This window comes from Pseudomonas sp. Eqa60 (assembly GCF_018326405.1).
In the GTDB taxonomy this organism is placed as follows: Bacteria; Pseudomonadota; Gammaproteobacteria; order Pseudomonadales; family Pseudomonadaceae; genus Aquipseudomonas; species Aquipseudomonas protegens.
In genome coordinates this window covers 6,187,763-6,244,436 of sequence record NZ_AP024342.1, presented here as the reverse complement: position 1 = coordinate 6,244,436, position 56,674 = coordinate 6,187,763, and the positions used below count along the sequence as shown (strand labels likewise).

54 protein-coding genes and 2 pseudogenes (2 of these 56 cut by a window edge) are annotated in these 56,674 nt (G+C 59.8%); 40 read left to right on the top strand and 16 right to left on the bottom strand.

Translation table 11 applies throughout. The features are described 5' to 3' along the window. The 36 genes from rpoB to bfr all read left to right on the top strand — a co-directional run. A protein-coding gene (rpoB, locus tag KI242_RS28325; RefSeq protein WP_011063779.1) for a DNA-directed RNA polymerase subunit beta crosses the window boundary here: on the top strand, window positions 1–3,954 show its 3' portion. Its footprint begins 120 nt before the window's first position; 3,954 of the gene's 4,074 nt are visible here — the last part of the coding sequence; the start codon falls outside the window, past its left edge; it ends in the stop codon at window positions 3,952–3,954. A 64-nt stretch (window positions 3,955–4,018) separates the two neighbouring features. After that, window positions 4,019–8,218: a DNA-directed RNA polymerase subunit beta' gene (gene rpoC, locus KI242_RS28320; RefSeq protein ID WP_011063778.1), complete on the top strand. Its 4,200-nt coding sequence runs from the start codon at window positions 4,019–4,021 to the stop codon at window positions 8,216–8,218. 201 nt (window positions 8,219–8,419) lie between these two features. Further along, complete coding sequence (gene rpsL, locus KI242_RS28315; RefSeq protein ID WP_003186084.1) at window positions 8,420–8,791, top strand: 30S ribosomal protein S12; 372 nt, start codon at window positions 8,420–8,422, stop codon at window positions 8,789–8,791. A gap of 111 nt (window positions 8,792–8,902) precedes the next feature. Beyond that, on the top strand, window positions 8,903–9,373 hold the full coding sequence (gene rpsG, locus KI242_RS28310) for a 30S ribosomal protein S7 (RefSeq protein WP_007925959.1): 471 nt from the start codon (window positions 8,903–8,905) through the stop codon (window positions 9,371–9,373). Window positions 9,374–9,403: 30 nt separating this feature from the next. Next, window positions 9,404–11,551 carry an elongation factor G gene (gene fusA / locus KI242_RS28305; protein ID WP_011063777.1) on the top strand — a complete coding sequence of 716 codons (2,148 nt, stop codon included), beginning with the start codon at window positions 9,404–9,406 and terminating at the stop codon, window positions 11,549–11,551. 34 nt (window positions 11,552–11,585) lie between these two features. Next, complete coding sequence (gene tuf / locus KI242_RS28300) at window positions 11,586–12,779, top strand: elongation factor Tu (RefSeq protein ID WP_011063776.1); 1,194 nt, start codon at window positions 11,586–11,588, stop codon at window positions 12,777–12,779. 140 nt (window positions 12,780–12,919) lie between these two features. Continuing rightward, entirely contained in the window at window positions 12,920–13,231 is a 312-nt protein-coding gene (gene rpsJ / locus KI242_RS28295; protein ID WP_003186070.1) for a 30S ribosomal protein S10, read from the top strand. Window positions 13,232–13,311: 80 nt separating this feature from the next. After that, a complete protein-coding gene (gene rplC, locus KI242_RS28290; RefSeq protein ID WP_007924205.1) occupies window positions 13,312–13,947 on the top strand; it encodes a 50S ribosomal protein L3 in 636 nt (211 codons plus the stop codon). Window positions 13,948–13,959: 12 nt separating this feature from the next. Then, a complete protein-coding gene (gene rplD, locus KI242_RS28285) occupies window positions 13,960–14,562 on the top strand; it encodes a 50S ribosomal protein L4 (RefSeq protein WP_007924200.1) in 603 nt (200 codons plus the stop codon). Continuing rightward, window positions 14,559–14,858 (top strand): 50S ribosomal protein L23, encoded by a 300-nt coding sequence (gene rplW / locus KI242_RS28280; protein ID WP_002555488.1) that lies wholly within the window; start codon window positions 14,559–14,561, stop codon window positions 14,856–14,858. Before rplD ends, rplW begins: the two co-directional genes overlap by 4 nt. Before the next feature lie 14 nt (window positions 14,859–14,872). Then, window positions 14,873–15,697, top strand: coding sequence for a 50S ribosomal protein L2 (gene rplB / locus KI242_RS28275; RefSeq protein WP_011063775.1), 825 nt, complete (start codon window positions 14,873–14,875; stop codon window positions 15,695–15,697). Window positions 15,698–15,713: 16 nt separating this feature from the next. Further along, window positions 15,714–15,989, top strand: coding sequence for a 30S ribosomal protein S19 (gene rpsS, locus KI242_RS28270; protein ID WP_002555486.1), 276 nt, complete (start codon window positions 15,714–15,716; stop codon window positions 15,987–15,989). 13 nt (window positions 15,990–16,002) lie between these two features. Further along, on the top strand, window positions 16,003–16,335 hold the full coding sequence (rplV, locus tag KI242_RS28265; RefSeq protein ID WP_003103908.1) for a 50S ribosomal protein L22: 333 nt from the start codon (window positions 16,003–16,005) through the stop codon (window positions 16,333–16,335). A gap of 13 nt (window positions 16,336–16,348) precedes the next feature. Further along, a complete protein-coding gene (gene rpsC, locus KI242_RS28260) occupies window positions 16,349–17,035 on the top strand; it encodes a 30S ribosomal protein S3 (protein WP_007924192.1) in 687 nt (228 codons plus the stop codon). Between the two features lie 12 nt (window positions 17,036–17,047). Next, window positions 17,048–17,461, top strand: coding sequence for a 50S ribosomal protein L16 (gene rplP / locus KI242_RS28255; protein WP_003228729.1), 414 nt, complete (start codon window positions 17,048–17,050; stop codon window positions 17,459–17,461). Continuing rightward, window positions 17,461–17,652, top strand: coding sequence for a 50S ribosomal protein L29 (rpmC, locus tag KI242_RS28250; RefSeq protein WP_002555481.1), 192 nt, complete (start codon window positions 17,461–17,463; stop codon window positions 17,650–17,652). The genes rplP and rpmC overlap by 1 nt, the downstream gene beginning before the upstream one ends. A gap of 2 nt (window positions 17,653–17,654) precedes the next feature. Continuing rightward, the gene (rpsQ, locus tag KI242_RS28245) at window positions 17,655–17,921 is read left to right on the top strand and encodes a 30S ribosomal protein S17 (protein WP_003194644.1); all 267 of its coding nucleotides are present in this window, start codon (window positions 17,655–17,657) and stop codon (window positions 17,919–17,921) included. A 23-nt stretch (window positions 17,922–17,944) separates the two neighbouring features. Beyond that, window positions 17,945–18,313, top strand: coding sequence for a 50S ribosomal protein L14 (rplN, locus tag KI242_RS28240; protein ID WP_011063774.1), 369 nt, complete (start codon window positions 17,945–17,947; stop codon window positions 18,311–18,313). Between the two features lie 11 nt (window positions 18,314–18,324). Then, window positions 18,325–18,639, top strand: a complete 315-nt coding sequence (gene rplX, locus KI242_RS28235; protein WP_010443924.1) for a 50S ribosomal protein L24 — start codon at window positions 18,325–18,327, stop codon at window positions 18,637–18,639. A 20-nt stretch (window positions 18,640–18,659) separates the two neighbouring features. Next, on the top strand, window positions 18,660–19,199 hold the full coding sequence (gene rplE, locus KI242_RS28230) for a 50S ribosomal protein L5 (RefSeq protein WP_003210069.1): 540 nt from the start codon (window positions 18,660–18,662) through the stop codon (window positions 19,197–19,199). A 13-nt stretch (window positions 19,200–19,212) separates the two neighbouring features. Beyond that, complete coding sequence (gene rpsN / locus KI242_RS28225) at window positions 19,213–19,518, top strand: 30S ribosomal protein S14 (RefSeq protein ID WP_003228726.1); 306 nt, start codon at window positions 19,213–19,215, stop codon at window positions 19,516–19,518. Window positions 19,519–19,725: 207 nt separating this feature from the next. Further along, window positions 19,726–20,118, top strand: coding sequence for a 30S ribosomal protein S8 (gene rpsH, locus KI242_RS28220; RefSeq protein ID WP_011063773.1), 393 nt, complete (start codon window positions 19,726–19,728; stop codon window positions 20,116–20,118). Window positions 20,119–20,130: 12 nt separating this feature from the next. Beyond that, the gene (rplF, locus tag KI242_RS28215) at window positions 20,131–20,664 is read left to right on the top strand and encodes a 50S ribosomal protein L6 (protein WP_007924185.1); all 534 of its coding nucleotides are present in this window, start codon (window positions 20,131–20,133) and stop codon (window positions 20,662–20,664) included. A 10-nt stretch (window positions 20,665–20,674) separates the two neighbouring features. Then, on the top strand, window positions 20,675–21,025 hold the full coding sequence (rplR, locus tag KI242_RS28210) for a 50S ribosomal protein L18 (RefSeq protein WP_003186037.1): 351 nt from the start codon (window positions 20,675–20,677) through the stop codon (window positions 21,023–21,025). A 3-nt stretch (window positions 21,026–21,028) separates the two neighbouring features. Then, a complete protein-coding gene (gene rpsE, locus KI242_RS28205) occupies window positions 21,029–21,529 on the top strand; it encodes a 30S ribosomal protein S5 (RefSeq protein WP_007924184.1) in 501 nt (166 codons plus the stop codon). Between the two features lie 2 nt (window positions 21,530–21,531). Further along, window positions 21,532–21,708: a 50S ribosomal protein L30 gene (rpmD, locus tag KI242_RS28200; RefSeq protein WP_003176408.1), complete on the top strand. Its 177-nt coding sequence runs from the start codon at window positions 21,532–21,534 to the stop codon at window positions 21,706–21,708. A 3-nt stretch (window positions 21,709–21,711) separates the two neighbouring features. Next, window positions 21,712–22,146: a 50S ribosomal protein L15 gene (rplO, locus tag KI242_RS28195; protein ID WP_007924183.1), complete on the top strand. Its 435-nt coding sequence runs from the start codon at window positions 21,712–21,714 to the stop codon at window positions 22,144–22,146. Then, window positions 22,147–23,475: a preprotein translocase subunit SecY gene (gene secY / locus KI242_RS28190; protein WP_003210064.1), complete on the top strand. Its 1,329-nt coding sequence runs from the start codon at window positions 22,147–22,149 to the stop codon at window positions 23,473–23,475. A gap of 24 nt (window positions 23,476–23,499) precedes the next feature. Next, on the top strand, window positions 23,500–23,616 hold the full coding sequence (rpmJ, locus tag KI242_RS28185; protein WP_002555468.1) for a 50S ribosomal protein L36: 117 nt from the start codon (window positions 23,500–23,502) through the stop codon (window positions 23,614–23,616). Window positions 23,617–23,746: 130 nt separating this feature from the next. Then, window positions 23,747–24,103, top strand: a complete 357-nt coding sequence (rpsM, locus tag KI242_RS28180) for a 30S ribosomal protein S13 (RefSeq protein ID WP_003186020.1) — start codon at window positions 23,747–23,749, stop codon at window positions 24,101–24,103. A gap of 30 nt (window positions 24,104–24,133) precedes the next feature. Then, window positions 24,134–24,523 (top strand): 30S ribosomal protein S11, encoded by a 390-nt coding sequence (gene rpsK, locus KI242_RS28175; protein ID WP_007924177.1) that lies wholly within the window; start codon window positions 24,134–24,136, stop codon window positions 24,521–24,523. An 18-nt stretch (window positions 24,524–24,541) separates the two neighbouring features. Then, entirely contained in the window at window positions 24,542–25,162 is a 621-nt protein-coding gene (rpsD, locus tag KI242_RS28170; RefSeq protein WP_011063772.1) for a 30S ribosomal protein S4, read from the top strand. A gap of 22 nt (window positions 25,163–25,184) precedes the next feature. Beyond that, window positions 25,185–26,186 (top strand): DNA-directed RNA polymerase subunit alpha, encoded by a 1,002-nt coding sequence (rpoA, locus tag KI242_RS28165; protein WP_007970428.1) that lies wholly within the window; start codon window positions 25,185–25,187, stop codon window positions 26,184–26,186. A 42-nt stretch (window positions 26,187–26,228) separates the two neighbouring features. Beyond that, window positions 26,229–26,615: a 50S ribosomal protein L17 gene (gene rplQ / locus KI242_RS28160; protein ID WP_007924175.1), complete on the top strand. Its 387-nt coding sequence runs from the start codon at window positions 26,229–26,231 to the stop codon at window positions 26,613–26,615. Between the two features lie 176 nt (window positions 26,616–26,791). Next, window positions 26,792–28,240 (top strand): catalase, encoded by a 1,449-nt coding sequence (locus KI242_RS28155; protein ID WP_212805731.1) that lies wholly within the window; start codon window positions 26,792–26,794, stop codon window positions 28,238–28,240. Window positions 28,241–28,395: 155 nt separating this feature from the next. After that, on the top strand, window positions 28,396–28,860 hold the full coding sequence (gene bfr / locus KI242_RS28150) for a bacterioferritin (RefSeq protein WP_011063770.1): 465 nt from the start codon (window positions 28,396–28,398) through the stop codon (window positions 28,858–28,860). Between the two features lie 118 nt (window positions 28,861–28,978). Here bfr and uvrA read toward each other — a convergent pair whose 3' ends face one another. Further along, window positions 28,979–31,813 carry an excinuclease ABC subunit UvrA gene (gene uvrA, locus KI242_RS28145; RefSeq protein WP_019094235.1) on the bottom strand — a complete coding sequence of 945 codons (2,835 nt, stop codon included), beginning with the start codon at window positions 31,811–31,813 and terminating at the stop codon, window positions 28,979–28,981. Between the two features lie 178 nt (window positions 31,814–31,991). Between uvrA and KI242_RS28140 the strand changes: the two genes are divergently transcribed. After that, a complete protein-coding gene (locus tag KI242_RS28140; protein ID WP_011063768.1) occupies window positions 31,992–33,386 on the top strand; it encodes an MFS transporter in 1,395 nt (464 codons plus the stop codon). A gap of 9 nt (window positions 33,387–33,395) precedes the next feature. After that, window positions 33,396–33,905, top strand: coding sequence for a single-stranded DNA-binding protein (locus tag KI242_RS28135; protein ID WP_011063767.1), 510 nt, complete (start codon window positions 33,396–33,398; stop codon window positions 33,903–33,905). A 97-nt stretch (window positions 33,906–34,002) separates the two neighbouring features. On the opposite strand, the gene KI242_RS28130 is transcribed toward KI242_RS28135, so the two are convergent. The 13 genes and pseudogenes from KI242_RS28130 to KI242_RS28070 form a co-directional block, all read right to left on the bottom strand. After that, window positions 34,003–35,055 (bottom strand): hypothetical protein, encoded by a 1,053-nt coding sequence (locus KI242_RS28130; protein ID WP_212805730.1) that lies wholly within the window; start codon window positions 35,053–35,055, stop codon window positions 34,003–34,005. 14 nt (window positions 35,056–35,069) lie between these two features. After that, a pseudogene (locus KI242_RS28125) lies at window positions 35,070–36,895 on the bottom strand (hypothetical protein). A 3-nt stretch (window positions 36,896–36,898) separates the two neighbouring features. After that, on the bottom strand, window positions 36,899–38,185 hold the full coding sequence (locus tag KI242_RS28120; protein WP_212805729.1) for a hypothetical protein: 1,287 nt from the start codon (window positions 38,183–38,185) through the stop codon (window positions 36,899–36,901). A 13-nt stretch (window positions 38,186–38,198) separates the two neighbouring features. Further along, the gene (locus tag KI242_RS28115) at window positions 38,199–39,140 is read right to left on the bottom strand and encodes a hypothetical protein (RefSeq protein ID WP_053154150.1); all 942 of its coding nucleotides are present in this window, start codon (window positions 39,138–39,140) and stop codon (window positions 38,199–38,201) included. A gap of 66 nt (window positions 39,141–39,206) precedes the next feature. Beyond that, on the bottom strand, window positions 39,207–41,618 hold the full coding sequence (locus KI242_RS28110; protein WP_212805728.1) for a hypothetical protein: 2,412 nt from the start codon (window positions 41,616–41,618) through the stop codon (window positions 39,207–39,209). Between the two features lie 10 nt (window positions 41,619–41,628). Beyond that, entirely contained in the window at window positions 41,629–42,810 is a 1,182-nt protein-coding gene (locus KI242_RS28105; protein WP_041120041.1) for a hypothetical protein, read from the bottom strand. Then, on the bottom strand, window positions 42,789–44,234 hold the full coding sequence (locus tag KI242_RS28100) for a nucleotide pyrophosphatase/phosphodiesterase family protein (RefSeq protein WP_212805727.1): 1,446 nt from the start codon (window positions 44,232–44,234) through the stop codon (window positions 42,789–42,791). The genes KI242_RS28105 and KI242_RS28100 overlap by 22 nt, the downstream gene beginning before the upstream one ends. Continuing rightward, a complete protein-coding gene (eboE, locus tag KI242_RS28095; protein WP_212805726.1) occupies window positions 44,224–45,462 on the bottom strand; it encodes a metabolite traffic protein EboE in 1,239 nt (412 codons plus the stop codon). Before eboE ends, KI242_RS28100 begins: the two co-directional genes overlap by 11 nt. Next, the gene (locus KI242_RS28090) at window positions 45,459–46,343 is read right to left on the bottom strand and encodes a TatD family hydrolase (RefSeq protein WP_011063758.1); all 885 of its coding nucleotides are present in this window, start codon (window positions 46,341–46,343) and stop codon (window positions 45,459–45,461) included. The genes eboE and KI242_RS28090 overlap by 4 nt, the downstream gene beginning before the upstream one ends. A 51-nt stretch (window positions 46,344–46,394) precedes the next feature. Beyond that, entirely contained in the window at window positions 46,395–47,162 is a 768-nt protein-coding gene (locus KI242_RS28085) for an EboA domain-containing protein (protein WP_212805725.1), read from the bottom strand. After that, window positions 47,159–48,043 carry a UbiA family prenyltransferase gene (locus KI242_RS28080; protein ID WP_015637217.1) on the bottom strand — a complete coding sequence of 295 codons (885 nt, stop codon included), beginning with the start codon at window positions 48,041–48,043 and terminating at the stop codon, window positions 47,159–47,161. Before KI242_RS28080 ends, KI242_RS28085 begins: the two co-directional genes overlap by 4 nt. Continuing rightward, window positions 48,040–49,923, bottom strand: coding sequence for a 3-dehydroquinate synthase (locus tag KI242_RS28075; protein ID WP_019094224.1), 1,884 nt, complete (start codon window positions 49,921–49,923; stop codon window positions 48,040–48,042). Before KI242_RS28075 ends, KI242_RS28080 begins: the two co-directional genes overlap by 4 nt. A gap of 730 nt (window positions 49,924–50,653) precedes the next feature. Beyond that, entirely contained in the window at window positions 50,654–51,220 is a 567-nt protein-coding gene (locus KI242_RS28070) for a cysteine hydrolase family protein (protein WP_011063754.1), read from the bottom strand. A gap of 102 nt (window positions 51,221–51,322) precedes the next feature. Between KI242_RS28070 and KI242_RS28065 the strand changes: the two are divergent. Then, window positions 51,323–52,320 (top strand): annotated as a pseudogene (locus KI242_RS28065) (GlxA family transcriptional regulator). 16 nt (window positions 52,321–52,336) lie between these two features. Here the strand turns inward: KI242_RS28065 and KI242_RS28060 are convergent. Beyond that, window positions 52,337–53,548 (bottom strand): MFS transporter, encoded by a 1,212-nt coding sequence (locus KI242_RS28060; protein ID WP_041120030.1) that lies wholly within the window; start codon window positions 53,546–53,548, stop codon window positions 52,337–52,339. A 213-nt stretch (window positions 53,549–53,761) separates the two neighbouring features. Between KI242_RS28060 and KI242_RS28055 the strand changes: the two genes are divergently transcribed. Beyond that, entirely contained in the window at window positions 53,762–55,867 is a 2,106-nt protein-coding gene (locus KI242_RS28055; protein ID WP_212805724.1) for a mechanosensitive ion channel family protein, read from the top strand. Between the two features lie 337 nt (window positions 55,868–56,204). Here KI242_RS28055 and KI242_RS28050 read toward each other — a convergent pair whose 3' ends face one another. Then, on the bottom strand, window positions 56,205–56,674 hold the end of the coding sequence (locus KI242_RS28050) for a DEAD/DEAH box helicase (RefSeq protein ID WP_212805723.1). 3,817 nt of this gene lie beyond the right edge of the window; the window shows 470 of its 4,287 coding nt (coding positions 3,818–4,287); the start codon falls outside the window, past its right edge — the gene reads right to left on this strand; it ends in the stop codon at window positions 56,205–56,207.

Below are 56,674 nucleotides of genomic sequence, written 5' to 3'. Positions count from 1 at the left end.
GCGGGAGCGACTAAAGATCAGTTCCGCGACGTGGGCCTGCATGCGGCCTTCAAATCCGTTTTCCCGATCATCAGCTACTCCGGCAATGCTGCGTTGGAGTATGTCGGTTATCGCCTGGGCGAACCGGCGTTTGATGTTAAAGAATGCGTGTTGCGTGGTGTAACTTACGCCGTACCTTTGCGGGTAAAAGTCCGTCTGATCATTTTCGACAAAGAATCGTCGAACAAAGCGATCAAGGACATCAAAGAGCAAGAAGTCTACATGGGTGAAATTCCCCTGATGACTGAGAACGGTACCTTCGTAATCAACGGTACCGAGCGTGTAATCGTTTCCCAGCTGCACCGTTCCCCTGGCGTATTCTTCGACCACGACCGTGGCAAGACGCACAGCTCCGGTAAGCTGCTGTATTCCGCGCGGATCATTCCTTACCGCGGTTCTTGGCTGGACTTCGAGTTCGACCCGAAAGACTGCGTGTTCGTCCGTATCGACCGTCGTCGCAAGCTGCCGGCATCGGTTCTGCTGCGCGCGCTGGGCTATACCACTGAAGAAGTGCTGGACGCTTTCTACACCACCAACGTATTCCACGTGAAAGGCGAGAGCCTGAGCCTGGAGCTGGTGCCTCAGCGCCTGCGTGGTGAGATTGCCGTTCTGGACATCCAGGATGACAAGGGCAAGGTTATTGTCGAGCAGGGTCGTCGTATCACCGCTCGTCACATCAACCAGCTGGAAAAAGCCGGTATCAAAGAGCTGGATGTACCTCTGGACTACGTCCTGGGCCGTACCACCGCCAAGGCTATCGTGCACCCGGCTACCGGTGAAATTCTGGCAGAGTGCAACACCGAGCTGAACACCGAGATCCTGGCAAAAATCGCCAAGGCTCAGGTCGTTCGCATCGAGACTCTGTACACCAACGACATCGACTGCGGTCCGTTCGTCTCTGACACTCTGAAGATCGACTCCACCAGCAACCAATTGGAAGCCCTGGTCGAGATCTATCGCATGATGCGTCCTGGCGAGCCACCGACCAAAGATGCTGCCGAGACTCTGTTCAACAACCTGTTCTTCAGCCCTGAGCGGTATGATCTGTCCGCCGTTGGCCGGATGAAGTTCAACCGTCGTATCGGTCGTACCGAGATCGAAGGCTCCGGCGTTCTGTGCAAAGAAGACATCGTTGCCGTACTGAAGACTCTGGTCGACATCCGTAACGGTAAAGGCATCGTCGACGACATCGACCACCTGGGTAACCGTCGTGTTCGCTGTGTTGGCGAAATGGCCGAGAACCAGTTCCGCGTTGGCCTGGTGCGTGTAGAGCGTGCGGTCAAAGAGCGCCTGTCGATGGCTGAAAGCGAAGGCCTGATGCCGCAAGACCTGATCAATGCCAAGCCAGTGGCTGCGGCAGTGAAAGAGTTCTTCGGTTCCAGCCAGCTGTCCCAGTTCATGGACCAGAACAACCCGCTGTCCGAGATCACCCACAAGCGTCGTGTTTCTGCACTTGGCCCAGGTGGTCTGACCCGTGAGCGTGCAGGCTTCGAAGTCCGTGACGTACACCCGACCCACTACGGTCGTGTATGCCCGATTGAAACGCCGGAAGGTCCGAACATCGGTCTGATCAACTCCCTGGCGGCCTATGCGCGCACCAACCAGTACGGCTTCCTCGAGAGCCCGTACCGTGTGGTGAAAGATGCTCTGGTAACCGACGAGATCGTGTTCCTGTCCGCTATCGAAGAGGCCGATCACGTGATCGCCCAGGCTTCGGCGACGATGAACGACAAAGGTCAGCTGGTCGATGAGCTGGTAGCTGTTCGTCACTTGAACGAATTCACCGTCAAGGCGCCGGAAGACGTCACCTTGATGGACGTTTCGCCGAAGCAGGTAGTTTCGGTTGCAGCGTCGTTGATTCCGTTCCTCGAGCACGACGACGCCAACCGTGCATTGATGGGTTCCAACATGCAGCGTCAGGCTGTACCGACCCTGCGTGCTGACAAGCCGCTGGTAGGTACCGGCATGGAGCGCAACGTTGCCCGTGACTCCGGCGTTTGCGTCGTGGCTCGTCGTGGCGGTGTGATCGACTCGGTCGATGCCAGCCGTATCGTGGTTCGTGTTGCTGATGACGAAGTTGAAACCGGTGAAGCCGGTGTCGACATCTACAACCTGACCAAGTACACCCGCTCCAACCAGAACACCTGCATCAACCAGCGTCCGCTGGTGAGCAAGGGTGATCGGGTTCAGCGCAGCGACATCATGGCCGATGGTCCGTCCACCGACATGGGTGAGCTGGCACTGGGTCAGAACATGCGTATCGCGTTCATGGCGTGGAACGGCTTCAACTTCGAAGACTCCATCTGCCTGTCCGAGCGTGTGGTTCAGGAAGACCGTTTCACCACGATCCACATCCAGGAACTGACCTGTGTGGCTCGTGACACCAAGCTTGGCCCAGAGGAAATCACTGCAGACATCCCGAACGTGGGTGAGGCTGCACTGAACAAGCTGGACGAAGCCGGTATCGTTTATGTAGGTGCTGAAGTTGGCGCAGGCGACATCCTGGTGGGCAAGGTCACTCCGAAAGGCGAGACCCAGCTGACTCCGGAAGAGAAACTGCTGCGTGCGATCTTCGGTGAAAAAGCCAGCGACGTTAAAGACACCTCCCTGCGTGTACCTACCGGTACCAAGGGTACTGTTATCGACGTACAGGTCTTCACTCGTGACGGCGTTGAGCGTGATGCTCGTGCACTGTCGATCGAGAAGAGCCAGTTGGACGAGATCCGCAAGGACCTGAACGAAGAGTTCCGTATCGTTGAAGGTGCGACCTTCGAACGTCTGCGCTCCGCTCTGGTCGGCCATAAAGCCGAAGGCGGCGCCGGCCTGAAGAAAGGCCAGGAAATCACCGACGAAGTTCTCGACGGTCTTGAGCACGGCCAGTGGTTCAAACTGCGCATGGCTGAAGATGCTCTGAACGAGCAGCTCGAGAAGGCCCAGGCCTACATCGTTGATCGTCGCCGTCTGCTGGACGACAAGTTCGAAGACAAGAAGCGCAAGCTGCAGCAGGGCGATGACCTGGCTCCAGGCGTGCTGAAAATCGTCAAGGTCTACCTGGCAATCCGTCGTCGCATCCAGCCGGGCGACAAGATGGCCGGTCGTCACGGTAACAAGGGTGTGGTCTCCGTGATCATGCCGGTTGAAGACATGCCGCACGATGCCAATGGCACCCCGGTCGACGTAGTCCTCAACCCGCTGGGCGTACCTTCGCGTATGAACGTTGGTCAGATCCTCGAAACTCACCTGGGCCTCGCGGCCAAAGGTCTGGGCGAGAAGATCAATCGCATGGTCGAAGAGCAGCGCAAGGTCGCAGAACTGCGTACCTTCCTGGACGAGATCTACAACCAGATCGGCGGTCGTAACGAAGACCTGGACAGCTTCTCCGATCAGGAGATCCTGGATCTGGCGAACAACCTGCGCGGCGGTGTTCCGATGGCCACTCCGGTGTTCGACGGTGCCAAGGAAAGCGAAATCAAGGCCATGCTGAAGCTGGCAGACCTGCCAGAAAGCGGCCAGATGCAACTGACCGACGGCCGTACCGGCAACAAGTTCGAGCGTCCAGTTACCGTTGGCTACATGTACATGCTGAAACTGAACCACTTGGTAGACGACAAGATGCACGCTCGTTCTACCGGTTCGTACAGCCTGGTTACCCAGCAGCCGCTGGGTGGTAAGGCGCAGTTCGGTGGTCAGCGTTTCGGGGAGATGGAGGTCTGGGCACTGGAAGCATACGGTGCTGCATACACTCTGCAAGAAATGCTCACAGTGAAGTCGGACGATGTGAACGGTCGTACCAAGATGTACAAAAACATCGTGGACGGCGATCACCGTATGGAGCCGGGCATGCCCGAGTCCTTCAACGTGTTGATCAAAGAAATTCGTTCCCTCGGCATCGATATCGATCTGGAAACCGAATAACACGTGACGCGAATCGAGAGCGGGGCAGGATTGCCCGCTCTCTGCTCCGCCAGGAGGAAAGGCCTTGAAAGACCTACTGAATTTGCTGAAAAACCAGGGTCAAGTCGAAGAGTTCGACGCCATCCGTATCGGATTGGCCTCGCCTGAGATGATCCGTTCGTGGTCGTTCGGTGAAGTTAAAAAGCCGGAAACCATCAACTACCGTACGTTCAAGCCTGAGCGTGACGGCCTGTTCTGCGCCAAGATCTTTGGCCCGGTAAAGGATTACGAGTGCCTGTGCGGTAAGTACAAGCGCTTGAAGCATCGCGGCGTGATCTGCGAGAAGTGCGGCGTTGAAGTTGCGCTGGCCAAGGTTCGTCGTGAGCGCATGGCGCACATCGAACTGGCTTCGCCGGTTGCCCACATCTGGTTCCTGAAATCGCTGCCGTCCCGTATCGGCTTGCTGATGGACATGACTCTGCGTGATATCGAGCGCGTTCTCTACTTCGAGAGCTACGTCGTTATCGATCCAGGCATGACCACCCTTGAAAAAGGTCAGCTGCTGAACGATGAGCAGTACTTCGAAGCGCTGGAAGAGTTCGGCGATGACTTCGACGCCCGCATGGGTGCCGAGGCTGTCCGCGAGCTGCTGCACGCTATCGACCTGGAGCACGAGATTGGCCGTCTGCGTGAAGAGATTCCGCAAACCAACTCGGAAACCAAGATCAAGAAGCTGTCCAAGCGTCTGAAGTTGATGGAAGCCTTCCAGGGTTCCGGCAACCTGCCAGAGTGGATGGTGCTGACCGTTCTGCCGGTTCTGCCGCCAGATCTGCGTCCACTGGTCCCGCTGGATGGCGGTCGTTTCGCGACTTCCGACCTCAACGATCTGTATCGTCGAGTGATCAACCGTAACAACCGATTGAAGCGCCTGCTGGATCTGTCCGCTCCGGACATCATCGTGCGCAACGAAAAGCGTATGTTGCAGGAAGCTGTCGATGCACTGCTCGACAACGGTCGTCGTGGCCGCGCTATCACCGGTTCCAACAAGCGTCCTCTGAAATCCCTGGCTGACATGATCAAGGGTAAGCAAGGTCGTTTCCGTCAGAACTTGCTCGGTAAGCGTGTTGACTACTCCGGTCGTTCGGTAATTACCGTAGGTCCGACCCTGCGTCTGCACCAGTGCGGTCTGCCGAAGAAGATGGCTCTCGAGCTGTTCAAACCGTTCATCTTCGGCAAGTTGGAAATGCGTGGCCTGGCCACCACCATCAAAGCCGCCAAGAAGATGGTCGAGCGCGAACTGCCAGAGGTTTGGGACGTTCTCGCTGAAGTGATCCGTGAACACCCGGTTCTCCTCAACCGTGCACCGACCCTTCACCGTCTGGGTATCCAGGCGTTTGAACCGGTACTGATCGAAGGTAAGGCTATCCAGCTGCACCCTCTGGTCTGTGCTGCGTACAACGCCGACTTCGACGGCGACCAAATGGCCGTGCACGTACCGCTGACACTGGAAGCCCAGTTGGAAGCGCGTGCGTTGATGATGTCGACCAACAACATTCTGTCGCCAGCCAACGGTGAGCCAATCATCGTTCCGTCGCAGGACGTTGTATTGGGTCTGTACTACATGACCCGTGAAGCGATCAACGCCAAGGGCGAAGGTCGTGTGTTCGCGGACCTGCAGGAAGTCGACCGCGTATTCCGCGCCGGCGAAGCGGCTCTGCACGCCAAGATCAAGGTTCGCATCAGCGAAACTGTCAATGATCGTGATGGCGGCAGCGTGAGCGCCACCCGTATCGTCGACACCACTGTCGGCCGTGCTCTGCTGTTCCAGGTTGTGCCGAAGGGCCTGTCGTTCGACGTCGTCAACCTGCCGATGAAGAAGAAGGCGATCTCCAAGCTGATCAACCAGTGCTACCGCGTGGTTGGTCTGAAAGAGACCGTGATCTTCGCTGACCAGTTGATGTACACCGGTTTCGCTTACTCGACCATTTCCGGCGTTTCCATCGGTGTTAACGACTTCGTTATCCCGGATGAAAAAGCTCGCATCATCGGTGCTGCCACCGACGAAGTGAAAGAAATCGAGAGCCAGTACGCCTCCGGCCTGGTAACCCAGGGCGAGAAGTACAACAAAGTGATCGACCTTTGGTCGAAGGCCAACGACGAAGTATCCAAGGCGATGATGGCCAACCTCTCGAAAGAGAAGGTCATCGACCGCAATGGCGACGAAGTCGAGCAAGAATCGTTCAACTCGATGTACATGATGGCTGACTCGGGTGCGCGGGGTTCCGCAGCACAGATCCGTCAGCTGGCCGGTATGCGTGGTCTGATGGCCAAGCCGGACGGCTCCATCATCGAAACGCCGATTACTGCGAACTTCCGTGAAGGTCTGAGCGTACTCCAGTACTTCATCTCGACTCACGGTGCTCGTAAAGGTCTGGCGGATACCGCGTTGAAAACTGCGAACTCCGGTTATCTGACTCGTCGTCTGGTGGACGTTGCGCAGGATCTGGTTGTAACCGAGATCGATTGCGGCACCGAACACGGCCTGCTGATGACTCCGCACATTGAAGGCGGCGACGTTGTAGAGCCACTGGGTGAGCGCGTATTGGGTCGTGTTATCGCCCGTGACGTATTCAAGCCGGGTACCGAGGACGTCATCGTTCCTGCCGGCACCCTGGTAGACGAAAAGTGGGTTGAATTCATCGAGCTCAACAGCATCGACGAAGTGATCGTGCGTTCGCCGATCAGTTGCGAAACCCGCTATGGCATTTGCGCCAAGTGCTACGGCCGTGACCTGGCTCGTGGTCACCAGGTGAACATTGGTGAGGCGGTCGGCGTTATCGCTGCCCAATCCATCGGTGAGCCGGGTACCCAGCTGACCATGCGTACGTTCCACATTGGTGGTGCGGCAAGCCGTACTTCCGCAGCCGACAGCGTTCAGGTGAAGAATGGCGGTACCGTCCGTCTGCACAACCTGAAGCACGTTGAGCGTGTGGATGGCCACCTGGTTGCTGTGTCCCGTTCCGGTGAGCTGGCAATCGCTGATGACTTCGGTCGTGAGCGCGAGCGTTACAAGCTGCCGTACGGTGCTGTGATTTCGGTTAAAGAAGGTGACAAGGTCGACGCTGGCGCTATCGTGGCCAAGTGGGATCCGCACACTCACCCGATCGTTACCGAAATGAAAGGTACCGTGACCTACGTGGGCATGGAAGAAGGCATCACGATCAAGCGTCAGACTGACGAATTGACCGGTATGACCAACATTGAAGTGCTTGACGTCAAAGACCGTCCAGCTGCCGGCAAGGACATCCGTCCTGCTGTGAAGATGGTGGGTATGGATGGCAAGGATCTGCTGCTGCCAGGTACCGACGTACCGGCACAGTACTTCCTGCCGGCTAACGCCCTGGTCGGTGTTGCCGACGGTGCGCAGATTGCGATCGGTGATGTTATCGCTCGTATTCCGCAAGAAACTTCGAAGACTCGTGACATCACCGGTGGTCTGCCGCGTGTTGCCGACCTGTTCGAAGCTCGTCGTCCGAAAGAAGCGTCGATTCTGGCTGAAGTCAGCGGCACCATCGCGTTCGGTAAAGAGACCAAGGGCAAGCGCCGTCTGGTCATTACTCCGAACGACGGTAGCGATCCGTATGAAGAGCTGATTCCGAAGTGGCGTCACCTGAACGTCTTCGAAGGCGAACAAGTGAACCGCGGCGAAGTTATCTCCGACGGTCCGAGCGATCCACACGATATCCTGCGTCTGCTGGGTGTCAGTGCGCTGGCCAAGTACATCGTCAACGAGATCCAGGACGTTTACCGTCTGCAAGGCGTGAAGATCAACGACAAGCACATCGAGACCATCCTGCGTCAGATGCTGCGTAAGGTTGAAATCGCCGAGTCCGGCGACTCCAGCTTCATCAAGGGCGACCAGATGGAACTGACTCACGTACTGGTAGAAAACGAGCGTCTGAGCACCGAAGACAAGTTCGTCGCCAAGTTCACCCGCGTACTGCTGGGTATCACCAAGGCGTCCTTGTCCACCGAATCGTTCATCTCGGCGGCCTCTTTCCAAGAGACCACCCGTGTACTGACCGAAGCGGCGGTAACTGGCAAGCGCGACTACCTGCGTGGTCTGAAAGAAAACGTGGTCGTGGGTCGTCTGATCCCGGCCGGTACTGGCCTGGCGTACCACAGCGAGCGTAAGCGTCGTCGTGATGCAGACAAGCCGCTGCGCGTAAGCGCAAGCGAAGTCGAAGCAGCACTGACTGAAGCGCTGAACTCCAGCGGTAATTGAGGTCTGCAGTAGATTGAGACGGGGCCCCGGCTTTTTCGATTGAGAATCAAGACACTTTTTGTCGAGGTTCGCTGATCGGGGAGGCCGGGGCCTTGCCTTGACTGGGGGCAAGATCCTCTTTAGACTCTTGTACCCCTAAATTTGGTGGAGCTCCTGCTCTGCCATTTTGTTTATGTCGAAAGACAACAGTGGAGCTAGTAGATGGCAACTATCAACCAGCTGGTACGTCAGCCGCGTAAGCGTATCGTCGAGAAATCCGACGTGCCTGCGCTGCAGAACTGCCCGCAACGTCGTGGCGTGTGCACTCGCGTGTATACCACTACGCCGAAAAAACCTAACTCGGCACTGCGTAAAGTGTGCCGTGTGCGTCTGACCAACGGTTTCGAGGTTTCCTCGTACATCGGCGGTGAAGGCCACAACCTGCAAGAGCACAGCGTCGTACTGATTCGCGGCGGCCGTGTAAAAGACTTGCCAGGTGTTCGTTACCACACCGTTCGCGGCTCCCTGGATACTTCCGGCGTTAAAGGTCGTAACCAAGGTCGTTCGAAGTACGGTACCAAGCGTCCGAAGTAATCGGTCGTTTTGCAGTTTTTAATTATATTGAGTCGATAAGAGTAAGGTCGGGCACGCGTCCATTGGATCAACTGTCCCGAGCTAACCTGAAGACCGTTTGAGGGCTTATCAATGCCAAGACGTCGCGTAGCAGCCAAACGTGAGATTCTGGACGATCCGAAATACGGAAGCCAGATCCTCGCCAAGTTCATGAACCACGTAATGGAAAGCGGCAAGAAAGCCGTTGCCGAGCGTATCGTTTATGGCGCGCTGGAAAAAGTTAAAGAGCGCAAGAACAGCGATCCCCTGGAAATCTTCGAGAAAGCTCTCGACGCCATCGCTCCGCTGGTCGAAGTGAAGTCGCGCCGTGTAGGCGGTGCTACTTACCAGGTTCCGGTCGAAGTTCGTCCGTCCCGTCGTAACGCTCTGGCAATGCGCTGGTTGGTAGACTTCGCCCGCAAGCGCGGCGAGAAGTCTATGGCTCTGCGTTTGGCTGGCGAACTGCTGGACGCTGCCGAAGGCAAAGGTGCTGCAGTTAAGAAGCGTGAAGACGTTCACCGTATGGCTGAAGCCAACAAGGCTTTCTCGCACTACCGCTTCTAATATCGGCATCATTCATTTTGCGAGGGCTTTATGGCTCGTACTACAGCAATCAACCGCTACCGTAACATCGGTATCTGTGCCCACGTTGACGCGGGCAAGACTACCACTACCGAGCGGATCCTGTTCTACACAGGTCTCAGCCACAAGATGGGTGAGGTGCATGACGGCGCTGCGACCACCGACTGGATGGTGCAGGAGCAGGAGCGGGGTATCACCATTACCTCCGCTGCTGTAACTACCTTCTGGAAAGGTTCGCGCGGCCAATACGATAACTATCGTGTAAACGTTATCGATACCCCTGGCCACGTTGACTTCACCATTGAAGTAGAGCGCTCTCTGCGTGTACTCGACGGCGCGGTCGTTGTGTTCTGCGGTACTTCCGGTGTTGAGCCTCAGTCTGAAACCGTATGGCGTCAAGCCAACAAGTACGGTGTTCCACGTGTTGTTTACGTGAACAAGATGGACCGTGCTGGTGCCAACTTCCTGCGCGTTGTTGGCCAGATCAAGAACCGCCTGGGTCATACCCCGGTTCCGGTCCAGCTGGCTATCGGTGCTGAAGATAACTTCGAAGGTCAGGTTGATCTGATCAAGATGAAGGCTATCTACTGGAACGACGACGACAAGGGTACTACCTATCGCGAGGAAGAAATTCCTGCCGATATGCTGGACCTGGCTAACGAGTGGCGCTCCAACATGGTTGAAGCTGCTGCTGAAGCCAACGAAGAGCTGATGAACAAGTACCTTGAAGAAGGTGACCTGACTGTCGAAGAGATCAAGGCCGGTCTGCGTGCGCGCACCCTGGCTAGCGAGATCGTTCCGGCTGTCTGCGGTTCGTCGTTCAAGAACAAGGGCGTTCCCCTGGTTCTCGATGCCGTTATCGACTTCCTGCCTGCTCCTACCGAGATCCCGGCGATCAAGGGTATCCATCCGGATCTCATCGAGAAGCCGAAGGATGAGCTGGTAGAGGCTGACTACGACGAGCGTCATGCTGACGATGCTGAACCGTTCTCGGCTCTGGCATTCAAGATTGCTACCGACCCGTTCGTTGGTACTCTGACTTTCGTGCGCGTTTACTCGGGCTTCCTGAGCTCGGGCGACTCCGTGATCAACTCGGTCAAGGGCAAGAAAGAGCGCGTTGGTCGTATGGTGCAGATGCACGCCAACCAGCGTGAAGAGATCAAAGAAGTACGTGCAGGCGACATCGCTGCTCTGATCGGCATGAAGGACGTCACCACTGGTGACACTCTGTGCGATCTCGACAAGCAGATCATTCTTGAGCGTATGGACTTCCCTGAGCCTGTAATTTCGGTAGCGGTAGAGCCGAAAACCAAGCAGGACCAGGAAAAGATGGGTATTGCACTGGGCAAGCTGGCTCAGGAAGACCCGTCGTTCCGCGTCAAGACCGACGAAGAGACTGGTCAGACCATCATCTCCGGTATGGGTGAGCTGCACCTGGACATCCTCGTTGACCGCATGAAGCGCGAGTTCAACGTCGAAGCCAACATCGGCAAGCCGCAGGTTTCGTACCGCGAGAAGATCAGCAAGAGCAACGTTGAGATCGAAGGCAAGTTCGTTCGTCAGTCCGGCGGTCGCGGTCAGTTCGGTCACTGCTGGATCCGTTTCTCGGAGCCAGACGTCGATGCGAACGGCAACATCACCGAAGGTCTGGTCTTCACCAACGAGGTTGTTGGTGGTGTGGTTCCTAAGGAATACATCCCGGCTATCCAGAAGGGTATCGAAGAGCAGATGAAGAACGGCGTCGTTGCCGGTTATCCGCTGATCGGCCTGAAGGCTACCGTGTTTGATGGTTCCTACCACGACGTCGACTCCAACGAGATGGCGTTCAAGGTGGCAGCCTCCATGGCGACCAAGCAGCTGGCCCAGAAGGGTGGCGGCGTTGTGCTCGAGCCGATCATGAAGGTTGAAGTTGTAACCCCAGAGGACTACATGGGTGACGTGATGGGTGACCTGAACCGTCGTCGTGGTCTGATTCAGGGTATGGATGACTCGGTGTCCGGCAAGGTTATCCGTGCTGAAGTGCCACTGGGTGAAATGTTCGGTTATGCAACTGACGTTCGTTCCATGTCTCAGGGTCGCGCGAGCTACTCCATGGAATTCTCCAAATACGCCGAAGCTCCGTCGAACATCGTCGAAGCTCTCGTTAAAAAACAAGGCTGATTCAGTCTCCCCTTTAGGCTAGGAGTTAATTGTCGTGGCTAAAGAAAAATTTGAACGTAACAAACCGCACGTCAACGTTGGCACTATCGGTCACGTTGACCACGGTAAAACCACTCTGACCGCTGCTCTGACTCGCGTTTGCTCCGAAGTTTTCGGTTCGGCTCGTGTTGACTTCGACAAGATCGACAGCGCCCCAGAAGAAAAAGCTCGTGGTATCACCATCAACACTGCGCACGTAGAGTACGACTCGAACATTCGTCACTACGCGCACGTTGACTGCCCAGGTCACGCCGACTACGTCAAAAACATGATCACTGGTGCTGCCCAGATGGACGGCGCGATCCTGGTTTGCTCGGCTGCCGATGGTCCGATGCCACAAACTCGTGAGCACATCCTGCTGTCCCGTCAGGTAGGCGTTCCGTACATCGTTGTCTTCCTGAACAAGGCTGACATGGTTGACGACGCTGAGCTGCTGGAACTGGTTGAGATGGAAGTGCGCGATCTGCTGAGCACTTACGACTTCCCAGGTGACGACACTCCGATCATCATCGGTTCGGCTCTGATGGCTCTGAACGGCCAAGACGACAACGAAATGGGTACCACCGCTGTTAAGCGTCTGGTAGAAACTCTGGATACCTACATCCCAGAGCCAGAGCGTGCAATCGACAAGCCGTTCCTGATGCCAATCGAAGACGTATTCTCGATCTCCGGTCGTGGCACCGTGGTAACTGGCCGTGTTGAGCGTGGTATCGTTCGCATCCAGGAAGAAGTTGAGATCGTTGGTCTGCGCGACACTCAGAAAACCACCTGCACCGGCGTTGAAATGTTCCGCAAGCTGCTCGACGAAGGTCGTGCTGGCGAGAACTGCGGCGTTCTGCTGCGTGGTACCAAGCGTGACGACGTTGAGCGTGGCCAGGTTCTGGTTAAGCCAGGCACCGTTAAGCCGCACACCAAGTTCACCGCTGAAGTTTACGTTCTGAGCAAGGAAGAAGGCGGCCGTCATACTCCGTTCTTCAAAGGCTACCGTCCACAGTTCTACTTCCGTACTACTGACGTGACTGGTAACTGCGAGCTGCCAGAAGGCGTTGAAATGGTAATGCCAGGTGACAACATCCAGATGACTGTCACTCTGATCAAAACCATCGCGATGGAAGATGGTCTGCGTTTCGCTATCCGTGAAGGCGGTCGTACCGTCGGCGCTGGCGTCGTAGCCAAAGTCATCGAGTAATCGACGACTCATGAAGAAGCCCCCGCTTGCGGGGGCTTTTTTATTGGGTTGACACTCTGTGGGGCCGTCTATAGAATTGCGCCTCCTTTTAACGGGCGTATTGCGCCCGGTGGGAATAGCAGCCTGGAGTCTGAAATCCAATGCAAAATCAGCAAATCCGTATCAGGTTGAAGGCTTTCGACCATCGCCTGATCGACCAATCCACCCAGGAAATCGTGGAAACCGCGAAACGTACTGGTGCTCAAGTGCGTGGTCCAATTCCACTGCCTACCCGTAAAGAGCGGTTCACCGTTCTGGTCTCCCCGCACGTCAACAAAGACGCGCGTGACCAGTACGAGATCCGTACTCATAAGCGCGTGCTGGACATCGTCCAGCCAACGGATAAAACCGTTGATGCTCTTATGAAGCTTGATCTTGCGGCAGGTGTGGAAGTGCAGATCAGCCTCGGCTAAGACTCGGTCTTAGTCGTGTAACGCTCTGAAATGGGCGGCCATAGCGGGTGAAAGCCCCGTACACTCATGAGGTTTACAACATGACTATTGGTGTAGTCGGTCGTAAATGCGGTATGACCCGTATTTTCACCGAAGAAGGTGTCTCCATTCCGGTCACGGTCATTGAGATCGAGCCGAATCGCGTCACCCAGTTCAAAACTGAAGAAACCGATGGCTATCGTGCAGTGCAGGTCACTGTAGGTGAGCGTCGTGCTTCGCGCGTGACTGCTGCTCAAGCAGGTCACTTCGCTAAAGCGAACGTTGCTGCCGGTCGTGGCGTTTGGGAATTCCGTCTTGAAGAAGGCGAGTACCAAGCTGGCGATCTGATCAATGCAGAAATCTTCGCTGCTGGCCAACTGGTAGACGTTACCGGTCAGTCGAAAGGTAAAGGCTTCGCCGGTACCATCAAGCGTTGGAATTTCCGCGGTCAAGATAACACCCACGGTAACTCCGTTTCCCACCGCGTCCCGGGCTCTATTGGCCAGTGCCAGACTCCTGGTCGTGTATTCAAGGGCAAAAAAATGTCCGGTCATATGGGCGCTGAGCGCGTGACCGTGCAGTCCCTGGAAGTAGTGCGCGTCGACGCTGAACGCAATCTGTTGTTGGTCAAGGGTGCTGTTCCTGGCGCTACTGGCGGCAACCTGGTTGTACGTCCGGCGGCCAAGGCTCGCGGTTAAGGGGAAGCTGACATGCAATTAAATGTAAATGACGCTCAAGCGATCGAAGTTTCCGAACTGACATTTGGCGGCGAATTCAACGAGACGCTGGTTCACCAAGCAGTCGTGGCCTACATGGCCGGCGGCCGTCAAGGTAGCAAGCAGCAAAAGACCCGTTCCGACGTTTCCGGTGGCGGCAAGCGCCCATGGCGTCAGAAAGGTACTGGCCGTGCTCGTGCCGGTACTATCCGTAGCCCAATCTGGCGTGGCGGCGGTACCACTTTCGCAGCTCGTCCTCAGGATCACTCCCAGAAGCTGAACAAGAAGATGTATCGCGCAGCAATGCGTTCCATCCTTGCTGAGCTGGTGCGTACTGATCGTCTGGTCGTGGTTCAGGATTTCGCTGTTGAAACTCCGAAAACCAAAGATCTGCTGGGCAAGCTGAACAACATGAGCCTGACCGACGTTCTGATCGTGTCGGACGCTGTTGATCAGAACCTGTACCTGGCTGCTCGTAACCTGCCACACGTTGATGTTCGTGACGTGCAAGGTTCCGATCCAGTTAGTCTGATCGCATACGACAAAGTGTTGATCACTGTGTCGGCCGTGAAGAAATTCGAGGAGCTGCTGGGATGAACCAGGAACGCGTATTTAAAGTTCTGCTTGGCCCGCACGTTTCCGAGAAGGCTACGGTTCTGGCAGACAAGAAAGGCCAGTTCGTTTTCAAGGTTGCTACTGACGCAACCAAGCTGGAAATCAAGAAGGCCGTCGAAAGCCTGTTCAGCGTGAAAGTGGAACGCGTTACTACCCTGAACGTTCTGGGTAAGAGCAAGCGTACCGCTCGCGGTCTGGGCAAGCGTAATGACTGGAAGAAGGCAGTTATCTCCCTTCAGCCAGGCCAAGATCTCGATTTCAGCAGCAGTGCTGAGTAAGGAAGGGGTGCATCATGGCAATCGTTAAATGCAAACCGACTTCCCCTGGCCGCCGTTTTGTGGTCAAGGTGGTCAACCAGGAGCTGCATAAAGGCGCTCCTCACGCACCGCTGCTCGAGAAGAAATCGAAGTCTGGTGGTCGTAACAACAATGGCCGCATTACCACTCGTCACGTTGGTGGTGGTCATAAGCAGCATTACCGTCTGGTCGACTTCCGTCGCAACGACAAAGATGGCATCGCTGCCACTGTCGAGCGTATTGAATACGATCCAAACCGTACTGCTCACATCGCTCTGCTGCTGTACGCAGATGGCGAGCGTCGCTACATCATCGCCCCTAAAGGCGTGAGCGCTGGCGACCAGCTGATCGCAGGTGCTCTGGCACCGATCAAGCCGGGCAACGCTCTGCAACTGCGCAACATTCCAGTTGGTAGCACCGTACACGGCATCGAACTGAAGCCAGGTAAAGGCGCGCAAATCGCTCGTTCGGCTGGTGCTTCGGCTCAGCTGGTCGCTCGTGAAGGTGTCTACGTGACCCTGCGTCTGCGTTCTGGTGAGATGCGTAAAGTGCTGGCTGAATGCCGCGCGACCCTGGGCGAAGTCTCGAACTCCGAGCACAGCCTGCGTTCGCTGGGTAAAGCTGGTGCCAAACGCTGGCGTGGCGTTCGCCCAACCGTTCGTGGTGTTGCCATGAACCCGGTTGACCACCCACATGGTGGTGGTGAAGGTCGTACCTCTGGTGGTCGTCATCCGGTATCGCCATGGGGCTTCCCGACTAAGGGCGCGAAGACTCGTGGTAATAAGCGTACCGACAAAATGATCGTCCGTCGTCGCAAGTAAATAGAGGGATACGACAGTGCCACGTTCTCTGAAAAAAGGTCCTTTTATTGATCTTCACCTACTGAAGAAGATCGAAGTGGCGGCGGAAAAGAACGATCGCAAACCAGTTAAGACCTGGTCGCGCCGTTCCATGATCCTGCCACAAATGGTCGGTCTGACCATTGCTGTGCATAACGGTCGTCAGCATGTTCCAGTTCTCGTGAACGAAGACATGGTCGGCCACAAACTGGGCGAGTTCGCCGGTACCCGTACATATCGCGGGCACGTGGCTGACAAGAAAGCCAAGCGTTAAGGGGTAAGGAATGATGGAAGTAGCCGCTAAGTTGTCGGGCGCTCGAATCTCCGCCCAGAAAGCCCGCTTGGTCGCCGACCAGATCCGCGGGAAGAAGGTGGGCGAAGCGCTCAACCTGTTGGCTTTCAGCAGTAAGAAAGCCGCCGAGATCATGAAGAAAGTGCTGGAGTCGGCCGTAGCCAACGCCGAGCATAACGAAGGCGCAGACGTTGATGACCTGAAGGTCTCCACCGTTTTCGTCAACGAAGGGCGTTCGCTGAAGCGCATCATGCCACGTGCCAAAGGCCGTGCTGATCGCATCGTCAAGCGGTCTTGCCATATCACTGTCAAGGTTGCTGACAAGTAACGGAGTCGAAGAGATGGGTCAGAAAGTACATCCCATTGGCATTCGCCTGGGAATCGTCAAGGAGCACACCTCCGTCTGGTACGCAGACGGTCGGACTTATGCGGACTATTTGCTCGCAGATCTGAATGTGCGTGAGTATCTCCAAGACAAACTAAAAAGCGCGTCCGTAAGCCGTATCGATATCCATCGTCCGGCTCAAACTGCACGCATCACCATCCACACCGCTCGTCCCGGCATCGTGATCGGCAAGAAAGGTGAAGATGTTGAGAAGCTGCGTCAGGACCTGACCAAGCAAATGGGTGTGCCTGTGCACATCAATATCGAAGAGATCCGCAAGCCGGAGCTCGACGGTATGCTGGTTGCGCAGAGCGTAGCTCAGCAGCTGGAGCGTCGCGTAATGTTCCGTCGTGCTATGAAGCGCGCCGTACAGAACGCCATGCGCATTGGTGCCAAAGGCATCAAAATCCAAGTGAGCGGTCGTCTCGGCGGTGCTGAAATCGCACGTACTGAATGGTATCGCGAAGGTCGTGTGCCACTGCACACCCTGCGTGCCGATATCGACTATGCCACCTACGAAGCTCACACCACTTACGGTGTGATCGGTGTGAAGGTTTGGATCTTCAAAGGCGAAGTAATTGGTGGTCGCCAAGAAGAGCTGAAGCCGCAAGCACCTGCGCCTCGTAAAAAAGCTGCTAAGTAAGGGGTACGCCAAATGTTGCAACCAAAGCGTACGAAGTTCCGCAAGCAAATGACCGGCCACAACCGTGGTCTGGCATTGCGCGGTAGCAAAGTCAGCTTCGGCGAGTTCGCGCTGAAGTCTGTTGCTCGTGGTCGTCTCACCGCTCGTCAGATCGAGTCAGCGCGTCGTGCTCTGACCCGTCACGTAAAACGTGGTGGCAAGATCTGGATCCGTGTATTCCCGGACAAGCCTATTTCCAAAAAGCCTCTCGAAGTTCGGATGGGTAAAGGTAAGGGTAACGTCGAATACTGGGTAGCCCAGATTCAGCCAGGCAAAGTCCTGTATGAAATCGAGGGTGTTTCTGAAGAGCTGGCGCGTGAGGCTTTCGCCCTGGCTGCTGCAAAGCTGCCGCTCGCCACCTCCTTTGTTAAACGGACGGTGATGTGATGAAAGCGAATGAACTTCGTGAAAAATCCGCACAGCAGCTGAACGAGCAACTGCTCGGCCTGCTGCGCGACCAGTTCAATCTGCGTATGCAGAAAGCAACTGGCCAGTTGGGGCAGTCTCATCTGCTCTCGCAAGTTAAGCGTGACATCGCTCGCGTGAAGACTGTGCTCAACCAGCAGGCAGGTAAGTAATCATGGCTGAAGCCGAAAAAACTGTCCGTACGCTGACTGGCCGTGTTGTCAGCGACAAGATGGACAAGACCATCACCGTTCTGATCGAGCGTCGCGTTAAGCACCCTATCTACGGTAAATACGTTAAGCGTTCGACTAAGCTGCACGCGCACGACGAAACCAATCAGTGCCACATCGGCGACAAAGTCACTATTCGTGAAACTCGTCCGATGGCCAAGACCAAGTCTTGGGCCCTGGTTGATGTTCTCGAACGCGCTGTGGAAGTCTAAGGGCTAGGGGTCGGAGAAATTATATGATTCAGACTCAATCCATGCTCGATGTGGCCGATAACAGCGGCGCTCGCCGCGTTATGTGCATCAAGGTGCTGGGTGGCTCCCATCGTCGTTACGCTGGTATCGGTGACATCATCAAAGTTACCGTCAAGGAAGCAATTCCTCGCGGTAAGGTGAAAAAAGGCCAAGTGATGACTGCTGTTGTAGTCCGCACTCGCCATGGTGTTCGTCGTGCAGACGGCTCCATCATCCGCTTTGATGGCAACGCTGCTGTTCTGTTGAACAACAAGCAAGAGCCGATCGGCACCCGTATCTTTGGGCCAGTGACCCGTGAACTTCGCAACGAGAAGTTCATGAAGATCGTCTCGCTCGCCCCAGAAGTGCTGTAAGGAGATCCGACATGCAAAAGATTCGTCGTGACGACGAGATCATCGTGATCGCCGGCAAAGACAAAGGTAAGCGCGGTAAGGTGCTTAAGGTTCTGGCTGACGACCGTCTGGTCGTCGGTGGCCTGAACCTGGTCAAGCGTCATACCAAGCCTAACCCGATGTCGGGCGTACAGGGCGGTATCGTCGAGAAAGAAGCGCCACTGCACGCTTCCAACGTCGCCATTTTCAACAGCGAAACCAACAAGGCTGACCGCGTTGGTTTCAAAGTAGAAGACGGCAAAAAAATTCGTGTCTTCAAGTCGACCCAAAAAGCGGTTGATGCTTGAACACTGCTAGGTAGAAGACCATGGCACGACTAAAAGAGATTTACCGGAAGGAAATCGCTCCGAAACTTAAGGAAGAACTTAAGCTTTCGAACGTGATGGAAGTTCCGCGCGTTACCAAAATCACCCTGAACATGGGTCTGGGCGAAGCAATCGGCGACAAAAAAGTCATCGAGCATGCTGTTGCTGACCTGGAAAAGATCACCGGCCAGAAAGTCGTTGTGACCTACGCTCGTAAATCCATCGCTGGCTTCAAAGTCCGCGAAGGATGGCCGATCGGCGTCAAAGTGACCCTGCGCCGTGAGCGTATGTACGAGTTCCTGGATCGTCTGCTGTCGATCTCCCTGCCTCGGGTTCGCGACTTCCGCGGCCTGAATGCCAAGTCCTTCGACGGTCGTGGCAACTACAGCATGGGCGTTAAAGAGCAGATCATTTTCCCGGAAATCGATTACGACAAGATCGATGCTCTCCGCGGTCTGGACATTACCCTGACCACCACTGCTAAGAACGATGACGAAGGCCGCGCTCTGCTGCGTGCTTTCAAATTCCCGTTCCGCAACTGATTGGAGTAGGAAAATGGCCAAGAAGAGCATGAAGAACCGTGAGCTGAAGCGTCAGCTCACCGTTGCCAAGTACGCCACCAAGCGTGCAGCGCTGAAAGCTATCATCGTGGATCTGAACGCAAGTCCAGAAGCTCGTTGGGAAGCTACCGTAGCTCTGCAGAAGCAGCCACGTGATGCAAGCGCTTCGCGCATGCGTAACCGCTGCCGCCTGACTGGTCGTCCGCACGGCGTTTACCGCAAGTTCGGCCTGGGCCGTAACAAGCTGCGTGAAGCTGCAATGCGTGGTGACGTACCAGGTCTGGTTAAAGCCAGCTGGTAATAGCTATCAAAGTCTCGGTGTTCGGGCTCGCAAGATCCCGATCGCCGGTGGCCTTGAACGTGAATCAAGCCCCTTTTGGGGCTTGATTCATTTCTGGGGTGTGTCTAGAATGACCGGCTCGCCTGAGCCCGTGTTTTTTGCCCGGAATTTCTCGGCGACAGTTGTAGCCGCAAGGCTAATTCTTTTTGTATCAGGAGCATCTAGCCCATGAGTATGCAGGACCCGTTAGCGGACATGCTAACTCGAATCCGTAATGCCCAGATGGCTGAAAAGTCCGTCGTAAGCATGCCGTCTTCCACGCTGAAGGTGGCTGTAGCAAAAGTCCTGAAGGACGAAGGTTACATCGCGGGTTATCAGATCAGCAGCGAAATCAAACCTCTGCTGTCCATCGAGCTGAAGTACTTCGAAGGCCGTCCGGTCATCGAAGAAGTGAAGCGCGTTAGCCGTCCAGGCCTGCGTCAGTACAAGTCCGTTGAAGAACTGCCGAAAGTACGTGGCGGTCTTGGCGTGTCTATCGTCTCCACCAACAAAGGTGTGATGACTGATCGTGCTGCGCGCGCTGCCGGTGTCGGCGGCGAAGTTCTTTGCACTGTGTTCTAAGGGGGGATAAGCATGTCTCGCGTCGCTAAGAACCCCGTTAAGCTGCCAGCTGGTGTCGAAGTCAAATTCGCCGGCCAACAGCTTTCGGTGAAGGGTGCCAAGGGCACTCTCGAACTGAACGTACACTCGTCCGTTGAAATTGTTCAGGAAGCTGGTGAGCTGCGTTTCGCTGCTCGCAACGGCGACCAACAAACTCGCGCAATGGCCGGTACCACTCGTGCTCTGGTAAACAACATGGTCCAAGGCGTAAGCCAAGGCTTCGAGCGCAAGCTCCAGCTGGTCGGTGTTGGTTACAAGGCACAGGCAAAAGGCACAGTGCTGAACCTGGCCCTCGGCTTCTCGCATCCAGTGGATTACGAACTGCCGGAAGGCATCACCGCTGAGACTCCTAGCCAGACCGATATCCTGATCAAGGGCATCGATAAGCAGCTGGTAGGTCAAGTGGCCGCTGAGATCCGCGACTTCCGTCCACCAGAGCCTTACAAAGGCAAAGGTGTGCGCTACGCGGACGAAGTCGTCCGTCGTAAAGAAGCCAAGAAGAAGTAGGGCATAGCAAATGACCGACAAAAAAGTTACTCGACTGCGTCGCGCTCGCAAAGCACGCCTGAAAATGCACGAACTCGAAGTCGTGCGTCTCTGCGTGTTCCGCTCTTCGCAGCACATCTACGCCCAGGTCATTTCGGCCGACGGCAACAAAGTCCTGGCAAGTGCCTCGACTTTGGATAAAGAACTGCGTGATGGTGCCACTGGCAACATCGACGCGGCCACTAAGGTTGGCCAGCTGGTCGCTACGCGTGCGAAAGCCGCTGGCGTCTCGCAGGTGGCTTTCGACCGCTCTGGCTTCAAGTACCACGGCCGCGTCAAGGCGCTGGCTGATGCTGCTCGTGAAGCTGGGCTGGAGTTCTAAGTTATGTCAAATAACGACCAAAAGCGCGACGAAGGCTACATCGAGAAGCTGGTTCAAGTTAACCGCGTAGCCAAAACCGTAAAAGGCGGCCGTATCTTCACTTTCACCGCGTTGACCGTGGTTGGTGATGGTAAGGGCCGTGTTGGCTTCGGCCGTGGCAAGTCGCGTGAAGTGCCTGCTGCGATCCAGAAGGCAATGGAAGCTGCTCGCCGCAACATGATCCAAGTTGACCTGAACGGCACCACTCTGCAGTACGCAATGAAGTCCGCTCACGGCGCTTCCAAGGTGTACATGCAGCCTGCTTCTGAAGGTACCGGTATCATCGCTGGCGGCGCTATGCGTGCTGTCCTCGAGGTAGCTGGCGTTCAGAACGTTCTGGCCAAGTGCTACGGCTCGACTAACCCAGTAAACGTGGTTCACGCCACTTTCAAGGGTTTGAAAGCAATGCAGTCCCCTGAATCCATTGCCGCCAAGCGTGGCAAAAGCGTCCAGGAGATCATCTGATCATGGCTACCGTAAAAGTAACGCTGATCAAAAGCATGACCGGCCGTATCCCTAACCACAAACTGTGCGTTAAGGGTCTGGGTCTGCGTCGCATCGGTCACACTGTAGAAGTCCAGGATACTCCCGAGAATCGCGGGATGATCAACAAGGCTTACTACATGCTGCGTGTCGAGGGTTAATCGATGAAACTCAATGATCTGAGTCCAGCGCCGGGTTCCCGTCGCGAAAAGCATCGTCCGGGCCGTGGTATCGGTAGTGGTTTGGGTAAGACTGGTGGCCGTGGTCACAAAGGTCAGACTTCCCGCTCCGGTGGCACCATTGCTCCAGGCTTTGAAGGCGGTCAACAGCCGCTGCATCGTCGCCTGCCGAAGTTCGGTTTCGTTTCCCTGAAGGCCATGGATCGCGCAGAAGTGCGTCTGTCCGAGCTGGCTAAAGTGGAAGGCGACATCGTCACCGTGCAGTCCCTGAAAGATGCCAACGTGATTAACCAAAACGTTCAGCGTGTGAAAATCATGCTGTCCGGCGAAGTTACTCGCGCTGTGACCATCAAGGGTATCGCAGCCACCAAAGGTGCGCGTGCGGCTATCGAAGCAGCTGGCGGCAAGTTCGAGGAATAAATGGCTAAGCAAGGTGCTCTCTCTGCGCTCGGCAAAGGCGGTATGTCTGAACTTTGGGCTCGTCTGCGTTTTCTGTTCTTGGCGATTATCGTCTACCGAATAGGCGCACACATCCCGGTTCCAGGTATCAACCCTGACCGACTCGCGGACCTGTTTCGACAGAATGAGGGGACCATTCTTAGCTTGTTCAACATGTTTTCCGGCGGCGCGCTGGAACGGATGAGCATCTTTGCACTGGGGATCATGCCGTATATCTCGGCATCGATCATCATGCAGTTGATGACAGCCGTCAGCCCGCAGTTGGAGCAGTTGAAGAAGGAAGGTGAAGCTGGCCGTCGCAAGATCAGCCAGTACACCCGCTACGGCACTGTCATCCTGGCCCTGGTTCAAGCTATCGGCATGTCCGTTGGCTTGGCGGGTCAGGGTGTTGCGTTCACTGGTGACTTTGGCTTCCATTTCGTCGCGGTATCCACTTTTGTGGCTGGTGCGATGTTCATGATGTGGCTGGGTGAGCAGATTACTGAGCGTGGTGTTGGCAACGGTATCTCGATGTTGATTTTCGCAGGTATCGTCGCCGGTCTTCCGAGAGCGATCGGGCAGTCTTTCGAGTCTGCACGTCAGGGTGATATCAACATTTTTGCCCTGGTTGCGATCGGTTTGCTGGCAGTAGCGATTATCGGTTTTGTGGTGTTCATTGAGCGTGGTCAGCGTCGTATTGCTGTTCATTACGCCAAGCGTCAGCAGGGCCGCAAGGTATTTGCTGCGCAGACCAGCCACTTGCCGCTGAAAGTGAATATGGCCGGTGTTATTCCTGCTATCTTCGCGAGCAGCATTTTGCTGTTTCCGGCTTCGTTGGGTGCCTGGTTCGGTCAGTCTGAAGGTATGGGCTGGTTGCAGGACATCTCGCAGTCGATCGCTCCTGGTCAGCCGTTGAATATTCTGCTGTTTAGTGCAGGGATTATTTTCTTCTGCTTCTTCTATACGGCGTTGATGTTCAATCCGAAAGACGTAGCGGAAAACCTGAAGAAGTCCGGTGCCTTTATTCCGGGCATCCGTCCAGGTGAGCAGTCGGCGCGCTACATTGATGGCGTTCTGACTCGTTTGACCATGTTCGGTGCTCTATATATGACGGCCGTCTGCCTGTTGCCCCAGTTCCTGGTGGTTGCTGCAAACGTTCCGTTCTACCTTGGCGGGACCTCGTTGCTGATCGTGGTCGTGGTTGTTATGGACTTTATGTCGCAAGTACAATCGCACCTCGTTTCCCACCAGTACGAATCCCTGATGAAGAAAGCCAACCTGAAGGGTTACGGCAGCGGCATGCTGCGCTAATCCATAAGGTTCGAGGAGTTGGTGATGAAAGTTCGTGCATCGGTGAAAAAGCTGTGCCGTAACTGCAAGATTATTCGCCGCGAAGGTGTTGTTCGAGTAATTTGCAGCGCGGAACCGCGTCACAAACAGCGCCAAGGCTGAGTGTGATTGTGCTTCAAGCCCGGCAGCTAGTGCGCTGCCGGGTTGATTATTTGTTATTACAGCGATATTATCTCGCGCCCTATTTCTTGGCTTCCGGGGCGTAGGTAGCTGTCAATTGGAGTCCCACTGAATGGCCCGTATTGCAGGCGTTAACATTCCAGATAACAAGCATACTGTTATCTCGCTGACCTACATCTATGGTGTTGGTCGCACTACTGCGCAGAAAATCTGCGCGGTGACTGGGGTCAACCCAGCTGCGAAGATCAAGGATCTGAGCGACGAGCAAATTGAACAGCTGCGTGGCGAAGTGGCGAAGTTCACCACTGAAGGTGACCTGCGTCGCGAAATCAACATGAAAATCAAACGCTTGATGGATCTGGGCTGCTACCGCGGTCTGCGCCATCGTCGTGGTCTTCCAGTGCGCGGTCAGCGTACCAAGACCAACGCGCGTACTCGCAAAGGTCCGCGTAAGCCGATCCGCAAGTAATCGCACCAGCGAATCGACAGGAATTTAGTCATGGCAAAACCTGCTGCTCGTCCTCGTAAAAAGATTAAAAAGACAGTGGTTGATGGCATCGCCCACATCCACGCGTCTTTCAACAACACCATCGTGACCATCACCGACCGTCAAGGTAACGCTCTTTCCTGGGCAACCTCCGGTGGTTCGGGTTTCCGCGGTTCTCGCAAGTCCACCCCGTTCGCTGCTCAAGTAGCTGCTGAGCGTGCTGGTCAAGCTGCGCTGGAATATGGCCTGAAAAACCTCGACGTCAACGTCAAGGGTCCAGGTCCAGGTCGTGAATCCGCAGTCCGCGCTTTGAACGGCTGTGGCTACAAGATCGCCAGCATCACCGACGTGACGCCAATCCCGCACAACGGGTGCCGTCCGCCGAAGAAGCGCCGCGTGTAATCCAGGAGATTGTAAAGAATGGCTCGTTACATTGGTCCAAAATGCAAACTGGCTCGTCGCGAAGGCACCGATCTCTTCCTGAAGAGCGGCGTGCGCGCTATCGAATCCAAGTGCAACATCGAAGCAGCTCCTGGCATCCACGGCCAGCGTCGCGGTCGTCAATCCGACTACGGCACCCAGCTGCGTGAAAAGCAAAAAGTTCGTCGTATCTACGGCGTACTCGAGCGTCAATTCAGCGGCTACTACAAACAAGCAGCTGGCAAGAAGGGCGCAACCGGCGAAAACCTGTTGCAACTGCTCGAATGCCGTCTGGACAACGTTGTGTACCGCATGGGCTTCGGTTCTACTCGTGCCGAATCCCGTCAGCTGGTATCGCACAAGTCGATCAGCGTAAACGGTCAGACCGTTAACGTTCCGTCCTACCAGGTTCGTGCTGGTGACGTGGTCGCTGTTCGCGAGAAAGCAAAAAATCAACTTCGCATTGTCCAAGCTCTCGATCTGTGTGCTCAACGTGGCCGCGTAGAATGGGTAGAAGTAGACACTGAGAAGAAGTCGGGCGTTTTCAAGAACGTTCCAGCTCGCAGTGATCTGTCCGCCGACATCAACGAAAGCCTGATTGTCGAGCTCTACTCCAAGTAAGGGCTAGAAAATAGGTGCATCCATGCAGATTTCGGTAAATGAGTTCCTGACACCCCGCCACATTGATGTGCAGGTTGTCAGTCCAACCCGCGCCAAGATCACCCTCGAGCCTCTCGAGCGTGGTTTTGGCCACACCCTGGGCAACGCGCTGCGCCGCATCCTGTTGTCCTCAATGCCCGGCTGTGCAGTAGTCGAGGCCGAGATTGACGGTGTGCTCCACGAGTACAGCGCCATCGAAGGTGTACAGGAAGACGTAATTGAAATCCTGTTGAACCTTAAAGGTCTGGCTATCAAGCTGCACGGCCGTGACGAAGTTACGCTGACCTTGTCGAAGAAGGGTTCGGGGGTGGTTACCGCTGCCGATATTCAGCTGGATCATGATGTCGAGATCGTTAATCCCGATCACGTAATCGCTAACCTGGCGTCTAACGGCGCCCTGAACATGAAGCTCGTAGTAGCTCGTGGTCGTGGTTATGAACCGGCCGACTCGCGTCAGAGCGATGAAGACGAAAGCCGCAGCATTGGTCGCTTGCAGCTCGACTCTTCGTTCAGCCCGGTTCGCCGTATCGCATACGTGGTGGAAAACGCCCGTGTCGAGCAGCGTACTAACCTGGACAAGCTGGTTATTGATCTGGAAACCAACGGTACTCTGGATCCTGAAGAGGCTATCCGTCGTGCTGCAACCATCCTGCAACAGCAGTTGGCTGCGTTCGTCGACCTCAAGGGTGACAGTGAGCCAGTGGTAGTCGAGCAGGAAGACGAGATCGATCCGATCCTGCTTCGCCCGGTTGACGATCTGGAACTGACTGTACGTTCGGCTAACTGCCTTAAGGCGGAAAACATTTACTACATCGGCGACCTGATTCAGCGTACCGAAGTAGAACTGTTGAAGACTCCGAACCTGGGCAAGAAATCCTTGACTGAAATCAAGGACGTTCTGGCCTCCCGCGGTCTGTCCCTCGGCATGCGCCTCGACAACTGGCCGCCTGCAAGTCTTAAGAAGGACGACAAGGCGACTGCCTGATCGTCGTAATCACCGAACGTTGTGTTTGGTAAGGAATGAACCATGCGTCATCGTAAAAGTGGGCGTCACCTGAGCCGCACCAGCTCGCACCGCAAGGCCATGTTCCAGAACATGGCGGTGTCGCTGTTCGAGCACGAGCTGATCAAAACTACACTGCCGAAAGCTAAAGAACTGCGCCGCGTTGCCGAGCCGCTGATCACTTTGGCCAAGACAGACAGCCTGGCTAACCGCCGTCTGGCTTTCGACCGTACTCGTTCGAAAGCTATCGTTGGTAAGCTCTTCAACGACCTGGGCAAGCGCTACGCTACCCGTGAGGGTGGCTACCTGCGCATCCTCAAGTGCGGTTTCCGCGCTGGCGACAACGCTCCTATGGCGTACGTTGAACTGGTTGATCGTGCTGTCGGCGGTGAAGCTGTATCCGCTGAGTAAGACGTCAGTCTGAAACAAGGAACCGGGCCTAGCGCCCGGTTTTTTGTGTCTGCCTATATTGGATATTTCTATCGTTAGCTAATGTGTAATGCATTGGATGTTGTAACACTGGTGGTCAATACTCTTTGTCAGCCGATTAGCCGGCAGTTTCACAGACTGACAGAGGAAGATTGAGCATGAGCCAGACCAAAACTCTTACTACCGCAAGTGGCGCTCCTGTCGCTGATAACCAGAACTCTCGTTCCGCCGGCCCCCGGGGCCCTCTGCTTCTCGACGATTTTCACCTGATCGAAAAGCTCGCCCATTTCAACCGCGAGAATATTCCCGAGCGTCGCGTGCACGCCAAGGGTTCAGGCGCCTATGGCACTTTCACCGTTTCTCGTGATATCATCGAGTACACCAGCGCCAAGTTGTTTGAGGCGGTAGGCAAGAAGACTCCGACCTTCCTGCGTTTTTCCACGGTGGGCGGCGAGCGTGGTTCGGCAGACACCGAGCGGGACCCACGCGGCTTTGCCCTCAAGTTCTACACCGAAGAAGGCAACTGGGACATCGTAGGCAACAACACCCCGGTGTTCTTCATTCGCGACCCGCTGAAGTTTCCCGACTTTATTCACACCCAGAAGCGCTTGCCCCAGAGCAATCTGAAAAGTGCCCAGATGATGTGGGATTTCTGGTCCCATTCGCCTGAGGCGCTGCACCAGGTAACCATTCTGTTTTCCGATCGGGGTATTCCGGACGGCTACCGCCACATGCATGGCTTTGGCAGCCACACCTACAGCCTGATCAACGCCAAGGGTGAGCGGCACTGGGTCAAGTGGCACTACAAGACCAAGCAGGGCATCAAGAACCTGGCGCCGGCTGACGCAGCGCGCCTGGCCGGTACCGATCCTGATTATGCCCAGCGCGACCTGTTCAATGCGATCGAGCGCGGTGAGTTTCCGAAATGGAGCGTGTGCATCCAGGTCATGACCGAAGCTCAAGCCGCCGCGCATTACGAGAACCCCTTCGATGTGACCAAGACCTGGTCGCAGAAAGAGTTCCCGTTGATCGAAGTGGGTGAGCTGGAACTGAATCGCAACCCGTTGAATTACTTTGCAGAGGTCGAGCAGGCTGCATTCGGCCCTAGCAACATGGTACCTGGGGTAGGTCTTTCGCCGGACCGCATGCTGCAAGGCCGGGTATTCGCATACGCCGACGCGCATCGCTACCGTGTGGGTACCAACCACCAACAGTTGCCGGTGAACGCTCCATTGAGCCCGGTGAACAGCTACCAGCGCGACGGCTCCATGGCTTTCGGTACCAATGGTGGTGCGGCGCCTAACTACGAGCCCAACAGCTATGGCGATGCGCCGAAGCAGGCTCCACGTTATGCCGAGCCGGCCCTGGCACTCAGCGGTGCTGCGGACCGCTACGATCATCGTGAAGACACCGACTACTACAGCCACGCTGGTGCGTTGTTCCGCCTGATGAACGATGAGCAGAAGGCATTGCTGATCAATAACATCGCGGGCGCCATGGCTGGAGTGACGGCTGATGTGGTTGATCGGCAGTTGCAGCATTTCTACAAGGCCGACCCGGCTTACGGCGAAGGCATCGCCAAAGCTTTGGGCGTATCGCTCAAGTAAGTCTAAATAAGAAGCAGAACCGCCCTCATTTGGGCGGTTTTTGCGTTATTTCTACTGGTTTTCTCAGATATTCTTCACTTTTTCAGCTATTTCTAAGTGACCTGCAAGTCAGCTTGGTTCAAACTATCCACTTTCAAGCAGGGAGATGTAGGGCGATGCAAGGTCACCCGGACGTAATCGATTACCTCAACACGTTGCTGACGGGCGAACTGGCAGCACGCGACCAATATTTCATCCACTCGCGGATGTACGAAGACTGGGGCTTTACCAAGCTCTATGAGCGTATCAACCATGAAATGGAAGAAGAGGCGCAACACGCCGACGCCCTGATGCGCCGCATCCTGATGCTCGAAGGCACTCCGCGCATGCGCCCTGACGATCTCGACACCGGAACCACGGTGCCGGAGATGCTGGCCAGCGACCTGCGCCTGGAATACAAGGTGCGCGCCGCGTTGTGCAAAGGCATCGAGCTGTGCGAGTTGCATAAGGACTATGTCAGCCGCGACATCTTGCGCATCCAGCTGGCGGATACCGAGGAAGATCACACCTACTGGCTGGAGAAGCAGTTGGGCCTGATCAAGTCCATCGGCCTGGAGAATTACCTGCAATCGCAGTTCTGATTGCCTTAGGTTTTGCTGCCTGTTCGCGAGCAAAGCTCGCTTCTGCGGGAAGCGCAGCAACCCCTAGAGACAAAAAAGCCCCTGGCACCGTCAAGTGCCAGGGGCTTTTTCATGGGCCTCAGGCTCGGTCGCGGGTCAGCAACGGCTTGAGGTAGTGCCCGGTATGGGACTGCGGCATCTCCGCAACCTGCTCAGGGGTGCCCACGGCAATGATCTGGCCGCCCTTGGAACCGCCTTCCGGCCCCAGGTCCACCAGCCAGTCGGCGGTCTTGATCACATCCAGGTTGTGTTCGATCACCACCACGGTGTTGCCGTGATCGCGCAGGCGGTGCAGTACGTCCAGCAACTGCTGGATATCCGCAAAGTGCAGGCCCGTGGTCGGCTCATCAAGGATATACAGAGTCTTGCCGGTGTCGCGCTTGGACAGCTCGCGAGACAACTTGACCCGCTGCGCTTCGCCACCGGACAGGGTCGTCGCCGACTGCCCCAACTTGATGTAGGACAGGCCTACATCCATCAGGGTCTGCAGCTTGCGCGCCAGGGCAGGCACCGGGTCGAAGAACTCCCTGGCTTCCTCGATGGTCATTTCCAGCACCTCGTGGATGCTCTTGCCCTTGTACTTGATTTCCAGGGTTTCGCGGTTGTAGCGCTTGCTCTTGCACACGTCGCAGGGCACGTAGATGTCCGGCAGGAAGTGCATTTCCACCTTGATCAGGCCATCACCCTGGCAAGCCTCGCAGCGCCCACCCTTGACGTTGAAGGAGAAGCGACCGGGCCCGTAGCCCCGGGAGCGCGACTCGGGTACCCCGGCGAACAGCTCGCGGATCGGGGTGAACAGCCCGGTGTAGGTCGCCGGGTTGGAGCGCGGAGTCCGGCCGATCGGGCTCTGGTCGATATCCACTACCTTGTCCAGGTGCTGCAGGCCGTTGATGCTGTCGTGTGGCGCGGCTTCCAGGGTGGTGGCGCCATTCAGTGCGGTGGCGCTCAAGGGGAACAGGGTGTTGTTGATCAGGGTCGACTTGCCCGAGCCCGATACCCCAGTGACGCAGGTCAGCAGGCCAATGGGGATCTCCAGGTCGACATTGCGCAGGTTGTTGCCGCGAGCGCCCTTGAGGGTCAGGGAGAGCTTCTTGTTGCGCGGCGTGCGCTTGGCCGGCACCACGATCTTCACCCGGCCCGAGAGGTATTTGCCGGTCAGGGAGTCCGGATGGGCCATGACCTCTGCGGCGGTGCCTTCGGCAACGATTCGCCCGCCGTGCACACCGGCCCCCGGGCCGATATCGACGACATAGTCGGCCAGGCGAATGGCGTCTTCATCGTGTTCAACCACGATCACCGTGTTGCCGATGTCGCGCAGGTGTTTCAGGGTTCCCAGCAGGCGATCGTTGTCCCGCTGATGCAGGCCGATGGACGGCTCGTCGAGGATGTACATCACCCCCACCAGGCCGGCGCCGATCTGGCTGGCCAGGCGGATACGCTGGGCTTCGCCGCCGGACAGGGTGTCCGCGCTGCGGTCCAGGGTCAGGTAGTCGAGCCCGACGTTGACCAGGAACTGCAGGCGCTCGCGGATTTCCTTGAGGATCTTGTCGGCGATTTCGCCACGGCGCCCGGTGAGTTTCAGGGTGCCGAAATAATCGGTGGCGTCGCCGATGGGCAGGCTGGTGACTGCCGGCAGGGTTTTCTCGCCCACCCAGACGTGCCGCGCTTCGCGACGCAGGCGGGTGCCACGGCAATCCGGGCAGGGCTGGGTGCTGAGGAACTTGGCCAGCTCTTCACGCACGGTGGCCGACTCGGTTTCCCGGTAGCGGCGCTCCAGATTCGGCACTATCCCTTCGAACGGGTGGGAGCGCTTGACGATGTCGCCCCGGTCGTTGAGGTATTTGAAGTCGACGTTCTGGGTGCCGCTGCCGTGCAGGATGACCTTCTGCTGATCCGCCGGCAGTTGGTTGAACGGTACTTCCAGGCTGAAGCCGTAATGAGAGGCCAGCGAACCGAGCATCTGGAAGTAATAGACGTTGCGCCGGTCCCAGCCGCGTATCGCCCCTTCGGCCAGGGTCAGCTCGCCATTGACCAGGCGCTTGATGTCGAAGAACTGCTTGACCCCCAGCCCGTCGCAGGTCGGGCAGGCACCGGCCGGGTTGTTGAAGGAGAACAGCTTGGGTTCCAGTTCGCTGATGGCGTGGCCGCAGATCGGGCAGGCGAAGCGCGCGGAGAAGATCATCTCCTCTCCCGGCTCGTCGTCCATCGGCGCCACCAGGGCAATCCCGTCCGCCAGTTTCAAGGCGGTTTCAAAGGATTCGGCCAGGCGCTGCTGCAGGTCGGCGCGGACCTTGAAGCGGTCGACCACCACATCGATGGAGTGCTTCTTCTGTTTATCCAGCTTCGGCAGCTCGTCCAGCTCGAACAGCTTGCCGTTGACCCGGGCGCGAACGAAGCCCTGGGCTCGCAACTCTTCGAAGACCGACAGATGTTCGCCCTTGCGCTCGCGGATCACCGGGGCCAGCAGCATCAGCTTGCTGCCTTCGGGCTGGGCCAGCACCAGGTCGACCATCTGGCTGACGGTCTGGGCTTCCAGCGGGATGTCGTGGTCCGGGCAGCGTGGAGTACCGACGCGGGCATAGAGCAGGCGCAGGTAGTCGTAGATCTCGGTGATGGTGCCGACGGTGGAGCGCGGGTTGTGGGAGGTGGATTTCTGTTCGATGGAAATCGCCGGCGAGAGGCCTTCGATGGTGTCGACATCGGGCTTTTCCATCATCGACAGGAACTGTCGGGCATAGGCCGAGAGCGACTCGACATAGCGGCGCTGGCCTTCGGCATACAGCGTGTCGAAAGCCAGGGACGACTTGCCGGACCCAGACAGCCCGGTGATGACGATCAACTTGTCCCGCGGCAGGGTCAGGTCGATGTTCTTCAGGTTGTGGGTGCGGGCCCCACGAATCAGAATCTTGTCCAAAAGTGGCCTCGATCGGCGGGCGTAAAGGCAGGAGTATAAAACCAAACACTGGATGGATGCACACTATCGTTCGGCGCTTTTTTGATCGCTGGCATGGGCTGCGCGGCAAAGCGTCGCCATATACCCCCTCAATCGATCCGACTGGTAGAATCGCCGCCGGTTCACATGAGGTTTATCCATGCACGATCCCCACAACGAACGCATGAGTGGCAGCGAGACCCGCGCGGCAAGCGGGCTGGCCCTGGTGTTCGCCTTCCGTATGCTTGGCATGTTCATGGTACTGCCGGTCCTGGCGACCTATGGAATGGATCTCGCAGGAGCGACCCCGACCCTGATCGGGCTGGCGATTGGTGCCTATGGCCTGACCCAGGCAGTGTTCCAGATTCCCTTCGGGATCATTTCCGACCGTATCGGTCGTCGTCCGGTTATCTACCTGGGGTTGATCGTGTTCGCCCTGGGCAGTGTGCTGGCGGCCAACGCCGATTCGATCTGGGGGGTGATCGCCGGGCGTATCCTGCAGGGCGCCGGCGCAATTTCCGCGGCGGTGATGGCACTGCTTTCCGACCTGACCCGCGAACAGCACCGGACCAAGGCCATGGCCATGATTGGCATGACCATCGGCCTGTCCTTTGCCGTGGCCATGGTGGTGGGCCCGCTGCTGACCCGCAGTTTCGGGCTTTCGGGGCTGTTCCTGGCCACCGGGGCCATGGCCCTGGTGGGCATTCTGATCATCGCCTTCATGGTGCCGCGCTCAACCGGGCCGCTGCAGCACCGGGAATCCGGAGTGGCGCGCCAGGCGCTGATCCCGACCCTCAAGCACCCCGATCTGCTACGCCTGGATCTTGGTATCTTCGTGTTGCACGCGATGCTCATGTCGAGCTTCGTGGCCTTGCCCCTGGCGCTGGTGGAAAAAGCCGGCCTGCCCAAGGAGCAGCACTGGTGGGTCTACCTCACCGCACTGCTGATTTCGTTCTTCGCCATGATCCCGTTCATCATCTACGGCGAGAAGAAACGCAAAATGAAACGAGTTCTGTTGGGCGCGGTCAGTACGCTGCTGCTCACCGAGCTATTCTTCTGGGAGTTCGGCGACAGCCTGCGGGCGCTGGTGATTGGTACCGTGGTGTTCTTCACCGCGTTCAACCTGCTGGAAGCGTCCTTGCCGTCGCTGATCAGCAAGGTTTCGCCGGCGGGTGGTAAAGGAACGGCGATGGGGGTGTATTCCACCAGCCAGTTCCTCGGTTCGGCACTGGGCGGCATCCTCGGCGGCTGGTTGTTCCAGCATGGCGGTTTGTCGGCTGTGTTCCTTGGATGCGCAGTCCTGGCTGCACTCTGGCTGGCCTTTGCTGTTACCATGCGCGAGCCCCCGTATGTGACGAGCCTGCGCTTGCCGTTATCGCCCGAAGCGATCCGCGAAGCCGGCCTGGTCGAGCGCCTGAAGGCCGTTGTTGGGGTAACAGATGCCGTAGTGGTGGCCGAAGAGGCCGCCATTTACATCAAATTGGACACCGAATTATTGGATCGCACGACCCTCGAGCAGCTGGTCAATCCAGCGCCGTCGGCGAGCGAAGCCTAGGAGAACGTTATGGCCCGTGGGGTTAACAAAGTCATATTGGTCGGCACTTGCGGCCAGGATCCCGAAGTTCGCTACCTGCCTAACGGTAACGCCGTGACCAACCTGAGTCTGGCCACCAGCGAGCAGTGGACCGACAAGCAGACCGGTCAGAAGGTCGAGCGCACCGAGTGGCACCGCGTGTCGATGTTCGGCAAGGTCGCGGAGATCGCCGGTGAATACCTGCGCAAGGGTTCGCAGGTCTACATCGAGGGCAAGCTGCAGACCCGCGAGTGGGAAAAAGACGGTATCAAGCGCTACACCACCGAAATCATCGTCGACATGCAGGGCACCATGCAGCTGCTGGGTGGCCGTCCACAGGGCGACCAGCAAGGCCAGGGCGGCATGTCCAACTCGGCACCGCGTCCACAGCAGTCCCGTCCTGCTCCGCAGCCTCAGCGTGAGTCGCGTCCAGCTCCACAGCAGGCCGCTCCACAGCCGGCTCCGGACTTCGACAGCTTCGATGACGATATTCCGTTCTGATCGCTGTTTTCAGCGTTCAGCATCGATAAAAACGGGGCCATGCAGATGGCCCCGTTTTTTTATGCCCGGGTTTAACCGGTGTGCCGTATCACTCAGCTCAAAGCGCCACCCGCCGCAGTCGGCCGCTCAGTGCGACCACCTGCTGCTCCGGCGTCGGAATCGGCCGCCCACTCAGGCCCATGCCTTCACTCACCAGCACCGCGTCTGCGACGCAGCACAGGTTGGAAGGCGTATCCAGGCCCTTGGCGAGTACTTGCACGCTGCGTTGCTGCAAATCGCAGCGCAGCAGGCGGCCGCTGAAGCGGGCGAAGCCGCCGTGCAGGACTTCGCCGGCCCAGTCCGTCGGCAACGGTTGCAGCAGCCGGTCGCACAGTTCCAGCACCAGGATCCGCTCCTGCGGGTCCAGCGCCAGCCCGGTGGGCAGTTGCAACCCGCGAATCAGCACCTCGATCCTGCCGCTCTCGGGCCAGACCCGGATCACCTGGCCCGCCTTGTCGGCGAAGTCGATACCCATCCGCGGCGGGTCCCGGCGCAGCTCGCCGGAGAACAGGCTGACCAGCACTGCATCGGTCTGCGGCTCGTGCACCAGGGTCACCGGCACGGCTTCCTGGCCCTGATCCAGATCGGGCAGCTGCGCCAGGACTTGTTCACCGCCTTCGGTGAACTCCACCAGTTGGTTGCTATCGGGCTTGACCGCCAGCCAGCTGCGGCGCGACGGGTGATAGCACAGCGAGTTGAGGTTGCCGCGACTATGGAACAGCGGCTCGGGCGGGTTGTATTGCAGGTCCAGCAGCTTGGAGCCGGCGACGTAGTCGGTTTGGCTGGCCAGGCAGCGCCCGTCGCCCAGGGCGATGTCCGACAGGCCCATGATTTCGTCGCGCAGCATGCGCGATTGCATGTTCATCGAACGAAAACCCTGGGCCACGACCTGGGGCGGCAGGTAGGCGCCCGGCTGGCCCGGATCCGGACGCAGGCGGCTGATGCGGCCGCTGAACGGCTGGTCCGGCAGGCCTGAGCCGGCTTCCGCCAGCAGCAGGCTGCCATCGCCTTGCAGGCAAACCCCGCGAGGGTTGAGCAGGCCCTCGGCGATGACGTGATCCGGTCGCAGCACCTGCTCGAGCTGGGTGGGAATATGCAGAGCAACGGGCATGGTCTTCTCCTTGTTCAAGGCTGCCAGGGCGTGCCGTTGAGGTAGGCGGTCAGCAGGGAGCGTTGGCTTGGCGACATCGAACGCACCACGGACATGTACAAGGTGGTGTTCTGGTACTCGGGGGATATCCGGGCCAGGATCGCCTGTTTGTAACCCATCACCGCGTCGGGCTGATTGAGCTGGATGTAGCGCGACATGGCGGGGAAGGCCAGGTAATGAAAGCGCAGCACGTTTTGAAACGCCTGTTCCCAGGTGACGATGCTGCCTGTTGGAACGCCGAAGTCGCTCCAGGCGTACTTGCGGAAGTTGCTGAAGCTCTGGGTCAGAGGGTTGTTGTTGATGGTGTAGGTCAGTGTGGTGAAGCCAGCCTGGGTATTGGAACCGGCGACGGGAACGACGTTGAAACTCACCGAAGGTTGACCGGCCGGCACCGTTACCGAGTTCGGAAGCTCCAGGAAGTTCCAGTAGCGGTTGGCTTGATAGACGGCGGTCGCCGAGGCATCGATGCTGATCGGCGTAGCCTTCTGCACCGGCGCTCCCAGGTAACGTACTTGCAAGGTGATCTGCACGCCTGTGCTGTCGGGATCGAGGTAGGTGTTGCGCTGATCGCTGTAGACCCGATACGGGCATTCGGGGCCCACAGCGCCGGGTTGCGGGTGGTCCCGGGGGCACTAATGCACAAGGGCGTGCTCTGCACCAACTGTGTCTGGGTCGAGTTGAGCGGCACGTCGATGATGCCGCCGTACCGGTAGTAGTCTTGCAGCAGCGGATTGCTGGGCTCGAAGCTCGCCAGGGGCGTGGTTCCGGCCGCGATGGTGACGGTCCCGAAGTCGGCGTTGGGGCCGATGGGGCTGGTGATGTCGTCGCGTACAGCCCTGAACGTCTGCTTGGGGATCAGGTTGACCATGTCGATGCTCAGTTGCCCGTTGGCGACCTCGGCATAGGCCACGCTGTTGATGTTCAGGTCTTTGTCGGCATTGATGATTTGGCGGCCCGGCGGACAGATCTGCGGCTCATCGGTAAACGCCGTGGCCAGGGTACCGATGACCCGGCCGATGCTCGGGTTCGGGCTGAACTGGTTGGCTGCGTAGTCGGCATTCAGTTGCTCGGTGGTCAGGGTCGGACACATTTCGAACATCACGAAACGCAGCACGATCCCGGTAGCGTTGGGCGCCTCGATCAGGGCCCGGAGTCCGGCACTTTCCTTGTTGTAGCTGACGATGCTGCTCAGCGGAAAGGTCAGTTGAAAGGTGCCGCTGGCGTGGAAGGAGCCCGGCGAGTCCATGGTTGCAGGTTCCAGCACCCGGGTATTGAGGTCGAAACTGCTGCACACGGTATCCCAGCGAATCAAGAGCTGAGGCGTGTTGCCGTTGCCGATCTGCAGGCCTCCGACAAAGATCTGGGTCGTGGTGCTGGCTGTGGGGTCCAGGTCGACCATCATTGGGCCGGAGTAGGGACCTTGTCCGGTGCCGGGGGTCACGGAGCCGAGCAGGTAAACCGGCTGTCCGACCATATCCCCTTCCAGCGCAATGTTGCCCGGGGTGCCTTGGGAACTGATCAGCGCGTTGTGCAGCGTCACCACGTGTTCGCCATAGTGGTTCCAGCCGCCGGCCGTGTACCGACTGTTGGGGCCGATTCTCGGGTCCGGGGCGTTGATCAGTTGGTACAGGTGCTCATCGCTATAGGTCTTGGCCTGGTCCGCCACGGTCGAGGTGGTCAGGTCGAACAGCTCAAGGGAGGTGGCGATGCCATTGGGCAAGGTCGGTGAGTTGTTTGGCACGCTGACGTCGGTAGAGATGCCGCCCCAGAAGTTCAGTCGGGGTCCATTCAATATGCTCATGATCTATTCCTTATCCTTGGCGACGCTGGTGACTGGGGCTTGGGCGAATCTGAACAGGAAGGAGAAGTCGCTCTTGTACTGGCTGTTGAGCGGTGCGGCCATGGAATGGCAGTTCATGCAGCTGCTGTTGGTCTGGATGTAACTTTCCATGGTGACGTTGGCCGACAGTGATGGCGTTGGTTGCCCCAAGGGGTTGCCGGGGTTATCCGGCGACTGCGGGCGTTGGGTGGTGATCAACTGGTAGTACTTGAACACGCTTTGCTGTACCTGCGGATCGCCCTGGTATTGGGTATTGATCTGCTGGGTGACGTCCGTGATCGGGGTGACCCGGTTCAGTGGGTCCGGGGTACTGAAGCTGTTACCGGGTTTTGGGGTACAGACCATTTGTCCAGCTTGTTGCTGCCACAGGCAGGGGGATTGGTTGAGGCTTTCGGCGGGCGCCTTGGCGTTGAAGTAGGAGTAGAAAATCCCCGAGACCGGTTGGTCCACCCAACGGCCCCCCAGCTGGGTCTTGGGAGGCACGTTGTCGACCTGCTCGAAGGTCGACCAGACCCACTGCGGGAACCCCTCCACCTTGCTGATGATGTGCAACCCCACCAATCCCAAAGTGGCCTCGGTGGTGCCGTTGGGCTGTCCCTGACTGTCGAACTGGGTGACCAGGGCCTTCATTGTCAGATAGCGGCTGCTGTCGTCGGCGCTGCCGAGGATGCGCCAGCTGCTCTTGATCTCGCCGGCGTTGTTGGGAAAGCTGATGTTCTTCGCTGCGTTGACGACCACCGCGTTGTAGAAGTCGTTATCGACGATGTAGTTGTAGGAGACCTCGTTGGCGGCGATGTCGTAGTAGGTCGGGTTGCCGCGCTGGTCAATCAGCCAGCCGCCCACCGCCTGGTTGTCCGATTGCACCACCTGGGTGTTCTTGACCGCGGCGATGTTGATCAGGCTGAGATTTCTGCGGGGCAGTTGCGAGTTCCAGAGGCCCGGATTCTTGGCCCCGGGGAGGAAGGTCTCGCTGACGCTCTTGTAGGTCTGCCACACGGTATCGCCAGGGCTGCCCAGGGGCTTGCTGCAATCGGCCACTCCGCGCTGTCCCGCCTGGGCCGGCCAGTTCAGGTTGATGAACATCTTCCAGCTGTATTGATCGAAAGCCTGCTGCGACGCGCCCGCAGCAGGCACCGCAGCCGTGGGTGGGCAGCTGGTCTGCGGCGCCGCTGCGCTGGGCTGCAGGGCGCTGGCCTGCTGGCTGCCCAGGCCAAGCAACAACAGGGCGGTGAAACGGCTCAAGGGGTTCATGAGGCGGCTCCTGTCATGGCGAGGGGGGCGAAAGTTGGTTCCACTGCGGCCGCGCACCGTTCTTCAGCGATGGCGGTGGCGTGAAGAGCTGGCAGTCCGGCGGGTTGGCCGGGCACATCTTCGCCACCTGGTCCCAGGTCGTGGCCGGATTTGGTTTCTCGGTGCGCCAGTTGAGGTAGTTCTGGCTGACGATTGGCGCGTTGGCGACGCTCTCGTCACCGGAGAAATAGAACGATTGCGGATGCTGATAGGCCGGCTGGCCCGGGCCGTCGCTGCTGGCTTTCTTGTAGAACGCATAGCCGAACAGAATCGGGCTCGGCTGGACCGGGATCTCCAGCGCGTAGGCCTGCACGCTGCCATCCAGATGCTGGCTGCGGGCGGCGCTGTAGGGCAGGTGCTTGATGAAGTCCCGGCGCGGCGGGTGGTTCATGGGCGAGAACATGCAGCAGGCCGGCATGTCCTTTGGCCGGTCCTCGGGGTAGGTGAGGAAGTAGGCCTTGTTGCCCAGGGAAACGAAGGAGCAGGTGTAGTTGTTGTCCTTGATCGGGAAGATCGGCAGGCAGTACTTCTCGTAGTGCTCCATCATCGCCCCGGTGCCGTCCTTGTCGGCCGGCACATAGTCGTTGTCGTAGTAGCTGGTGCCCCGGGACACGGTGTAGTCGGCCGGTTTCAGGGTGCTGGGCGGGCTGCTGTAGGGCGGTGGGTTCTTCACGTAGTTGGCGGTGACCCGGTACATGATCCAGTCACTGACCCAGGTTGCCGGGTAGAGCGGATCGGCCGGCTCGCCGGGTTTGCGCTTGGCGATGCAGTTGTTGGTCTTGGCGTCGCACCCCCGGTCGTTGTGCACGCCCATGTTGAAGTAGACGTTGTCGGGGTAGGTCTCGGCCCATAGCGTTTGGCTGGCGCTCAGCAGGCTGGCGGCCAACAGCAGTTGCTTGAAGAGACTGGCGTTCATCTGACACTCCTTTGAAAGCGCCGGGCGACGGGGTCGCCCGGCATTCCATGGGCTGGCCTTTGCGGCTCAGCCGTGGGGGTAGTCGTTGAGTTTCAGCGGGATCGGTGGGTAGCCCTTGCTCACCAGGTCCTGGGCCCAGATTTCCAGCACCCTGCGCCGGCTTTGCGGCAGGTCCCGGGTGATCGGCATGGCCAGGGTGCTTTCCTCCTGGTAGTCCTTGCTGATCAGCACGATGAACTGGTTGATCGCGCCCTCGATGCGTTGCAGGGAGTTGAGCGGCATGAACTTGTTCATGATCGGGTAGAGGTAATAGAAGGGCTGGAGGATTCTGGGGAAGATGAACTCCTTCCAGATCCGCACGCTGGCGTCGTCCTGGGTGCACACCCGGTTCCAGCAGTCGATGAAGTCCTTGAGCATCTCCGGCTCCTGGGGCAGGACCCGCAGGGGCGCAAGGAAGTCGGTGTAGGCGTCGGTGTAGTTGAAGCTGAAGGGCACCGGCGGTTGCTGCTGGCCGTCCTGGATGAAGAAGCGCAAGGTCGGGAAGCCGGCCGCCACGGCCTTGACCGATACCTGGGCGATGCCATTGGCGTCGGTCAGGATCTGCGCCAGGCTGTACTGCACGGTGGCGTTCAGCGGGTCTGCCAGGGTGCCGCTGCATGCCTGCCCATTGGTGAACTGCAGGCGGGGGCTCAGGGCCGCGGCCGAGGGCGTGGTCAGGAAGCTCTGGTAGAGCATGGGCTCGGGTGGCTCGCTGCCGTCGACCTTCAGCACCGCGCTGAGCCGGCGGCCGCTGCCCACGTGCAACAGGCTTTCAGCGGTCTGGGTGCCGACGAACTGCGGTCGGTTCGACGTGTTGCTCCCGGGGTCCTTCGGGTAGTTGTTGAACAGGGTGAAGTTGGCCGCGTTACTGAAGGCCAGGTAATAGTCGCTGGTGGTCAGCATGTAGGCGTTGTTGTACTCCGCCACCCACAGCGCGGTGCCCGCGGGCGCGGGCTGGCCGTCGTACTGCACCATGATGCTCAGGACCCGGGTGTCGCCCACATCGATGAAGCAGCCGCTGTCGAGGACCTCGGCGGTCCACATATTCTGGGCGGCGGCGACCAGTTCCTGGCTGCCCTGCAACTGCAGCTCCAGGGCGCCCTGTTGCAACGCGGCCTGGTCGGCGGAGCTGATGGGCAGGTCCAGCAGGCCGGCGCGCTTGTCGAAGGCGGTCTGGCGATACTGTTCGAAGCCAAAACTGGCGACTTTGTGGAAAGCGCCGCCAGTGGGCCGTACCCCGATGTCGTAATCACCGGCCAGGTATTTCCCGGGCACCGGAATTCCCTGGCTCAGGTCAGTGTTGGTGGGCGGCAGTGCGGCGCTGTCTCCGGCGGGATAGAACGGAAAGGTATTGCCCAGGTCCAGGGACAGGGTGTTGTCGTGCACTTGGGCGCTGATCACCCCCAGGGTCATGGCCGCAGGCTTGGTGTCTTTGGGAACCGCCTTGCACACCGGTACCGGGGCCTTGGGTTCCAGGCGCCGGCCAGCCGGAGCGGTGGGGTATTCATTGTCGAACCACAGGCCCAGAGTACCGGCGGTGCGGCTGTAGGCCGGGTTGAAGAAGATGTCGGCGACGTTATCCAGGCCCTTCTGGTACATCGCCTGCAGCGCGGCCATGGCTTCGGGCGTCTTGGAGTGGCTGTCCACCACCGGGAAGTCGTTGAAGATGCCGTTCTTGTCGTAGAAGGTCAGGTAGGTGGTGAACCGGAACATCAGGCCCTTGGCGTTCTGGTTGATCATCTCCTGTTGCAGGGTCTTCAGCAGTTGCGAGTCGCCGACGATCCACTGCAGCTGGTCTTTCGGGAAGCAGGTCTGCCAGGTGGTAGTCACGTAGCTCAAGCCGCCGAAGGCCCCCCAGTTGAAGTTGAGGAAGCGGTCGAGCATGCGGTACCGGCGCTTCAAGGTCAGGCCGCAGGTGGCGTCCCCCAGTACCAGTTTGTCGAAGTACAGGGCGGTGAAGGTGTTCTGCCAGGGGCTGATATCGACGAAGCGCGCGGCTGTGGGCGCGGCGCTGCCGAACGGGTTGCCCTGCAACTGGTAACACTTGTTCACCAGCGGGTCGTTGTCGATGTAGGTGTTGGCCTGGAACTCGCCACCGACGATCACCGAGCGGGTCTGCTCGTAGTCGACCAAGCCGCAGGCGTTGTCGCCGAACAGGTCCCATTCGGCGGGAATCATCGGGTAGCCACTGGGCGAGCCATTGGTGGGCACCTGCAGCACGTAGTCCGGCACGTTCTCGTAGGCCAGCGGGGCGATGGTCCAGGGCATCAGCTGTTGCGGGGCGTTCTGGTCGTTGATCCCGTAGTAGGACAGGAACGGCCAGTTCATGCGCATCTTCACCGCGTCATATAGCGGGAAAACGTCGTTGTTGTTGGCCGTCGGTGGGTTCCAGAACATGTGGCCATTGAAGTAGATCCGGGGAAAGTTCAAGACGCTCATGAGCTGCTCCTTAGCGCTGCCACTGGGCGCGTTTGAGCGACCAGACGTAGTCCAGTTTCTGGTAGCCGACGAAGTCGGAGTCCGGTAGTACGGTGGTGGGGTAGACGATCCCGCCATCCTCTTTCAAGGCGAAGTTGAAGTAGGTGTTGTTGCTCGAATAGGCCGCGGTGTTGTGGCAGGCCAGGCACGAGGAGTGGCTCTGGAAGGCTGATTCCAGCTGGGAGTTGGCCAGCAGCTTGGGCTCGGCCTGGGCCTGGTCGTACTGCACGCCGATCAACTCGTACTGGGCCAGCGTGGGATTCTGCTGCTGGAAGGTGGCATTCACCGGCTGGGCCGCGGCAGTGGGCCCGGTGATGTTGGTCATGGGCTTGGCCGGCGTGCCGTTGGTCACGGTGTATTTGCTGTTGTTGCGGTTCTCGAAGGTGGTCCAGACCCAGTCGTGGGTCAGCTTGTTGATGACGTGCATGCCGCTGAGGCCGGCGTAGCCGGTGTGGTATTGGCCCTGCTTGTCGACGTAGTAGGCCTGGGCGATGAAGTAGCCATCCTTTGCCAGTTGTGCCTGGAAGGTGCTATCGCTGCCGATCCACAACCAGGAGGTCTTCAGCTCCCAGGCCGTGGCGGGAAAGTTCAGGCTGCTGGTCAGGGCGGCAATGCCGTTCCGGTTGTAGATCTTCTGCTGGACGATGTAGTTGAAGGTGTCCTGGCCCATCAACATGTGAAAACGCACCGACTGGCCCCGTTGCGCTTCCGGCACCTGGTTGCCCATTTCCAGGGCCAGGCCATCGACCTGCTGGGTGCCGTTGTCGGTGCTGCCGTCGGTGTCGTTGCCCAGGTTGAGGAACAGCCCGCTGGTGTTCATGCCCGGGATCTTCTGCGCCTGGGTCTGCACCTGGCTCGGCAGGTTGGCCTGGGTGCTGTAGGGCTGGGGAGCCTGCCCCTTGCTCAGGTAGACCTCATCGGATGGTTTGAACGTCTCCCAGAGCCGCTCCGGGCTACCGGAGCCGGCCGGCTGGTTGAGGCACACAAACCAGTTCCATGCCATGGTTTCCGGGCTCTGCTTGAAGGTGCTCAGGGTGCCGGCCTGGTCACCATTGAACGTCAGGAAGTTGCTGCAATTGAAGGCGGGCGTGGTCTGTGCGTGAGCGAGGCCGCTCAACACACCGAGCACGACTATAGGGATGGTTCGCCGCATGGAATCTCCTTGGCCTGAGCCGTATCGTCATAGGGGCGCCCTAGGAAATGCTCTAGGAGCAGGTGCTTTACCGCGGTGGCCGGCAGGTGCGCCGGCAGGGGTAAATCGCAATCGGTGATGAGCAGGGGCCCTGCCTCGGCACTGCTGGGCAAGCGTCCGTGGCTGCCGCGAATCAGTGAGGTGTCCAGGGGAATCAGGTCCATGTAGTAGCGAAAGCCGAGCTTCTTCTGCAGCAGCCGGCGAGCGACCCGCAGCTTGGGAAAGCGGATCGCCGGGTCGATGAACAGCTCCAGTGGGTCGTAGCCCGGCTTGCGGTGGATATCCACAGTGCGGGCGAAATCCGGGGCCAGGCGGTCGTCGAACCAGTAGTAGTAATCGAACCAGAAGCCCGGGGCGGCCACCGCCACCAGCTCGCCGCTGCGTGGGTGAGCGAGCTGGCAGGCCCGCTGCTCGCTCCTGTCCAGCACCTGCTCGATACCGGGCTGGCGCAGCAGCAGGGCCTTGACCCGGGCAATGTCCTCGGGCTGGCGCACATAGACGTGGGCGATCTGGTGGTCGACCACGGCGAAGGCCGCGCTGGCGCCGGGGTCCAGCAGCTCCCAGCTCAGTGAACGACGTACCTGCAGCAGACCTTGCTCGCGCAGCACGCGGTTGATCGAGATGGACTGCTGCACCGCCTCGATGCCGTATTCGGAGACCAGCATCACGGCCGCGCCTTGCTGCTGGGCAAAATCCAGCAGGCGCCCGACTTCATGGTCGATGGCCCGCACTTCGTCGCTGATGGACGGATGCTCCGGCCCCAGGCGTTGCAGGCTGTAGTCCAGGTGCGGCAGGTAGATCAGTTGCAGGTCGGGGCGGCTGATCTGGAACTCGGCGATGGCGCAGTCGACGATCCAGCGGCTGGAGGCAATCCCCGCGGCCGGGCCCCAGAAGCTCGGAAAGGGGAACTCGCCGATCTGCTGTTCGATGCGTTCGTGCAGCCCCGGAGGCGACGAATAGAGGCCGAACATCTTGCGCCCGTCGGCCGGGTAGTGGGGGCGCGGGGTGATGGCTGCCTCCACCTGGGCATACATGTTGAACCACCAGAACAGCTGGCTGCAGCGCAGGCCGGGTATCTCCCGTTGCAGCGCCTGCCAGACCTTTTCACCCTGGATCAGCGCGTTGGGCTGCAGCCAGAAACGCACCTCGGCCTGATCGCGGAAATACCAGCCGTTGCCGACGATGCCGTGTTCCGAAGGCGGCAGCCCGGTGAGGATCGAGGCCTGCACGGTGGAGGTCACGGCGGGGAACACCGGGCGCAGCCGGGCCATTCGCGCCCGTTGCAGCAGGTTGTTGATCCGCGGCGTGGCCGACCCCAGCAGGCTGGGTGTCAGGCCCACCACATTGATCAGCAGCAAGGGCTGGCGCGGGCGTTCAGAAGGCATGGGCCGGAGCCTCCAGGGCAGACGAGTGGGTACGCAGCAGATGCCGCTGGCGCAGTTGGCCCTCGACCCATTGCAGCTCGGCGGCGATGCCTTGCAGCAAGGCCTGCTCGCTGTCCGGGCGCAGCGCACCGGGCAGCACGTTCCAGCTGTAGGTTTCCACCTCCAGCACCGGCTGGAAGTTCGGGTGCGCGGCGAGAAAGTCGAAGGTGCGCAGCAAGGCCTGCTGGCTGCCGCTGAGCTCGGCCAGTAGAAACTGTTCGCTGAACAGCGGCACATGAAAGTGAATGCGCAACTCGGGGCATTGCCCCTGGGCCGGTTCGGCGGCGTCCAGGGCCCCGGGCAGGTCGGCCCAGGCCAGTAGCTGCCCGGCCATATCCCGGGCCTTGACCTGATGCAGGTAGGTGGCTTCGGCGAAGTTGCCCAAGGCCTGCAGTACCTGCTGGCGGCGTGGGCGATCGGCAAACGGCAACTGGCAGATCAGGGCGTTGGACAGCTGGATCTTGCCCACCGGAACCCGCGCATCCAGCAGCCGTTGCAGGGATTGATAGCAGTCTTCGAAGACCACCGCCTGATGGCAGACGTCGAAGCACAGCGCCAGGTAGCCATGATGGGGATCGGTGGCCTGCCAGTGCTTGAAAAAGGCCAGGGCCTGATCGGTGTTTTCCAGCACGCAATCCGGCTCCATCTCCAGGCACACCAGGATCTTTCTGCCGCTGTTGCGATGCAGGCTGGCCAGCTCGGCGGTCAGTTGCCGCAGGTGGGTTTCGGCCTGTTGCTGCTGGGCCTCGTCCCAGGTGGCGGCATAACCGAAGGGCACGCTGGAAATCACCCCCTGCTGGCAATCCAGGGGCAGAGCGGCGGCCAGCAGATGCGCCAGTTGCAGGCTGTATTCCAGGCGCTGGGGTTCGGCCCAGGTGGGCCGGTAGACCTCGGCCTTCACCGCGCCTTCATGGAACTGGCCATAGGGGAAACCGTTGAGCGAGGTCAGGCGCAGGCCACAATCGTGCAGCAGTTCGATGAAGGCCTCGCGCACCTCGGGCACCTGTAGTTCGGCGGCGGCCTGGGCGCTGATCCACAGGCCGCTGTCCTGCACCGCCAGCCCACGCTGACGCCGCACGCCCTGGAAATGTTCCTGGATCGACGCACGCAGGCCGGCCACGTCACGGGCCGGGTGCACGTTGCTGCAATAGCCGATCTGCGCGGCGTGCCAGCCGGCCCGGGCACTCATTTGACCACCGGTTCCTGGCCCCTCAGGGCCGAGTTGTCCTGCCACTGGCGGCGCTGGTCGATCGGCAGCGGGGTGCTCACCAGTTGTTTGTCCAACTGCCCGCTCTGGGCGAAGAAATCCACCGGGTTGTGGAACAGCACCTGCTCCACCTGGGCTTCGCTGAAGCCGGCGGCGAGCATGGCCTGGCCGGTCTTGGGCACTTTGAGCGGGTCGCTGATGCCCCAGTCGGCAGCGCTGTTGACCACCATTTTTTCGCTGCCGTATTCCTGCAGCAGGGCCACCATGCGCTGTTCCGACATCTTGGTGTTGGGGTAGATCGAGTGCCCGCGCCAGCAGTCGCTGTCCAGCACCAGGGGCAGGGTCAGTTCGTTGAGGTGGTCGATGATCACCAGGTTTTCGGCGATGCCCACCTCGCGGATCACCGCCAGGGTGCGCTTGGTGCCGCCGATCTTGTCGCGGTGCGGGGTGTGCACCAGCACCGGCAGGTTGAACTGTCTGGCCAGTTCCAGTTGCGCGGCGAGAAAGCGATCTTCTTCCGGGGTGATGTCGTCGTAGCCGATTTCCCCTACCGCTACCACGCCGTCCTTGACCAGGTAGCGCGGCAGGATCTCCAGCACTTCGTTAGCCACCGACAGGTCGTTGGCTTCCTTGGGGTTGAGGCCGATGGTGCAGAAATGGTGGATGCCGAACATGCTGGCGCGAAAGCGCTCCCAGCCCAGCAGGGTGTCGAAGTAGTCGATGAAGCTGCCGACGCTGGTGCGCGCCTGGCCTTGCCAGAACGCAGGCTCGATGACCCCGGTGATGCCGGCGGCGGCCATGTTCTGGTAGTCGTCGGTGGTGCGGCTGACCATATGAATGTGCGGGTCGAAGTACTTCGCCATGGTGGCTCCTTGCTTGAGTGCGGGAAAAATCGTGGGCTCAGCTGCCGGGGGTCAACCGCCTGCCGGGAAGTGGTCGCGCCAGTGCGCAGGCAATCGTCCCTGCTGGTACAGGCCTCGCAGGCGCTGCAACTGGGCCTGGCTCAACAGCTCGAAGGCAATGGCCTGGGGCAGGCCGTCGGCGACCTCGCGCTCGGCGGCCAGCTGTTCTTCCATCAGGTCCAGGGCCAACTGGTTGAGGTCGACGCTGCGCCGTTCTGCCAGGCCGTGGATGTGGCGGCTGTCCAGGCCCATGCCCAGGGTCTTGAGCACCAGCTGGTGGAAGGCCCGTTCCGGGTAGTGGCGCGCGGCAAAGGGGTTGTCCAGGGCGATGGCGGCGAACACCTCGCGGTTGTTGGTGCGCCCGGCCTGGAGCGCCAGGTCGAGGCTGGCCCCCTGGCTGTCGAGGTCATCCAGGGCCTTGAGCAGGGCAGCCTTTTCCTGGTCGTCGCCCCAGAGAAACAGCTGGCGCAACAGGGCCAGTTGCCCGGCGCCGGCCTGCTGCTCCAGCAACTGGGCCAGCAGCAGCGCCCGGGCCAGTTGAGTGCAGTTGCAGTCCGGGCTGGGGGCCAGCGGTGCGCTGGCCAAGCGGCGCCGACACTGACTGCTGAGCAGCATCAGGGTGTTGGCCGAGGGCTGCCGGGCCAGTTGTTCCCGGGCTTGCTGCCACCAGCTTCGGCTGTCGTCGTCCAGATGCCGTTCCAGCAATTGCTGGCGCTCGGCGAAGGCACCATGGCGAATGGCAAGCGCCGGCGGCGCAGGGGCGATGGGATCCATGTTCATGTCGGCTTGATCCAGCGTTGAAGGTGGGGAAGCAGAAAGAACACCAGCACACACAGCAGGCTGCCCAAGGGCTGGTTGGCCACCGCCAGCACTAGGGCGTCGAACAGCGGCAGGGCGGCCAGCCCGGCACCGATGAAGGCGCGGACCTGCCGTTGTTGCGGGTTGGCCAGGTGGCGCTGGTAGTGCCAGCCCAACCAGCCCAGCCACAGCAGCAGGACCAGCCAGAACACGCTGTTGCCGGCATAGGCGGCCAGGAGCAGAGGGCTGAGCATGAGCAGCAGCGGCAGGCGGCTGAGCAACTGGTTGCGATGCTCCAGGCGGGCCAGGTAGGTCAAGCCGGCGATGTAGGTGCCCAGCAGCGCGGCGCACAGCCACAATGGCTGGGGCGGCATGGCCAGGCTGGCGGCGGCGGTCAGGTACAGCGCCGAGCGGCAGCCGCCCATCAGCCAGACGCTGTGGGGATATTTCTTGTGCAGAAGGTTGTAGCCAAGGATAAACAGCAGCAGCAATCCGGCGCTGGCCAGCAGCCAGTGGGGCTGGGCAATCATCCGGCTCAGGCCGAGGACCGCCAGCGCCGCCAGCAGCAGCAGCGCGGCAGTGGCCAGGCGGACCTGGGCGCGGCTGACCAGGCCGAGAACGATCGGCCGCGGGTTGTGGTGCTGCTGGTCCCAGTCGGCGTCCATCAGGTCGTTGAGCAGCATGCCCGCCAGGTACAGCGCCGAGAGCGCCACCAGCAGCAGGGTCCAGACCAGCGGCGAGGGCGGCGCCAGGGTGGTAGCGCTGCTGGCCAGCAGCGCGGCTGCCAAGGCATTGGTCCATACCGTTGGCAGGTTGGAGACCCGGCCCAGGGTCAGCCAGGTGGTCAGCGACGATTGGGTCATTGCGCGCACCCCGGGCCCCAGGCGAAATCCGGCCCGCCGAAACCCGCCAGGCGCAGCAGGGCCTGTTCCATCAGCGGCATGTCGATCTGGTGCACATCCACCGACTGGCCCAGGCGGTTGAGCATCGGGATCGACAGCTGGCCCCCCAGGTGCTGGCGGAACTCTTCCAGGCCCACCAGGATCGGCGAACGCCCCTGGCTGTCCCGCAGGCTCAGTTCCGGCGGGCAGAGGTTGAAGCCGAGCCTGTCCAGCAGTCGCAACAGGCGCTGGCAGTCGGCGTCAGACAGCAGGCCGCTGGCGTTGGCATACAGCGCATCCAGGGCCATGCCCACGGCCACCGCTTCACCGTGGCGCAAGCGATGCTGGCTGAGGTTCTCCAGCTTGTGGGCGGCCCAGTGCCCGTAGTCCAGGGGGCGGCCATTGCCCCGTTCGAACGGATCGCCGGCACCGGTGATATGACCCAGGTGCAGTTCGGCGCAGCGGCGAATGGCGTAGCGGCTGGCGTTGTGCTCGAAACCGGCCAGGGCTTCGGCCTGCTGCTCCATCCACTGGAAGAACGCGGCATCCTTGATCACCGCGACCTTGACCGCTTCGGCCAGGCCGGCAATCTGGTCCCGGTGGGAAAGGCTGAGCAGCAGCTGGAAGTCGTTGATCACCGCTGTGGCCGGGTAGAAGGCCCCCAGCAGGTTTTTCTGGGCGAAGGCGTTGATGCCATTCTTCACCCCGATGCCGGCATCGTTCTGCGCCAGCACGGTGGACGGGATGCGGATCAGGCGCATGCCCCGGTGGAAGGTGGCGCAGGCATAGCCCACTGCGTCCAGCACTGCGCCGCCGCCCAGGGCCAGCACATAGCAGTGGCGATCCAGGCCGTGTTCCAGCATCTGCGCGTACAGCTGCTGGAGCACGTCCGGGGTCTTGCTCAATTCGCCGGCCGGCACCGCGATCGGTGCGGCCTGCAGATGCAGGTCGGCGGCGTGGGCGCTGAAGTAGTGGTCGATCTGCAGCGGCAACTGGGGCGAGCACAGCAGCAGTTGTTCATCGACAAACACCAGCACCGTGGTGCGCCCCGGGTTCTGCCGGGTCAGTTGCTGGTGCAGGCAGGGGTTGTCGGCCTGGAAGATGTGATCGGTGAACAGCACCGGGTAGTGGTAGCTCACCTGGAAGCGGCCCTCCAGAGACTGCGCCTGATCGTACCGGGGCTGGGCCAGGCGGCTCTTGAACAGGCTGCGGGTGCCGAGGAACAGCCCGGGCAGCACCATGCTGGCGAGAATGGTTGCCAGCAGGGCGTTCTGTTCCACCAGCAGGCTGCCGATGGCGGCATAGGCCAGGGCCAGCCCGGCGTTGGCCAGGGTGGTGACCAGGAGAAACTGGCGCAGCGGATAACGTTGCATGCCGGCGGCCAGCACCGAGGTTTCTGCCAGCACCGGCACGCCACGCAGGCACACCAGCGACAGGGTGCTGAGGCGATAGGCCAGTTGCCCGGGTTGCCAGGTCCTGAGCCCCAGCCAATTGGACAGCAGGCGGAAGTAGCCGGCCCCCAGCCAGTAGCCGAGGCTGGCCCCCAGGCACAGGCCGATGAAAATCACCAGGTAGCCGCCAATGGCGCCCAGGGCCGCCACGGCCAGCAGTGCCACCAGGCTGGAGGGCACGGGCAGCAGCACGTCCAGGGCCAACAGGGTTACCAGCAACAGGGCCAGGCTCAGGCGTTGTACGGGATCGGTGGGAAGGAAGGTGCCCAGGTGACTCAGCAGTTGTTGGATCTGCTGTTCAAACAACAGGAAACTGGCGATAACCAGGATCGAGAATAGTAATAACGAGAGCCAGTAATTTTCGGCCGCACCCTTGAGTGAAAAGGCACGAGACAACGAGCTGCGCTTCATCAAGCGTCCCTCTTGATTGATATGACTGGATTCCGTGTCAGTGTCAGCTGGGTAGGGCAGGAGGGCGTCTGGTTATTGAATTCCTCGACGGTTTTTATTGATCTTCTGGCGGCTGAAGAACACTTCAGTGGCGAGTAGCTATCAACTTAGTCAAGGCCGAGGGTTTTGCAAGTAAGTTGAATGAAGTGGCCTGCAAGGCATTTTTATGGCTTCAGGGGAAAGTGCGTGTTTAGTCCGGGGCGGCTCCGCTGAACGTCTTGCAAGAAGTTTGGTGGAGCCTGTTCTTGCTCAATGAATGCTGGGGATGGTATAGGCGGTGGGGCTGTTTTTTACTTTGCTATAAAGATTATGAAAATTGGATATATAGAAAAAATCGTTTCATGAAAGCGCACTAAGTCATGTGCGAGGGCAGCTCTTGATGGATTTTTACAAATGTTTCAAATCAGGTTTTGAAATAACGGATTAACCCTTGATTACTATTAGTCAGCTATTTAATGGCTTGCTTATTAATGGGGTTTTATTTAGTTGTTCCATAGAGCTGTCCGAGCGGGTTGTCGGGGAGTGTTTTTTGTTAATGGGAATCATTCGTGCGCATTATGGTTAACTTGTAGGTCCTGCAACTATTGGCATTTGCCGCTATTAACCTCTTGGTAAACAGCGGCGAACTTAATCCGGGAAATGCCTGGTGCCATGAAGTTGCGGTGAGCCACGGCTCACCGCTTGCGGGTGATCAAGCCGCAGGGGCCTGCCCGGCCGCCAGAAACTGCTCGGTGGACAGCACGCTGGCATAGGCGAACGCCAGGGCCGCCATCACCGCACTTTGTACCTGGGCGGCGGGCACGCGCTGGCCAGCGAACTCCAGGTCGAGAGTGGCACAGGCGTCATGGATCACCTTGACCGGGTAGCCCAGGTCGGCAGCGGCCCGGGCAGTGCCTTCCACACACATGTGGCTCATGTTGCCGACGATCACCAGTTCCTCGATGCCCTGCCGCGTGAGCAGCGATTGCAGCTCGGTGTCGCGGAATGCGTTGACGAAATGCTTGAGCACCACCGGCTCATCGGCGTGGTTCTGGACCTTGGGGTGCAACTGCGCACCTGGGGAGCCGGGAGTGAAGAAGGGAGCGTCGTCGGAGGTGAATTCGTGGCGGATGTGCACCACAGGTTCAGCGTTCTGGCGAAATGCCTGGATCAGCCGGGCGGCGTTGTCCGCTGCAGCGTCGACGCCGATCAGGGGCCACTTGCCGTCGGCGAAGTAGTCGTTCTGGATATCGATTACGATGAGTGCCTGTCTGGCCATGGGTAATACCTGCGGGTGAGTGATTGACGTGGGAGCCAGTATCGCCATCGGTCGTTCCTTCGAGGATTGGCCGCACCGACATTAACCGGGGGAAAACTGACAGTGGGTATTCAAGGCACGCACGCCGAATTGGGGGTACTGCTCTATCCCGGTGTGCAGATGGCGGCGGTACATGGCCTGAGCGACTTGTTCGAGGTGGCCAACCGGATTGCCGGCGAACAGCCGCAGGCGCAGTTGCCGCGGTTGCGCGTCAGCCACTGGCAGGCCAGCGGCGAACTGCCTCCGGTGCGGGTCCACGACAGCCTGGCCGAAGCCCCCGGGCCTTGTTGGCGGTATTGATCCCGCCTTCGCTGGCGGGCTTCTCAAGCCATCAGTCATCTGCCGCCCTGATGGACTGGCTGCGCCAGCAACACGCCGCCGGAGCCACCCTGGGCGGGGTCTGTGTGGGCTCGATCCTGCTGGCCGAAAGCGGCCTGCTCGATGGCCGCAGCGCCACCACCCACTGGACCTCGGCCCAGGCCTTCGCCGAGCGTTACCCACAGGTGCGCCTGGAAGCGGACAAACCCATTGTCGATGACGGCGACCTGATCACCAGCGCCGGGCTGATGGCCTGGGCCGAGCTTGGTCTGCGCCTGGTGAACCGCTTGCTGGGGCCGAGCATCGCCAGTGCCACGGCGCGCTTTCTGGTGATGGAACACAGTGCCAGCGCGAGCCAGTGCGGCAGCAATTTCGCACCGATCCTCAGCCACGGCGACGGGGCGATTCTCAAGCTCCAGCACTGGCTGCAGGCCAATGGCGCGGTGGATGTTTCGCTGCCGGTGATGGCGCAGCAGGCGGGGCTTGAGCCGCGCACCTTGCTGCGGCGCTTCCGGGCGGCCACCGGCCTCAAGCCGACCCAGTACTGTCAGCACCTGCGGGTGGGCAAGGCCCGGGAACTGCTGGAGTTCACCAACGGCAGCATCGATCACATCGCCTGGACCGTGGGTTATCAGGACCCTGCCACCTTTCGCAGCCTGTTCCGGAAAATCACCGGGCTGGCGCCCAGTGAATATCGCAATCGCTTCGGTGCCACCTCAACGGCTGCAAGCCGGGTACCGTAACCCGGCTGCGGCCTGTTCAGTGGCCGGCCACTGCCCGGACGCTGCCGCCGGCCGGCGCGAACGCTAGCGGGTTGCGGCGATCCAGGTGGCCGCTCAACACGGTCAGGGCCAGGGCCACCAGCACCACCAGCGCGCCGATCCAGGCGGTGTGGATCAGCCCCAGGTGAGCGACGATCAAGCCCCCCAGCCAGGCTCCACCGGCAATCCCCAGGTTGAAGGCGGCAATGTTCAGGCCGGACGCCACGTCCACCGCCTGGGGTGTGTAGTGCTCGGCCTGACGTACCACATAGACCTGCAGCCCCGGTACGTTGCCAAACGCCACCGCGCCCCACAGCAGCACGGTCAGCAGCGCCAGCCATGGGTTGCCGGCGGTGAGGCTGAGCATCAGCAGCACCGCGGCGAGCAGGGCGAAGATGATCTTCAGGGCGCCGATCGGTCCGCGCCGGTCCGCCAGCTTGCCGCCCCAGATATTGCCCACCGCCACCGACACGCCGTACACCAGCAGCACCAGGCTCACGGTGCCGGCGCTGAAGCCGGAAATGTCCTGGAGGATCGGCGCCAGGAAGGTGAAGGCGATGAACGAGCCGCCGTAACCCACCGCGGTCATGGCGTACACCAGCAGCAGGCGCGGTTGCTTGAGCACCTGCAGTTGTTGCAGCAGCGACGCCGGCGGGCGGTGGGTAATATTCTTCGGCACGAACAGCAGGCTGCCGATAAAGGCGATCACCCCCAGGGCGGACACTGCGAGGAAGGTTTCGCGCCAGCCCAGATGCTGGCCGATAAAGGTGCCCAGGGGTACGCCGGTGACCAGGGCCACGGTGAGCCCGGTGAACATGATGGCGATCGCGCTGGCGGCTTTTTCCTTGGGCACCAGGCTGGTGGCGATGGTCGAGCCGATGGAGAAGAACACCCCGTGGGCCAGGCCCGTGACAATCCGTGCCAGCACCAGGGATTCATACCCGGGTGCCTTCCAGGCCAGCAGGTTGCCAAGGGTGAACAGCACCATCAGCGACAGCAGCAACAGCTTGCGCGGCACCTTGCCGCTGAGGGCGGTGAGCACCGGGGCGCCAATCGCCACGCCCAGAGCGTAGAGGCTGACCAGCAGGCCGGCGGACGGCAGGCTGACCCCGAGGTCGGTACCTATGGTGGGTAGCAGGCCAACGATAACGAACTCGGTCGTGCCGATGGCGAATGCGCTGAGGGTCAGCGCGAGCAGGGCAATGGGCATCACTGCAACTCCGGTGAAAGTGGGATTGGCGCGCAGTGTCCGGGTTTGACTCGTGCGGAAAAATAGCCCTATCGGCACAAGATATTTGCCTGTGGGTCAAGGATCCCGGAGCCCGTCGTTCACCGGCGCGCCGGCCCCGGGGGCAACTGAAGCGAACTTGCCGGGCGTTTGCTGATCAGTTCCTTACAGACCCTGCTGAAGGAGCCCTGCGTTGTGTTGAATTTCAAGACCGCGATCTTGCTCGGGATGCTGCTCGTCCTGGGCAGCAGCGAGCTCTGCGCCGCCACTGCCGCAACAGCCCCGGCGGCGGCCGCGGCCAAGCCGGAACTGCTGGTGGAAGGGGGCCTGCTGGGCGCCATCAGTTCGAGCATCGACGATGTCCAGGACAAGCTCGACCTCAATGAAAACCTGATCGACGCCTGGCGCCTGCGGGCCGACCGCGCGGCGGACGAAGTGGGGCGCCTGGTGAACCAGCCCTCGGACCGCTCGGGCTGGAGCGTGGCCGGGGATTTCCTCACCTTGTCCGGCACCTGGCTGGGCAGCTTCGCCCTGCTCACGGTGCTGGCCGGGTTGCTGGTACGGCGGCTGAGCCAGCGGCCCTGGCTGCAAGCCCGGCCCCGAGGCCAGGGCCTGTTGGAATACCTGCTGCCTTACACCTTGCCGGCCTTGGTCTGCCTGCCGCTGACGCTTTACGTCAGCCATTCCCTGAACGGTTCGGTGGGGCGGGCGCTGGCCCTGTGCCTGGCCTATGCCACCAGCAGCGGCATCGTCTCGACCTCGGTGCTGTTGTGCCTGATCGTGATGTTCAACGTCGGGCACAAGCGGCCCGCGGTGCGGATCATCCGTGGCTACTGCCCGAAACCGCTGTTTCTGATCGGTTTCCTTGCGGCTCTCAGCGATGCCCTCACCAGCCCGCAGATCGCCCGCCAGCTGGGGGGCAATATCACCAGCAGCGTGGCGGTGTTCACCGGCCTGCTGGCCTCGCTGATCTTCGCGGTGCTGGTGATCGGCCTGCGCCGGCCGGTGGCGCACCTGATCCGCAACCGCTCCCTGGCCCAGCGTCTGAAACAGCCGGCGTTGCAGGAGTCGCTGCGGATCTTTTCCGGGCTCTGGTACTGGCCGATCCTGCTGATGGTGCTGGTCTCGGCGGTGAGCCTGATCGGTGCCGGCGAGGACAGCCAGCAGGCCCTGCGCTGCGCCTTGCTGACCACCGTGCTGCTGATCGCCACGGTGTTCCTCAGCACCGTGCTGCAGCACCTGTTCAAGTCCCGTAGCGCCCAGACGATTCAGCGCAGCAGCGCCTACAAGGAGCGTTTCCTGAGCCTGTTGCACGCCCTGCTGCGGATCGTCATGGCCATCGCCTTCATCGAGATCCTCGGGCGCATCTGGGGGATCTCGCTGTTCGAGTTCGCCCAGCGCAATACCGTGGGCCGGGCCATCAGCGACTCCCTGAGCAGCATCGGCCTGATCTTCCTGGTGACCTGGCTGCTGTGGGTGGTGCTCGACACGGCGATCCAGGAGGCCCTCAAGCCACCGGCCAACAAGCGTTCGGCGCGTCAGCCCAGTACCCGGGTCAAGACCATCCTGCCGCTGCTGCGCAATGCGATCAAAATCATCCTGGTGGTGATCTGCGCGATCACCACCATGGCCAACCTGGGGATCAACGTCGCGCCGCTGCTGGCCGGTGCCGGGGTGGTAGGCCTGGCCATCGGTTTCGGTTCCCAGCAACTGGTGCAGGACGTGATCACCGGCCTGTTCATCATCATCGAAGACACCCTGTCCATTGGTGACTGGGTGGTGCTCGACTCCGGCCATGCCGGCACCGTCGAGGGCCTGACCATCCGCACCCTGCGCCTGCGCGACGGCAAGGGTTTCGTGCATTCGGTGCCGTTCGGCCAGATCAAGGCGGTCACCAACCAGTCGCGGCAGTTCGCCTATGCCTTCTTCTCGGTGCAGTTCACCTACGACACCGACGTCGACAAGGCCATCGAACTGATCCGCGAAGCCGGGCGCTCCATCAGCGAGGACAGCTTCCTGCGCTACAACCTGCAAGGCGGCCTGGACGTGTTCGGGGTGGACAAGATGGACCTCAACGGCGTGGTGCTGACGGCCCAGTTCCGCACGGTGTCCGGCGGCCAGTACGCGGTGAGCCGGGCCTTCAACCAGCGTCTGAAAAAGCTTGTGGATAACTGCCCCTGGGTGCATTTCGCCCAGACTTATCCACAGCCGGTGGTGCTACCGGCGCGGCGGGTGCATGAAGACGAACCGGAACAGGACGACTCGGCGCTGCTGCTCCCCGAATCCCCACGCCCGCAATGATTGGGCAACGACGGCCAGCGCAAGGGCCGCTGGATCTGGCGCAGGGCTCACGAGCCTTTTCGCCGGCAAGCCGGCTCCTACGAGGGTGGGCGTGGATTGTCTGGAAGGGCGCCTGCTGCCTGGGTAGGAGCTGGCTTGCCAGCGAAGAGGCCGCTGGATCTGGCGCAGGGCTCACGGACCCTTTCGCCGGCAAGCCGGCTCCTACGAGGGTGGGCGTGGATTGTCTGGAAGGGCGCCTGCTGCCTGGGTAGGAGCTGGCTTGCCAGCGAAGAGGCCGCTAGATGTGGCGCAGGGCTCACGGGCCCTTTCGCCGGCAGCCGGCTCCTACGGGGGGAGGTCAGTGCCGGATGAGCTTGTTGCGCAGGGCCTGGGCGGCCTGGGGTTCCAGCTCCAGCCACAGGTGCTGGGTGCCGCCGATGTCGGCGGCCGCCGGCAGGCCGTCGCGGAACACCAGGCGGTTGCCGCTCAGGGCCGGGACCTTGGGCCCGGGCAGCAGGGTCCCGGCAAGGTTCAGCGGGTCGACGCCGCACACCGCGATCAGGCTGCCGTCATGGGGCCGGCGGCGCACTTCGCGCAGTAGCGGGATGGCTTCCGGCAGGGCGAACTGCTCGCCGGCCAGGCCGCTGACGAAGCGCCCGCCGCGAATTTCTCCGCGGGCTTCCAGGCGATGGAAGGTACGCAGCAAATCGCGCCAGTTGGGCAGCCAGTCGGCCTCGCGCTCCAGCAGGCGCCAGAACACCACGCCATAGCGGCGTAGCAGGGTCATGGCCACGTGCTCCAGGGTGGCGGCGCTATCCTCGCTGGCGG

Excerpts from the sequence above, each read along its gene's own strand:
- KI242_RS28105 (WP_041120041.1), bottom strand. The coding sequence starts at position 42,810 with ATGCGGCGAACCATCCCTATAGTCGTGCTCGGTGTGTTGAGCGGCCTC.
- KI242_RS28115 (WP_053154150.1), bottom strand. The coding sequence starts at position 39,140 with ATGAACGCCAGTCTCTTCAAGCAACTGCTGTTGGCCGCCAGCCTGCTG.
- rplO (WP_007924183.1), top strand. The coding sequence starts at position 21,712 with ATGAAACTCAATGATCTGAGTCCAGCGCCGGGTTCCCGTCGCGAAAAG.
- eboE (WP_212805726.1), bottom strand. The coding sequence starts at position 45,462 with ATGAGTGCCCGGGCCGGCTGGCACGCCGCGCAGATCGGCTATTGCAGC.
- rpsN (WP_003228726.1), top strand. The coding sequence starts at position 19,213 with ATGGCCAAGAAGAGCATGAAGAACCGTGAGCTGAAGCGTCAGCTCACC.
- rpoA (WP_007970428.1), top strand. The coding sequence starts at position 25,185 with ATGCAGATTTCGGTAAATGAGTTCCTGACACCCCGCCACATTGATGTG.
- rplV (WP_003103908.1), top strand. The coding sequence starts at position 16,003 with ATGGAAGTAGCCGCTAAGTTGTCGGGCGCTCGAATCTCCGCCCAGAAA.
- KI242_RS28090 (WP_011063758.1), bottom strand. The coding sequence starts at position 46,343 with ATGGCGAAGTACTTCGACCCGCACATTCATATGGTCAGCCGCACCACC.
- rpsE (WP_007924184.1), top strand. The coding sequence starts at position 21,029 with ATGTCAAATAACGACCAAAAGCGCGACGAAGGCTACATCGAGAAGCTG.
- rpsD (WP_011063772.1), top strand. The coding sequence starts at position 24,542 with ATGGCTCGTTACATTGGTCCAAAATGCAAACTGGCTCGTCGCGAAGGC.
- rplD (WP_007924200.1), top strand. The coding sequence starts at position 13,960 with ATGCAATTAAATGTAAATGACGCTCAAGCGATCGAAGTTTCCGAACTG.
- rpsG (WP_007925959.1), top strand. The coding sequence starts at position 8,903 with ATGCCAAGACGTCGCGTAGCAGCCAAACGTGAGATTCTGGACGATCCG.
- bfr (WP_011063770.1), top strand. The coding sequence starts at position 28,396 with ATGCAAGGTCACCCGGACGTAATCGATTACCTCAACACGTTGCTGACG.
- KI242_RS28085 (WP_212805725.1), bottom strand. The coding sequence starts at position 47,162 with ATGAACATGGATCCCATCGCCCCTGCGCCGCCGGCGCTTGCCATTCGC.
- KI242_RS28110 (WP_212805728.1), bottom strand. The coding sequence starts at position 41,618 with ATGAGCGTCTTGAACTTTCCCCGGATCTACTTCAATGGCCACATGTTC.
- KI242_RS28135 (WP_011063767.1), top strand. The coding sequence starts at position 33,396 with ATGGCCCGTGGGGTTAACAAAGTCATATTGGTCGGCACTTGCGGCCAG.
- rplW (WP_002555488.1), top strand. The coding sequence starts at position 14,559 with ATGAACCAGGAACGCGTATTTAAAGTTCTGCTTGGCCCGCACGTTTCC.
- KI242_RS28100 (WP_212805727.1), bottom strand. The coding sequence starts at position 44,234 with ATGCCTTCTGAACGCCCGCGCCAGCCCTTGCTGCTGATCAATGTGGTG.
- fusA (WP_011063777.1), top strand. The coding sequence starts at position 9,404 with ATGGCTCGTACTACAGCAATCAACCGCTACCGTAACATCGGTATCTGT.
- KI242_RS28140 (WP_011063768.1), top strand. The coding sequence starts at position 31,992 with ATGCACGATCCCCACAACGAACGCATGAGTGGCAGCGAGACCCGCGCG.
- rplN (WP_011063774.1), top strand. The coding sequence starts at position 17,945 with ATGATTCAGACTCAATCCATGCTCGATGTGGCCGATAACAGCGGCGCT.
- rpsJ (WP_003186070.1), top strand. The coding sequence starts at position 12,920 with ATGCAAAATCAGCAAATCCGTATCAGGTTGAAGGCTTTCGACCATCGC.
- rpsC (WP_007924192.1), top strand. The coding sequence starts at position 16,349 with ATGGGTCAGAAAGTACATCCCATTGGCATTCGCCTGGGAATCGTCAAG.
- rplF (WP_007924185.1), top strand. The coding sequence starts at position 20,131 with ATGTCTCGCGTCGCTAAGAACCCCGTTAAGCTGCCAGCTGGTGTCGAA.
- KI242_RS28075 (WP_019094224.1), bottom strand. The coding sequence starts at position 49,923 with ATGAAGCGCAGCTCGTTGTCTCGTGCCTTTTCACTCAAGGGTGCGGCC.
- rpsH (WP_011063773.1), top strand. The coding sequence starts at position 19,726 with ATGAGTATGCAGGACCCGTTAGCGGACATGCTAACTCGAATCCGTAAT.
- rplP (WP_003228729.1), top strand. The coding sequence starts at position 17,048 with ATGTTGCAACCAAAGCGTACGAAGTTCCGCAAGCAAATGACCGGCCAC.
- rplQ (WP_007924175.1), top strand. The coding sequence starts at position 26,229 with ATGCGTCATCGTAAAAGTGGGCGTCACCTGAGCCGCACCAGCTCGCAC.
- KI242_RS28080 (WP_015637217.1), bottom strand. The coding sequence starts at position 48,043 with ATGACCCAATCGTCGCTGACCACCTGGCTGACCCTGGGCCGGGTCTCC.
- KI242_RS28120 (WP_212805729.1), bottom strand. The coding sequence starts at position 38,185 with ATGAACCCCTTGAGCCGTTTCACCGCCCTGTTGTTGCTTGGCCTGGGC.
- rplR (WP_003186037.1), top strand. The coding sequence starts at position 20,675 with ATGACCGACAAAAAAGTTACTCGACTGCGTCGCGCTCGCAAAGCACGC.
- KI242_RS28130 (WP_212805730.1), bottom strand. The coding sequence starts at position 35,055 with ATGCCCGTTGCTCTGCATATTCCCACCCAGCTCGAGCAGGTGCTGCGA.
- secY (WP_003210064.1), top strand. The coding sequence starts at position 22,147 with ATGGCTAAGCAAGGTGCTCTCTCTGCGCTCGGCAAAGGCGGTATGTCT.
- rplE (WP_003210069.1), top strand. The coding sequence starts at position 18,660 with ATGGCACGACTAAAAGAGATTTACCGGAAGGAAATCGCTCCGAAACTT.
- rpmC (WP_002555481.1), top strand. The coding sequence starts at position 17,461 with ATGAAAGCGAATGAACTTCGTGAAAAATCCGCACAGCAGCTGAACGAG.
- rpsM (WP_003186020.1), top strand. The coding sequence starts at position 23,747 with ATGGCCCGTATTGCAGGCGTTAACATTCCAGATAACAAGCATACTGTT.
- rpmJ (WP_002555468.1), top strand. The coding sequence starts at position 23,500 with ATGAAAGTTCGTGCATCGGTGAAAAAGCTGTGCCGTAACTGCAAGATT.
- rpsQ (WP_003194644.1), top strand. The coding sequence starts at position 17,655 with ATGGCTGAAGCCGAAAAAACTGTCCGTACGCTGACTGGCCGTGTTGTC.
- rpsL (WP_003186084.1), top strand. The coding sequence starts at position 8,420 with ATGGCAACTATCAACCAGCTGGTACGTCAGCCGCGTAAGCGTATCGTC.
- rpsK (WP_007924177.1), top strand. The coding sequence starts at position 24,134 with ATGGCAAAACCTGCTGCTCGTCCTCGTAAAAAGATTAAAAAGACAGTG.
- rplX (WP_010443924.1), top strand. The coding sequence starts at position 18,325 with ATGCAAAAGATTCGTCGTGACGACGAGATCATCGTGATCGCCGGCAAA.
- KI242_RS28060 (WP_041120030.1), bottom strand. The coding sequence starts at position 53,548 with ATGCCCATTGCCCTGCTCGCGCTGACCCTCAGCGCATTCGCCATCGGC.
- rplB (WP_011063775.1), top strand. The coding sequence starts at position 14,873 with ATGGCAATCGTTAAATGCAAACCGACTTCCCCTGGCCGCCGTTTTGTG.
- rpmD (WP_003176408.1), top strand. The coding sequence starts at position 21,532 with ATGGCTACCGTAAAAGTAACGCTGATCAAAAGCATGACCGGCCGTATC.
- KI242_RS28155 (WP_212805731.1), top strand. The coding sequence starts at position 26,792 with ATGAGCCAGACCAAAACTCTTACTACCGCAAGTGGCGCTCCTGTCGCT.
- rplC (WP_007924205.1), top strand. The coding sequence starts at position 13,312 with ATGACTATTGGTGTAGTCGGTCGTAAATGCGGTATGACCCGTATTTTC.
- KI242_RS28070 (WP_011063754.1), bottom strand. The coding sequence starts at position 51,220 with ATGGCCAGACAGGCACTCATCGTAATCGATATCCAGAACGACTACTTC.